Source organism: Campylobacter concisus (assembly GCF_003049735.1).
GTDB classification, from domain to species: domain Bacteria; phylum Campylobacterota; class Campylobacteria; order Campylobacterales; family Campylobacteraceae; genus Campylobacter_A; species Campylobacter_A concisus_AN.
In genome coordinates this window covers 286674-343760 of the sequence record NZ_PIRM01000002.1, presented here as the reverse complement: position 1 = coordinate 343760, position 57087 = coordinate 286674, and the positions used below count along the sequence as shown (strand labels likewise).

The window sequence follows — 57087 nt, the reverse complement described above, 5'->3', positions numbered from 1 at the left end:
TTTTTTCTATTATCACAGGAGTGCTTACTTTTTGGCTAGGCATATTTGCCATTGTGACCGAAACATCTAGCTTTTTTGCCACAACTGGTTCTGGATTTTTCACCTTATTTAAAGCAAATTCATCGCTGTAATCGATAGTTTTATTTATATCAGCTAGTCTTTTTTCCTTTATGGTGCCGTCATTTGCTCTATATTTTATGGTGACATCTAGTAAAAGTGCCGCATCGCTTGGAAATTTAAACGAAAGAGAATCAAAGCTATCAAATTTTTCTATGATATTTGTTGTCATAACGCTTGTATTTAGCTCGCTAATAGGCATAAATGGGTTCTCTCTAGCAAACACGCTTGCTGCAAATATAGATAAAACTAACCAAATTTTTTTCATCATTCCTACTTTTTATTAAAGTCTGGCTCAAGGCCTTGTAATTCAAAATAATCTTTTTGCAGGCGCGCGTTCATTTTTTTTAAAATTTCCACGTCCTCGCTAAGTCTATCTTTTTTACTCTGAAGACTTAGCATAACATCAAGTGAGCGTTTGCCAAACATCATATTGCCTACATAAAAGGCAAACATAGCCACACAAATGGTGGCTATGACGTAGCGTAATGTTGGTCTAATGTATTTTAAAATTTTATGAAATATGCCATCAGTGTTACCATATTCGTCTAAAATTTCGCTCAAATATTATCCCCCAAAAACTCTCCAGCCTCAAGTTCGATCTCAAGCAAGCGGTTGTATTTTGCATTACGCTCGCTTCTTGAAGTGGCACCTGTCTTTATCTCGCCAGTGTTTAGTGCGACTGCAAAGTCAGCGATGAACGCATCTTCGCTCTCGCCGCTTCTATGGCTCATTATGCAGCGATATCCGTTTCTTTGAGCAAGGCGGACAGTTTGCATAGTTTGTGTGACTGAGCCTATTTGATTTGGCTTGATTAAGATTGCATTTGCGATCTTTTTCTCGATGCCTTCGCGTAAAATTTTCTCATTTGTGACAAAAAGATCATCGCCAACTAGCTGCACTTTGCTGCCAAGCCTTTTTGTAAGCTCAGCCCAGCCGCTCCAGTCGTCCTCGCTAAGGCCATCTTCGATAGAAAATATCGGATATTTTTCACAAAGTTTTTCATAGTAGCTAATGAGCTCGTTACTGCTAAATTTCTTGCCCTCAAGCTCGTATTTGCCGTCTTTGTAAAGCTCGCTTGAAGCAACGTCAAGGGCTAGCTTTATTTGGCTGCCTAGCTCATATCCAGCCTCTTTTACAGCCTGTGAGATAAGCTTTAATGGCTCTTCGTTGTCTTTTAAATTTGGAGCAAAGCCGCCCTCGTCGCCGACAGCAGTGCTGTGACCAGTTGCGTTTAGGATAGATTTTAGCTTGTGATAAATTTCAGTTGCAGCTCTAAGCGCCTCGCTAAATGTGCTAAAGCCAAATGGCATGATCATAAATTCTTGAAAATCAACGCTGTTATTTGCGTGTGCGCCGCCATTTATGATGTTAAACATCGGCACCGGCAAGATGCTGGCGTTTGCACCGCCAAGATAGCGATAAAGCGGGATATTTAGGCTCTTTGCAGCTGCGCGAGCTACTGCCATAGATACGCCAAGGACTGCGTTTGCGCCTAAATTTGAGTAGTTGTGCGTGCCATCAAGCTCAAGCATCTCAGCATCGACTGCCTTTTGGTTGTAAGCATCAAGGCCTATAACTGCCTCTGCGATCTTTTCATTTACGTTTGAAACAGCTTTTAAAACGCCCTTGCCAGCGTATCTCTCGTCTTTGTCACGAAGCTCGAGCGCTTCACGCTTGCCTGTGCTCGCGCCACTTGGCACAATCGCGCTTGCCTCAGTTCCGTCGCTTAGTCTAACTGTCGCACGAACTGTTGGATTGCCTCTGCTGTCTAAAACCTCGTGAGCTTCTACATCTTCAATAAATACCATTATTCATCTCCTGCTTCGTTTGTGTCGTCGTCTTCGTCTTTTGCGCCGCTGCTTATTAGGTGATCTATACCCATTGAGCCTTTGATCGCCGCTACTATTTCATCAGAAATTTCTGGATGCTCTTTTAGATAGGCTTTGGCGTTTTCTCTGCCTTGGCCTAGTTTTTCGGCCTTGTAGCTAAACCACGCGCCTGATTTGTCGATGATGTCGAGCTTTACGCCATAGTCGATGATCTCGCCCTCTTTACTCACACCCTCGCCAAACATAATGTCAAATTCAGCCACTTTAAATGGAGGCGCGACCTTGTTTTTAACCACTTTTGCTTTTGTCCGGTTGCCGATAGGCTCGTCGTTTTGTTTAAGTGTGGCTATCTTTCTGACATCGATCCTTACAGATGAGTAAAATTTAAGTGCATTACCGCCAGTTGTAGTCTCTGGCGTGCCATATCCCATCATGCCGATCTTCATACGAATTTGATTGATGAAGATAACGGTTGTCTTCATCTTGCTTAAAATTCCAGTTAGCTTTCTAAGTGCCTGACTCATTAGTCTTGCTTGCAGGCCAACGTGCTGATCGCCCATATCGCCGTCTATTTCGCTCTTTGGAGTAAGAGCAGCGACGCTATCAACCACGATAAGATCGATCGCTCCACTTCTTGCAAGCGTCTCAACGATCTCAAGTGCCTGCTCGCCAAAGTCTGGCTGAGAGACGTAAAGGTTGTCAGTATTTACGCCTAAATTTGAAGCGTATTTTACGTCTAGTGCGTGCTCTGCATCGACAAATGCACAAATTCCGCCAGCTTTTTGAGCTTCAGCGATGATGTGAAGTGTGAGCGTGGTCTTGCCAGAGCTCTCTGGTCCGTAGATCTCGATGATCCTGCCTTTAGGGACGCCACCTATGCCAAGAGCCAGATCAAGCCCTAGCGAGCCAGTCGGTATCGACTCGATAGCCTCAACCTCTTTGTCGCCAAGTCTTAAAAGCGTGCCTTTGCCAAAAGCTTTATCGATCTGCTTTAGTGCAAGCTCGAGCGCCTTTTTCTTGTCCGCTTCGCTCTCTGGGATAGCTATCTTTTTGTCACTATCTTTTTCTTTTGCCATTTTTTACCTTATAGTTGAAATTTGGCTTGATTTTATCTAAAAAGAGATGAATTTTACTTGATTTACTCGCAAATTATAATATTTTCGCCAAGCAGTGCAGCGCTATCAATAAGAGCAAAAAGCTGCTCTTTTTCAAACAAAAATCCATAAATTTGATCTTCGTTTTTTAGTATTGCAAGCTTTAGCGGCTCTACAAGCGAGCTCGCGCAAAGGTTTAAAAAAGCTTCATTGATACTGTTTTGCGAAATTTGGGGTTTGTTTTTGAAATTCTCATCTTTTATAAAAGAGATAAATTTCTCTTGTGAGGTGGACTTATTAAATTTAAAAATTAGTTTTTCTTTTAAGGCCTGGGCTAAAATTTCATCAAATTTAACTAGATCGATGTGATTTTGAACGCCTAAAATTTTGGCAAAATTTAGCAGATTTTTATCGTAATCAGCCACATTTTTCTCATGCTCGCTTTGTGCCTTTTTAGCCCTATAAATGGCGTAAAATCCGATAATTATAAACAAAAATGAAAGGGTAAAAACTTCGCTCAAAAACTCACTCATCATCATCCTTATAAAATGCAAACTTCAGTCTTAAGCTCTACGCCAAATTTCTCTAAAACTCTAGCCTTTGCCAAATTTATAAGGCTAGTAGCGTCCTCAAAGCTTGCGTGGTTAAAATTTATCAAAAAATTTGCGTGCTCTTCGCTAAATTTCGCTCCGCCAATAGCGTATCCTTTTAGCCCGACCGCCTCAAGCAAAGCCCCTGCAAAGTGCCCCTCTGGATTTACAAAGCAGCTACCAAAGCTAGCTCCTTTTGGCTGATTTGCCCTTTTTGCGCTGATAGCTTCAGAAATGCTTACGTCAAAGCCACTTTGAAGCTCAAATTTAGCCCCCAAAATAGCCTCATCTATGCCGCTATGTCGGTAGCTAAAGTTTATCTCCTCTTTGCTCACCCAGCCACGAGCCAGACGCACATGCGTGAGGTTGTCACTTATACTAAATTTAAGCAGTCCAGCGTTCATTTTGATAAGTCCGCCAAGCGTGCCTGGGATATTTTTTAAAAACTCAAGGCGAGCTATGTTGTTTTGCTTGCAGAAGTTATAAATTTTAGCGGATTTTGTCGCAGCACCTATCTCAAGGTAAATTTTCTCGCTGATACGTTCTAAATTTATATAGTCAAAGTTCTTGCCAAGCATCGCCATTTTTGGGGGATTTGGCGAGATGAGTAGGTTGTTGCCTCCGCCTATCATCACAGCGCCTAAAAATTGAGGTGAGCTTAGATCTTCAAGGCTAGTTACCTCAAAAACTTCATGCACGCCGCCTATCCTAACCGAGGTAAATTTAGAAAAATCAACAAGCCTCGTCACTGGATAAATTCCGGTATAAACTCAAACATGCGAGTGGTAAATTCAACCATCATCGAGATCATCCAAGGCATCAAAAATATGATAACAACGACGACTAGCAAAATTTTTGGCACAAAGCTTAGCGTGGTTTCGTTTATCTGTGTGGTCGCTTGAAAAATGGAGATGATAAGACCTGCGATTAGGCCGCTTAGCAGCATCGGAAGGCTGATGTAAAGGGCGATCTTAAAGGTTTCAACTCCAAGCGAGACAAGCGTACTTTGCATCAACTAAACCTTGCTTCGTTGTATTCAGTTGGGATTAGGTAGTCGTTTACGTCGATTGGCTTTTCAAAAAAGCCTTTGTCATAGCCTATTTGATAGAGCTTATTTAGCGCTTTTAGCTGCGTTTCGTTCATGCTTATTGACTCGTCGTTTGCGTATAAATTTAGATACGTTTTAAGTTCCTCTTTGCCAACTCTAATAAGATTTCGCTCCATTAGCATGTGAGATAAAAATGGCTTGTGCGAAGTGGCGATCCTGACAGCTTCGCTGAGCACTCTCTCGCACTCGATAGCATCGGTTATGGGCAGGCTTCGTCTAAGAGCCATACCACCAAGTGGAAGTGGTAAATTTTCGCCGTTTAGCTCGCTCCAGATATCCCAAATTTCACGCTCTACGCAGAGCTGGTCTGAGAAATTTAAGATACTTTCATGTATTAGCACGCCAGCATCGACCTCGCCACTAAGCACAGCATTTTCGATCTCAAGAAAATTTTTATAAACGATCCTTGCCTCTGGGTAGGCTATGCGAAAGAGCAGGGCATTTGTCGTGTTTTTGCCAGAGAGTGCGACCTTAAAATTTCGCTTTAGCTGCTTACCTTTTAGCTTGATAAGCTTTGGGCCATATCCATTGCCAAAGCTCACCGCACAGCGTAAAAGCGCATACTCGTCGCAAATTTTTGGATAGAGTGCAAAGCTGATCGCTGTGGCTTCATAAGTGCCTTTTAGCGCCTCTTCGTTTAGCGTTTCTATATCAAGCGCCTTTGATGTAAAGGCTAAATTTTTACTGCTAACCCAGCCAAATTTGACCGCAGCATACATGAAAATATCGTCAGCATCCGGCGAGTGAGCGACATTTATATTCTTGAAATTTTGCAAAGACGATCCTTTTTTTGATTATGCCATTTTAATGAAATTTATTTAAAATAAAGTTTTAAGGGCGGTTTTTAAACGATTTTACCAGCTTTGCCTCTTTGAAATTTAGCACGTATTTCACGTCTATGGCGCCTTTAGCCTCTTTTCTTCGAGCGAAGATTGTCGAGTAAAACGGATGCTTAAGTTCAAGCATCTTAAGCAGTTTTTGATCGCTGTCTTCTTTTTTTATATTTTCAACGATTATTGTCGTTAAAAATTTGCCCTCAAACTCGTAAAATGGCCACACTATTGCGCCAGCATCGCTTGTTTTAAAGTCATTTATTTTAGATTTTTTAGGGATATTTAGCATCGAGATGATCTTTTTGTGAGGAATTTCTGCGTTTTGCACAGAGATCACCTTTACAAGCAGGTCTTTTTTGACGCCAAGTCCATTTTTGCTAAAACGATAAACTCCGTCTTCAAAGATGCCAACCTTTTCAAAGGCGTTAGCGTAGTTTGCGGCGGTGCAAACGGTTAGAAAAAGCGCTAGAAACGTTAAAATTTTTATAAATTTCATCTTTTCTCTTAAAATTTCACTCTCTTTAGCCTATCTGAGGCAAAATTTTTCCTACCAAATTTTGCCTCATCTTTGCCGTTTAGCTCGACTAGATCACCAGTAAAGCCACAAATGTCATTTTTAACAAGATAACTTCCCACGCCATAAGTATCAACTGGCGTGTTATAAGCTTCAAATTCTTTTATAACCTTAGGACTAAAGCCTGAGCTAACGACGATTTTAACGTATTTAAAGCCAGCTTTATCAAGCGTCTCTCTTAGAGCAAATATAAGCTCCTTGCAAACGCCATGTGGGTCAAACCCGCTAGTATCCTTATCATCAAAATATTTATCAATCAAATTTTTACTAGTATCGACTCTAACCGCACCAAGCCTCTCTTTTAATGCGTTTGCAGCCTTTAATGCATCTGTGATCACATCGTTGTTATAGTCCACTAAGGCCGTAATCTTCTCATTTTTAAAGGTTTTAGCATAAATTTCTGAGGCTTTTACTATATCCCCACCACACATTTGAATAAGCGCATGAGGCATGGTGCCACCACCTTTTAGCCCAGTAAGCTCGCCCTGAGCGTCAGTAGCGACCTTTTTGATACCGCCTACAAATGATGCATAGCCGTCGCCTGGTTGCGTGCAGATGTCATCTTGCCTATCCGCCATGCTAAAGACGTCCTTGCCATTTGCCGCTCTTATTACGTCTCTTGAATTTGTCGCCACGCAGCTTCTTCTAGTAAGGGTCGCGTCGATCACGTTTTCTAAAAAGCCAAAATTTTCATACTTGCCGCTTATCTTTAAAACTGGCTCGTTTGCATTTATTATATCGCCATCATTAAGTGCATAAATTTCAAGCTCGCTTGGGTCTTTGGCAAATTTATTGATGACGGCTAAAACTTCGTCAATGCCGCAAAGCACGATATCATCACGCCTTTGGAAAAACTGCATCGTCACATGCTGATCGGGTAAATTTTGCTTAATTATCTCATTTACTTTTAGAAAATATTTCGCAGTAAAGTAGCCCTCGCCGATCCTTGGATCTAGCCTAAAAGTCTTATCTGTTAGCCTTTTTATCTTGCCTTGCATCTTTAGCTCAAGTTCGTTCATGTCTGTCCTTTTTTTATCGTGATTATAGCATTTTGGTAGAAAAGTAAAAATTATAAAAATATATTTTAAGAATGTATAAGAGTATATTTTATAAAATCTTGAAATTTTACTTTTAAAGGAAAAATATGAAAAAGTTCTTACTTTTAATGGTTGCAATTTTTGCATTTGGCAATGAAAATTTGCTAGTAAGTGCTGGTGGCGGATATAAAAAGATAGTCGAAGCAGTCGCACAAAATCTCAAAAAAGATGGCGTAAATATCGACACTTCTTTTGCAAACATCACAGCGATCATGGCTCAGGCAAAAGAGGGCAAAACTGACGTGATCGTGGGCGATGAAGACTTTTTGAAAAAGTCTGATCTAAAGATCGCTGAATACGTAAATTTAGGCTCAGGTGCTTTGGCGCTGGCTACTAAAAAGGGTGTGAAAATAGAAAAAGTTGAAGAGCTAAAAGCGCTTTCTAAGATCGCTATGCCAGATGCTGTAAAGACAGTTTATGGTAAAAGAGCGAATGAATTTATGCAAAAAGCAAATTTAAGTGGCGAGCTAAAGGATAAAATTTTAGCAGTTGCTGGCGTACCACAAGTCGTTACTTATGTATTAAACGGTGAAGTTGATGCTGGGTTCATCAACCAGACTGAACTAAATGCACACAAAGATGAATTTGGTAGTTTTATCTTGATAGACAAATCGCTTTATGCTCCAGCAAACATCGTAGCTGCAAAGCTTGAAGGATGCGATAAAAAGGCTGATTGTGAGAAATTTTTAAATGAGCTAAAGAGCGAGAGATCAAAAGAAATTTACACTAAATTTGGCATAAGATAAGGCGAAATTTGCAAGAGCTCTCTTGGCTTTTTGATCCGCTATTTTTAAGCATAAAGGTCGTTTTGTGCCAAGGGGCTTTGCTTATCGTTTTTGGGCTGGCTTTGGCTTATTATTTAGCTTTTGGTAAGGCCAAATTTAAAGCTATTTTAGAGATGATCGTAACTTTTCCACTCATCTTTCCACCCATTGCTACTGGATTTTTACTGCTTTATCTGCTTGGTAAAAATGGCATCGTCGGCAAGGCTTTAAATTTAGAGATTATTTTTAGTTTTAAGGCCCTTGTGTTAGCTGCTTTTATAGCTTCGCTGCCACTATTTGTAAAGCCTGTCGCTTCTGCTCTTGGCTCACTTTCAAAGAGCCTAAGTGAAGCAGCATATAGCCTTGGAAAAGATAAATTTCAAACAGCTATTTTTGTGCTCTTCCCATGCGTTGCAAAAAGCGTAGCAGCGGCTTTTATCCTAGCTCTCTCGCGTGGGCTTGGCGAGGTTGGCATAACACTAATTTTGGGTGGCAATATCATAGGCAAAACAGACACTATTTCGCTTGCCATTTATAATGCTGTATACGATGGTAAAAGCGATGAAGCACTAGTTTTAAGCCTTGTTTTGGTTGTATTAAGCTTTATTTTGTTTGGGATTATAAATTTGCTTGATAAAAGTAAAATTTAAAGTGAGTGGCGAGAGGATGAGAGAATCGAACTCCCCACCAGACGGTCAACCGCCCAGTCATCGGGTTTGAAGCCCGTGAGCATCACCAGATTACTTTATCCTCCGTGCGCGTTATTTTAGCAGATTTAGATAAATTTTAGCCCATTTTCTATAAACTTTTTGAAATTACAAAAGGATTTCTGATTTTAAAATTTAGCGTTTTTGCATTTTTGGCTCTATTTTTTTGCTCTTGCTCTTCGGTTCTTTCTCCAGCAACTGCGCCGCTAAATGTATATGATGCGTACTCTATTTCACGTGATAAACGTGGTATTTACTCGATCACAAGAGATAAATTTATACAAAGCAAATTGCAAAGCAAAATTTTATTTTCAAAAGGGCTTAGTAATATTGATATCGAGATAGAGGTTTTTTACGGAGATGCTTATCTGATCGGACTTGTTGATAGCAAAGAGCTTGAAGATAAGTTAGTAGGACTAGCCAAAAATACAGATGGTGTACGAGAAATTTACACCTATCTTCGCATAAAAAAGCCAGAGTATCCATGCGATAGTCTAAAAATTCTTGCAAATTTAAAACAAAACCTTTTCAAAGATAGTATAGTCGAAGGAACAAATGTGCGTGTTAGTATCGTTGGCTGCGATGTTGTTTTTAGTGGCGTTGTCGATAGTATAGAGCAAGAAAAACATGCTATTTGGTACGCTAAGCACATTGACGGCGTGGCCGATGTCTACTCATTTATTAAAGTTATCAAATAAATTTAGCTTAAATATCGCTCTTTTTTACAAAGCTTGCAATGAGGCTTGGTAAGATGATTAGCGCGCCAAGAAGCATAAATACCATAACAAGATCGGTTAGTAAGCCAAAATATATAGTTGGGATAAAATTGCTAGTTATCATCACGCTAAAGCCAAGAAAAATAGTGAATGATGTGTAATACATCGCATATCCGATGCTTGCGTGCGCGACTTTAATGCTCTCAAAAACGCTTTTTGTAAGCATTTCTTCTTTAAATCGGTGGATGTAATGGATAATATCATCAACGCCGATACCTATACTAATGGCTGCGATCGTAATGCTCATCACATCAAGCGGAATGCCAAAAAATCCCATCACACCAAAGAGTGTGCAAAGTGGGATTAAATTTGAAACTATTGCAATGGTTGCTAGCTTTATGCTTCTAAAAATAAAGCAAAATATGACAAAAAGTATAGCGACAGTTAGTCCAAAAGTATCAACTTGTGAGCTAAGTAAATTTTGAAGCATATTGTTATAAAGCACCATCATTCCGGCAACTTCTATGCTTACATTGTCATTTTTAGTAAGCTGTGCTAGCCCTTCTCTAAGCTCCTTTAGAAATAAATTTCGTCTAAGATCAGAGTCGCTATCGACGATCCTTATACTAAATCTAAGTTCATCATTTTCAACGCTTACATAGGGACTTAATAAGATATTTTTATAACTTTGTGGTAATTTCTCATACATCGCAGCTAATAAAAAATCATCACTCGCACCGTTATTTAGCTCTTTTATGGCTTTTATGAGCGTTGCTAGCGAGCTTACATGTCCGACAAATTTTTGCTCTTTTAAATAGTCGTGAATCTTCTCAGCAACCCTTGTGTGATAGCTATTAAACCAGTACTTTGCATCCTTAGCGTTGCTTTCAAACTCATTTTCAAACTCATCTTGCTCGGCATTTTTTTCTTGTTTTTGCTCTTTAAATTTCACTATCACATCAACCGGTATCGTGCCACCAAGCTTAGTATCAATGACTTGCATTCCTTGGCGAATTTCTGTACTTTCTTTAAAGTAGCCAATGAAGCTATTTTCAACCTTTATCTTGCTGATACCATAAACGCCAAAACAAACGACTAGAACGCAAACTACGTAGATAATCTTTCTTGAGTTTAAGGCTAAATTTGCGCAGTATTTTGTAAATTTAAAGCTATTTTCAAAGGTTATAATAGGAGCTAATTTTTTTAAATTTACATTTATTGCACCAAATAATAAAAATGAAAGCACAAGCGAAACGCTAATGCCAGTACTCATCATAACGCCAAGCATGATAACTGGCTTTATGTCAGCGCTCATAAGTGAGCTAAAGCCAATAACCGTGGTAAATATCGCCCAAAAAGATGGAGAGAATTTATCGCGAAGCGTTAGATAAATTAGCTGATTTTGGCTATATTTTGGATGCTTTACGTAAAATTCTCGGTAGCTAACGACAAGGTGAATCACAGTTGAAATAGTAATGATAAGCTGAAGTGCGATGTAGTTTGAGCTAATGACCGTCACTTCCCAGTCAAATATACCAAAAATTCCGGTCGTAAAAATGGCACTTACGGCACATATAAACATCGGCAAAACTATCCATCTAACCTGCCTGAAAAATAGCCACAAACTAAAGCTAAGAAGAGCAAGTACGCTTAAGCCATAAACCAAAAGATCGTTCTTTATAAAGCCTATCATATCATCAGCGATCATATTTGCGCCGCCTAAGAATAGCTCGTCATTTGCGTTAAATTTAGCTATGGTTGCTTTTATGGCCTCAAGGTTTTCGTGATCGCTCTTTCTAAGCTCGTCTCGGTAGGCTTTAAACTCATAGGCAAGAGCCTCTAGCTTAAGTCGCTCAGCTTGTGTGATAGTGCCGTTTGACTCTTTTTGGCTAAGCAAATTTCTCTCATTTACAAGCTCATTAAATTTCTCATCTTGTTTTAAATTTAGAGCAATTGCTGTGGTTTTTAGATCTTTGCTTATCAAATTTCCGCTGTAAATCGGACTTTTGGCAAACTCGAGCTTCGCTTTTGAAATATTTATATCTTTATCTTGCAGCGTTGGAGTATGATCTAAGATGCCCGTGATCCCGCCTTTTACACTATTTAAAAGCGGAATATTTATTATAGAGATGACGCTATTTACCATATCGTTTTTAGCTAGTTCATCGCCTAAATTTTTGATAAGTTCTAAATTTTTAGGTGAAAAAAGGTCATCTTTTGGAGTAAAAGCGACCACTAAAAATCCGGGTGAGTCGTAGCGTTTGGCTATCTCTCTATAAGCTTTTAAGTCAGGATCATGCTCAAGCAGTAGCGTTTCAGCTGATGCATCAACGCTAAGCTTAGTGCTAAGATAGCCAAAAACTACGCTTAAAGCTAAAATTAGAGCAATAATAAGCTTGTTTTTAGCAATGATAAATTTAAAAATTTGTCGCATTAAGGGTTAGTTTTATTTTGATCAGGCAAAACAGCTTCGTTTAGCTTTTGTAAAAGAGTATTAAAATCAGCGTTATTTAGCACATCACCAAACTGACTTCTGTATGTTTGAATGATGCTTACACCAACGATATCAAGATCGTAAATGAGCCAACCACGCTCTTTAGCGTCATAAAATTTATAGACAAATTCGTAGCTCTTGCCATCATTTACAAGCTCGGATGTGAGCCAGTATCTATTTTTTTGAGGTTCGCTCTCACCAGTTATATGTATCTCTTGGTCTTTGTACCCTAAAAGTTTATCTATGTATGAGCTTTTTAGTTTTTGCTCAAATGCTGCGTCAAATTTAGCTTGCTCGTCGCTACTTAGGCTGTTGTAACGTTTGCCAAGGCTTATCTTTGCCATTTGCTTATAGTCAAAAAATGGATCAAGAAGAGCAAAAATTTCTTTTGTCTTTGCGTTATTGTCTAAATTTGTATCTTTTAAAATTTCAATAACCTTTGTTGTTTTCATCTCTACTTCAGGCTTGATCTGCTCTTTTGAAATAGCAAAAAGGCTAGTTGTAAAAAGTAAAATCATAGTTAGAATTTTTAAAATTTTCATATTTACTCCTTGATAAGCTTATCGCGTCTTTGCTCGTAAGCATCGCGTAAAAATGGATAAAGGTCAATAGCATCTTTTCTTAGTTTTTCATAAGCAGTTGGATCTTGTGAAAAGCTATTAAACGCTCTATATGACTTGATACCAGTTGATAAAAGTATAGGATCAACGTAGCTAATAGGATCAGCAAAATAATCTCCGACCATGCCACCAGTATCTCTTAAATTTGATGGTCCAATAAGTGGCCAAACTATATGAAAACCGCTGCCAAGCCCCCAATATCCAAGCGTTTGTCCAAAATCTTCATCGTGAGGTTTGAGGTTGTAGTATTTTGCTCCGTCTGTTAGTCCGCCAAAACCTATTATCGTATTTGCTAAAAATCTCAATGTCTCTTCGCCAGCGTTTTGAAATTTAAACTGAAGTAGATTATTTACAAAGCGAACCGGGAAAAGCAGATTGTCAAAGAAATTTGAAACCATTGTTCTAGCTGTTTTTGGCACAACGTAGGCATAGCCTTTTGCCACCGGAGTTAGCATATTTACATAGATAAAGTCATTTGCATGTGTCATCATTCTATTGTAGCCACTAAGCGGGTCAAAAACATCTTTTCTTGCTTCAAATTCAACATCAAATTCGTCGCTTTCACTATTCGTATTTATGCCCGTATTAGCACAGGCTAAAAGCAAACTAAAAAAGATAGAAAGCAAAAATTTCATACTAAGCCTTATTTTTATTTATAAAATGTAGCTCGATTTTATCTTTTAAAAACTTTACAAGAAATTAAGAGAAATTTATAAATTGGCTTAAATCTTTAAGCTTAAGGATTAATATAATTAGATATACTTCACAAATTATTCTCTAATATAGTAAAGGTAAAAATTTTGAAAGCAGATATAAATTTAGAACTATTTTTAGGCGAAGATACACAGGTTTTAGCTAAACATATTACATTATTAAAGGCCATAAAAGAGACAAAAAGTATCACAAAAGCAGCAGAATTGGTTGGTATATCATATAAAAATGCTTGGGACTGTCTTGATACGATAAATAACAAAAGTAGCAAGCCGCTTATTATTAGAGCTGATGGAAATAAAAAAAATAGTGGCTCTGAGCTAAGCGAGTATGCTAATAAACTGATAAAAATTTATGATGCCATTCTTGAGACTCAAAAGGATTTTTTACAAAAAATTTGTCAAAAAGTAGATTTTGAGGATGTAGATATTGTAAATCTTCAAAGAATGAATATGAACTTAAGTGCCAGAAATCAGCTCTCATGTGAGATTATTGGCATAAACCGCGGTGCGGTAAATTCTCAAATAATTGCAAAACTAAGTAATGGCTGCACGCTTGAGTCAAACATCACGGTTGAAAGTGAGAAAAATTTAGGTCTAAAAGTTGGACAAAAAGTTATTTATATTTTTAAAGCTCCAGCTGTCATTTTGGCTAAGGATCTAGATATAAAAATAAGCACAAAAAATCAATTAAAAGGCGAAGTGATCGAAGCAAAGATAGGTGCTGTAAATGCTGAAATCACTTTAAAGCTAAGCGATGAACAGACTTTAACTGCTATCATCACAAAAGATAGTGCTATCCAGATGAAAATAGGTGTTGGCGATACACTTTTAGCAATAGTAAAATCATCTCAAATCATTATAGGAGTTTAAATGAGAAAAGTTTTTAAATTTTTATGTGTGGCAGCTTTGCTTGCCATAAACGCATTTGGCGCTGAAGTAAATGTATATGCTGCAGCAAACACAACATACGCATTTCCAGAGCTTATAAAAGAGTTTAATAAGCTTCATCCAGATGCCAAAATCAACCTAACTCTTGGCGCAAGCGGTGGTCTTGTTACACAGATACAAAATTCAGCTCCAGCTGATATCTTTATGGCTGCTGATATGGGCTTTGCGCAAAAAGCCTATGATACAGGCTTTGCAGTAGCTGCTCCAAAAGTTTATGCACAAGGCGCTGTTGCTATCTTTTCTATTAGAAATGTTGATTTCAAAAAAGGTATCGAAGTTGTTCGTGGCTTAAAGGCGATTTCTATTGCAAATCCACAAACTGCACCATACGGCAAAGCTAGTATAGAGGCTCTTAAAAACGCAAAGCTTTATGACGAAGTAGAAAAAAATATCGTCTATGCTCAAAAAATTTCTGAAACTCTATCTCAGGCATTAAGTGCTTCTGATGTAGGCTTTATCGCTGCTAGCGCACTTTTTGATGAGAAAATGTCAAAATACAAAGAGGGCGTTAATTACATCTTTGTTCCACAAGAGCTATACACTCCGATCGATCAAGGCATCGTTCTTCTAAAACATGCTGAAAAAAATGATGATGCAAAAGCATTTTACGAGTTTATCTTAGGTGATAAATCAAGAGAAATTTTCAAGAAATTTGGTTACAACGTTCCAGCTAAATGATAAGAGCAAAGATCGTTGGAATTTTGACTAAAGATGACGTTAGCTTATTTGAGCTAAAGGGTCTAAATTTAGAGGCGAATTTATTTATGCTAGTCTTGAATGAGGCTAGCAAATTTACCTTAGATGATGAGATCGACTTAGGTTTTAAAAGCTCTGATGTTATCTTGTCAAAAGACAAACTAAGCAATAGCTCGCTTGAAAACGAGCTAAAGTGTGTGATTGAAGCTATAAATTTTGGTGAAATTTTAAGTGTTATTAGCTTGAAGTGTGGCGAAATTTACTTCGAAGCTATTATCTCAAATCACGCATTAAAAATCATGAACGTAGGTGAAAACGATGAAGTCTTTGCCTATATAAAATCTACAAGCATTCACATAAGTACACAAAAATGATAGAAATTTCTTGTAAAAAAGAGCTAAATGGCGGTGGCGGAAAATTTTTACTTGAGGCTGACCTTAGTTTTGAAAGTGGTGATTTTGTCGCACTTTATGGAGCAAGCGGTGGCGGAAAGACTACTATTTTACGCTTGATCGCTGGTTTTGAAGCACCACAAAGTGGCTTTATAAAGGTTGGAGATAAAATTTTCTTTGATGAAAAGACAAATTTGGCTCCACAAAAGCGAAATATCGGCTTTTTATTTCAAGACTATGCACTTTTTGAAAATATGAATGTCTTTAAAAATTTACTCTTTGCAAAAAATGATCTAGCTCTAGCGAATAAACTTCTTGATATCTGCGGTCTAACCAGCCTAAAAAATGCAAAAATTAGCACTCTTTCTGGCGGTCAAAAGCAACGTGTTGCTTTGGCTCGTGCGGTTATGAGAAAGCCTGAAATTTTACTACTTGATGAGCCGTTAAGTGCGCTTGATAATGCCATGCGTGAGAAACTTCAAGACTATTTACTCACACTTCATGATGAGTTTAAGATGAGCATTATTTTAGTAAGCCATGATATCGCTGAAATTTATAAGCTTTGCAATAAAGTCTTTGTCCTTGAGAATGGAAAAATTTCAAGATCAGGTAGTGCAAGTGAGATATTTTTAAAGAGTGCAGGATCGCAGAAATTTGCCTTTAACGCTAAAATTTTAGAGATAAAAAAACGTGATGCTATTTACGTGGCAAATGTATTAATAAACCGCCAAATTTGTGAAGTGGTGCTAAGTAGTAGCGAAGCAATGAATCTAAAAGCAGGCGATATGGTAGTAGTTAGCACAAAAGCATTTAGCGTAAATTTGGAAAAAGCATGATAGACGAGTTAAGAAGTATCGATTACGAGCCATTTTGGCTATCACTAAAATTATCTTTTATAACAACGTTTATTTTATTTTTTGTCTGCATCGCACTTGCCTATTTTATGTCTCAAAAGAAATTTTTTGGCAAGTCGTTTTTAGAGTCGGTAATCTCACTACCTTTGGTTTTGCCACCAAGTGTTCTTGGCTTTTATCTGCTCATTTTTCTTTCGCCTTATTCGGCCTTTGGTAAATTTATTGAAGAAATTTTTGGAGTTAGGCTTGTTTTTAACTTCACAGGTCTTGTTGTGGCAAGTTGTATCTATTCATTGCCATTTATGTTTGGGCCGATTTATGCTGGGCTAAATAGCCTAAAAAAGAGCCTTTTTGAAGCAAGTTATAGCCTTGGCAAAAATAAGCTCACGACTATTTTTAGGGTGATTTTGCCAAGTATTAGATCAAATTTATTAACAGCTACTGTCGTTAGTTTTGCTCACACTATGGGTGAATTTGGCGTTGTTTTAATGATAGGCGGTAGCGTAGCTGGAGAGAGCAAGGTTGCGAGCATTGCGATATTTGAAGCGGTTGAAATGCTTGATTACACCAAGGCTCATGTCTATGCACTTTTGATGTTAATAATTAGCTTTTTTGTTCTTTTCGTAGTTTATCTTTTAAATTCTAAAAAAGCTTAAGACAAAGCTTATAAAGATATAATAGTAAAAAATTTTAAAGGATGAAGTATGATAAAAGTGCCTACAAGTATATATTTAAATACCTTAGATGGTAAGGAATTTGATTTTTCCGCCTTTGCAAGGACGCATGACTGTGTCATTTTTATCTACCCAAAGATAGGCGAGGACTTTAGTCTTTTAAGTGAGCAATTGCAAAATACTGCGGGTATGAAGGGCTGTACCAAACAAGCGATAAACTACAAGAAATTTTTAAAAGATTTTAACGATCTTGGTTTCATGGTAGTGGCTATTAGCTCACAAGATATCGCAGCTCAAAAGAAATTTCAAGAAGAGACTTCAGCAGGTGTTATGTTTCTAAACGATAGTGAGTTTATGCTTGAGAGGGCGCTTGAACTTCCGGTTTTTTCTGCATCAAATGGACATAAATTTTATTTTAGACAAACACTTATCATAAAAGATGGCAAGATAAGGCGCGCATATATAGTGGATGATCCTGAGAATGATGCTAAAAATATGCTAGAAAAAATCAAAGAAAAAGACTATTAGGAGTTAAAATGAGCCAAAATAGCAAAATCGAGAAGTCTTATGATGAGCTAACTTATAAATCAATAGCTTTTGCCCAATCGTCGCCATATAGGCTTGAAGCTTGTGCGACACTTCTTGGCATAACCCCACCGCCATGCGAAAATGCAAGAGTTTTAGAGATAGGATGTAGCTTTGGCGGAAATTTGATCCCATTTGCAGTAAATAACAAAAATGCAAAAGTAGTTGGCATAGATCTTAGTGGCGAGCAGATAAGGCGTGGACAAGAGATCGTTAAAGAAATGGGGCTTACAAATTTAGAGCTTATACACGGCGATATTTGCGAATTTAAAAGCGATGAGAAATTTGACTATATCATCGCTCATGGCGTTTTTAGCTGGGTGCCTGACTTTGTAAAAGAAGCTATATTAAAAGTCGTAAGAGAGAATTTAAGTACAAATGGCGTGGCATTTATCTCTTATAATGTTTATCCTGGCTGGAAAGTAAAAGACATCGTAAGAGATATAATGCTACTTGCCGCAAAAGATAAAGAGAGCATGCAAGAGAGATTAAAAGCAGCCAAAGAAGCACTTTTAGTCTATAAAGAATATTTGTTAACAAGAGATGAAGAAATTTATGAAGGGAAGATGCCTCTTAAGATGCTTCTTTTTGTAACAGAACATGTGCTCTCAAAAGATGACTTTTACATAGCTCATGAGTTTTTAGAATACACAAATGATCCATTTTATTTTAAAGATTTTAATGCCATGCTTGCCAAAAATGATCTTACTTATCTTTGTGAGTATACGCTTGATGATATTTTTACCCCAGATGTTGGCACAGCCGTAGTAGATGAATACAAAAATAACAAGTTTAAGGACAGAATCGATCTAGAGCAATTCATGGATATGATTAGTAACAAAGTATTTAGACAAAGCCTAATAGTCCATAGCAAGACTTATGAGAGTATAGCCAATAAACAAATAGGCCCAAGCGATATCAATAAAATTCACGTTGTGGCAGATTTTATAAAGAAAGATAACCAGTGGCAAGATAGTTATGGTGCTATGCCACAAGATATATCATGGCTTTGCGAGGTCTTTTATAAGATGTATCCAGCTAGCATAAACCTTTCTCAGATTTTAGAAATTTTGCCAGAAGATAAGCTCATGGTTTATAGCGCTTTTGTAAGAATTTTAACAAACTCGTCTGATGCAATGATTTTAAAAGATGAGCAAAAAAATATCGAGTATAGGCCCGGCTACTCAAGGCTTAGTCAAAATTTAATAAATTATGTCAGATATTTTTTAAATCATAAAAATAATGCCGATGTTGTTTTTGCTAATAAATTTAGTATCTCAAGAAAGCTTAACAATATCGATTATTACATACTTTTATTGCTTGATGGTAAAAATAGCTTAGAAGATGTCGCAGCAAAAACCTTAAAATTTATCAAAGAGAACAACGAAGATATATTTGACATAAATGGCAAAGTGCTTAAAAAAGATAAAGTCGCAGCAAACATAATGAGCTACGTGCTAGGCACAGCAAAAATAGCTAGCATGCTTTATCTACTAGAAGAAATTTAAGGTTTAAATTTTACTTTGCTTATATAGTTGTGTGATTTTATCTTTTAGATTTAGTGTGTTTTTTGAGAGAGCTATGAAAAATGGACTTTTTAAATCAGCAAGCTCGTAGCTCATCTCTTTGCTGCTATTAGCGTCAAATACTTTTCCGCCACAAAAATTTACGAGCGCTTCTCCTGCTGCATTGTCCCAAAGGTAGCTTGGGGCAAATCTCAAATAAGCTCCACCAAATTCAACCAAACGGCAAAATTTTATGGCTGAGCCGATGCACCTTTGCTCAAAATTTAAGCTCTGTCCTATAAATTCTATCTCTTTGGTATCGCCTCTTCTACTTGAAAAGATTAGATTGTCTAAATTTTTATCTTTTTTATTTAAATCAACTCTATTTATGATTTCATCATTGTCATCTAAAATTTCTTTAAAAGCGCCATTTTCATCAGCATAAAAAAGCTCTTTGCTAACCGGGATAAATATCACGCCAAGCACTGGTCTAGCTTTTTTTATAAGCGCTATGCAAACGCAAAATTCGCCGTTTCTAGCTAGAAATTCTTTAGTGCCATCAAGAGGATCTACGAGCCAAAACTTGTCTTTATCGCTTTCTTGCAAGATACTCTCTTCAGAGCAAATTTTTATCCCACTTTCACTTAGAACTTTTAGTATTGTTTCATTTGCGGCTAGATCAGCGCTAGTTAGTGGTGAGCTGTCATCTTTTAGGCAGACTTTAAGAGCCGTATTATCTGCGGAGTAAAATTTCATTATTTGCGCTCCAGCATTAACGGCTGCTTTTTTAGCTAAATTTAGAAGCTCGCTCATTTTGGTGTTCTGTTTGTCTCTCCAACATAAAGCTGTCTTGGGCGGACGATCTTTATCGTATCTTGCTCTTTTAGCTCGATCCACTGGCTGATCCAGCCTGGAGTCCTGCCGATGACGAAGATTACGGCAAACATATTATTTGGTATGCCAAGCGCCTTTAGGATGAGCCCTGAGTGAAAATCAACGTTTGGATATAAATTTCTGCTTACAAAGTAGTCATCATTTAGCGCGATCTCCTCGATACGGTTTGCGATCTTGATAAGCTCTGAGTTGATGCCTATCTCGTCCATGAGCTGATCTCTCATTTTTTTGAGCACTTTTGCGCGAGGGTCAAAATTTTTATAGACCCTGTGACCAAAGCCCATTAGCCTAAATGGATCGTTTTTATCCTTTGCTCTAGCGATGTATCTATCGACATTTGCGACCGAGCCGATCTCTTCAAGCTGACGGATAACGCCCTCGTTTGCCCCACCATGAGCCCAGCCCCAAAGTGCGCCGATGCCGGCACTTATACATGCGTATGGGTGAGCGTGCGTTGAGCCAACGGTTCTAACAGTCGTAGTCGAAGCATTTTGCTCATGATCTGCGTGCAGCATAAAGACCGTGTCAAGTGCTTTTATCTCGATTGGTTTAAGATCGACGTGCTCGTATGGATAGCCCCTCATCATGTAGAGGAAATTTTCAGTAAAGCCACGATCTAAATTTGGATATATGATAGGAAGCCCGCGTGAGTAGCGGTAACTAAAGGCCGCGATCGTTGGAATTTTAGCGATTATACGCATAGCCATCTCGTGATACTCTTCAGGTTTATCCATATTTAGGTGATCTGAGTAAAACGCACTTAGGGCTGAGACCGCTGCTTGTAAGATCGCCATAGGGTGAGCTTTGTCTGGAAATGCGTCAAAGAGCTTCATCATGCCTTCATGTATAAAGCTTCTTTTTTTAAGTTCGGTTTTAAAATTTATATACTGATCATTTGTTGGAAGCTCTTTGTTTAAGAGTAAATATGCCACGTCTAAAAATGTCTTATTTTCGGCCAAATACGCGATATCATAACCTCTATACATTAGTTCGCCTTTTAAGCCGTCTATATAAGTTATCGCCGAGCGACACATCGCAGTTGAAGTATAACCTCTGTCAAAAGTAAACATTCCAGTATCACTAAAAAATGTCGAGATGTCTATCACATCAGGTCCCATAGTGCCTTTTAGTATAGGAAACTCGTAACTCTTGCCGGTTCTGTTATCAGTTAGCGTAGCTGTATTTGATGACATTTTTACTCCTTACTTCTTGATTGCATTAGAAATTTTATAATTATTGTCCCTATTATAGCTTGAGCTAGGCTTGCTAGGATAAAAGATGAGTAAGAATAATCACTTATCTCACCTGATCTGTGTGCGATAGTAGCAACTGCTACTAGAAGTGTGAGTGGCATGGATTGTGAGAGAGAAAACAAAAATATCCCCTTAAATCCTAATTTTCCTACAAATAACACACTTGAAAAAAGCCTTGTGGCAAGCATCGCACAAAATATAAAAATAGCATCTTTTATCACTTCATTTGAGCTTAGGCTTGAGAGCTTGAAGGTTGAGCCTATGTGTATAAAAAATATCGGTACCAAAAAACCAAATCCAAAACTTGAAAGCTTGTGCGGTAAGTCTTTTTTATGATCAAAAAATGTCGCTATAAACATACCCGCGATAAACGCGCCAAAGGCGACCTCTAAATTCAAATAAAGCATAAGTGCAATCATCGAAAAAAATACAGCAATGCTTAGTCTAATATCTTTTTCGTCCTTATCGTAGTGTGGCATAAGGATCACTTTAAGCCCAGGATACCACCAAAAAAGCACATCTAAAATTTTAAAGCTAAGTACGCTGATAGCTAAAAATAAGATCAAATAGCCAATCGTTAGCCATAAATTTATGCTAGCTCCAAACTGCAAATAGGCTGCTATAAATGTCAAAAGCGTAATGCTTATAAGCTCGCCAATAGTTGCAATAAGCATGCTTAAATTTAGCCATTTTACATCTCTGCCATACTCTTTAAATAGCGTAAATATCATGCCAACGGCCATTATCGGGATAATGATAATATAAAGCAAACTAAGATCAAAACTAAACGTAAGTGCAGTTGCTAGCGAGTAAATGAGCGCAAGATAGATAAGCCCCAGGCGTAAAATTTTGCGGTCAATATTTATAAGCATTCTAAGATCGATTTCCATACCAGCTAGAAACATCAAAAAGAAAAAGCCAACTTCGCTAATTAGCTTAAACATCTCATTTTCGCCGACAAGCCCGATGTAGCTAGCTAGTGCTCCAAGTATTATCTCAGCAGGAGCGACAGGAATGCGTAAAATTTTAGAAATATAAGGCGAAGCAAAGACGATAAATGCCAAAACGACAAGAATACTAAGCTCGCTAGCTTGATGTAACTGCAAAAAGATCCTTAAATTAAAAATGTTTGATTGTATAAAAAGCTTTGTTATTTTTTGATTAAGCTAAGCGATTTTTGGGCAAAATGGCGACAAATTTTTAAAAATTTGGAGTGCAAATTTATGCGTAAATTTCTATTTTTTGTCTTGATGTTTTTTGGAATTTTTGGCTTTGCAGACGAGCTAAGTTTGGTTCAAAGTTTTAAATTTGATGGAAGCGTTTTTTATAAGAAAAATACAGCCAAAGATGAGAGCTTTTACTTTTTAAAAAATGAAAATTTTGATGAGCATTTTGTAGGCTTTAGAGTAAAATTTGACAAAAATATAAAAAGTGAAAGTATGCTTGCTGAGCTAAAAAAGAAGATAAAAGAAGCTAAAGAAGTGCTTTATAGTGAAGAGAATGATCAAATTTTAGCTCTCATAAAAGATGAAACTAGCAGTAAAAATATAGAAATAATCCACTTTTTACTTAAAAAAGATGGAGTCTTAATACTTTCATATGAGAGAATTTATGATCCAAAAACTCTAGTAGATGGGCTTAAGCCTGTACTTTTAAGTGAAGCTAGAAATTTTATGCTTCAGATGCCAAAGGTAGAAGCTAGGTAGAAAGGTGGATGTGGCATGTTTTGTACCGCATGCGATTAAAAACTACGACAAATTTTTATTTATCAAGTCAGATAAGCGTCAAGTAAATTTTAAAATTTCATGAACGAGTAATTTCGGCTCTGATTTTAGTGGCAAGCTTTGCGAGACCTAAAATCAGTAGTCAATTCTTGCGAGTGAATAGAATTTTAAAATTTTCGCGATAGTAAAATTCTATTTTTAAAAATACAGACTTTTTTATTTTTAGGTTTTTTTATTCAAAAGGGAAACAAGGGGACTCGAGTTACGAAGCCGTCCCCTTATCCCCCTTTTTAAATCCCCCAATCCCCTCGCACGTTCAAAGTGCATGCAATGGCGCTAAAGCACTGCATGCGATTAAGAAAATTTAGCAAAATTTAAACTCTGTTAAATTTGCAAGCTCTCACAAATTCTTACCAAACAAAATACCAAGATAGCTTGCAAGCAGGCAGAGGATAAGGTTTAAAAAGATATTTAAAAAGCCTTTTACCAGCTCGCCTTCTAGTAAAAATTTCACACTATCAAGGCTAAAGCTTGAAAATGTCGTAAATCCGCCAAGTATGCCAACGACCAAGAACATCCTCGCGTTTTGGCTTAAATTTAGACAAAACAAAACGCCGATAATAAAGCTGCCAAGCACATTTACGCCAAGTGTGGCTAGCGGAAAGTGGCTAAATTTTAGTAGCTCGCCAGCTAAGAACCTGCATCCAGCTCCTATAAATCCTCCAAGCCCTACAAAAAGTAAATTTACAAGCATTAGTGGCAGATACTAGCGAAGCTAAAACCGAGCTTTGTAAGCTCCTCGATATCCTTACTAGCTTTCTCGCCTTTTGCTGTCAAATAGTCGCCAATGACGATCGCATCGGCGCCATTTTCAAAGACCTCGTATTGTCTATCGCCTAAAATTTTCTCTCTGCCACCAGCTATCATGACTCTAGTTTCTGGTAGATCTCTTTTGGTCTCACGCACTATTTTTAGGGCTTCATCCGTACTAAGAGGAGGCAGATCAAGACTCAGCGCTTCATTTTTAATGAAAAAATTTATCGGTGACGAAAATGGCTCAAGCTCTTTTAGACTAGCTCTAAAGCTCACCCTATCAGCCTCACTCTCGCCAACGCCGTAAATACCACCAGTACAAAGCATGAGTCCAGCCCTTTTTGCATCTAAATTTGTCTGATATCTCTCGTCCCAAGTGTGAGTTTTACAAATTTTTGGGAAAAATTCTCGGCTTGTTTCAAGGTTGTGGTTGTAGCTAAAAACGCCAGCTTTTTTAAGCTCACTAAGCTGCTCGTAGGTTGCCATGCCGTTACATGCGATGAGCATCAAATTTGGCACTTCTTTGCTCACGGCTCTTGCTAAAGATGCGATATAGTCGGTCTTTTTGTCATTTAGTCTAGCACCGCTTGTGACTAAACAAAAGCCAAGAGCGTGGTTTTTATAAGCCATTTTGGCCTCTTCCACCACCTGCTGCACGCTTTTTTCTTTAAATTTTGAGATATCGGCGCCAGCTTTGGCACTTTGTGTGCAGTAAGCGCAGTCCTCGGCGCAGTTTCCTTGAGTGACTGAGCATATCGCACAGAGCATAATTGTTTTCATTTTTGATCCTTTTTTTGGGGAGCATTATAGCTTTGGTAGGTTTAAAATTTAAGTAGGGTGATTTATGAATTTGCAAAAATAGTTTGATGAAATGTATAAATTTATTTTTATTCAAAAAAGGGGGGGGCAAAGGGGCTTGAATTGCGTAAGTCGCCCCCCTTATCCCCATTTAAATCTTCTAAGCCCTTCGCACGTTAGAAGTACATGCAATAGCGATTTTGCACTGCATGCGTTCGTATATCTGGTAAGTATCAGATAAATTTTAAAATTTCATGAACGAGTAATTTTGGCTTTAGAATTTGAGTTAAGCGGTAAGCGAAGCTAAATTTTAGCAGTCAATTCTTGCGAGTGAATGGAATTTTAAAATTTGCTCCAAGATATAAATTTATTAAAAGCTATGCGAAAAGCTTAAATTTTATGACATTACTTTCTCTTATAAATTTCCGCTCTCTCTTTTAAAAGATCTGTTTTTAAATTTGGTAAAGCGCTAAGCTCGCCAAAAAGTCCAAAAAATAGGTACTACGATGTGAAGCTACCATCTAACTGAGTGCAGTTTATGACGAGGCTCTTTTACCCTCTGTACTGGCTAAGCTTAGCGGTACTGTCAGGTATTTTAAATTCCAAATTTATAAAAGCCAAATTTAGGCTCAAGGGCTCAGATTTGGCTAGAAATTTTTAGTTTTCAGAGATAAGGGTCTTTTTCTTACATTTTGTACACTCTATAAATGTGCCTTTTTTAAGCTCTTTTTTGATCATATCGCTGCCACATTCGTCGCATTTTTGCTCAACCGGCTCGTAGTTTGAGACGAAGTCGCATTTTGGATAGTTGGCACACCCGTAAAATTTACCGCGTCTGCTAAATCTCTCGACGATCTCACCGCCACATTTTGGACACGGCACATCAAGCTTTTTAAGCTCACGTTTTGGCTTTACCACCCCAGTAGTGCCTGCTTCTGCACTCTTTTCATTATCTTTTGCGACGTTTCTTGAGTATTTGCATTTTGGGAAATTTGAGCAAGCGATAAACTCGCCGTATCTGCCCTTTCTAAGCACTAGCTCGCTTCCACACTCTGGGCACTTCTCGCCGATTGGAGTAGCTGTTTTTAGGCTTTTTATTCCAGTTTTGCCAGCGCTAATTTTTTCCATAAATGGATAGTAAAAGTCGCTTAGCACCTTTTGCCAATCAGCCTTGTCAAGTGCGATCTCATCGAGCTTTTCTTCAAGATGTGAAGTAAATTCACTATCGACAATGTTGCTAAAGTGCTCCTCCAAAACGCCTATCATGCTAAATGCGATCTCGTTTGGTATGAGCTGCTTTTTCTCGACCCTCACGTAGTCTCTTGAAGTTAGCAGTGTGATAGTCGGTGCGTAGGTACTTGGGCGGCCGATGCCTAGACTCTCTAACTTCTTAACAAGTCCAGCTTCAGAGTATCTAGCTGGTGGCTCGGTGAAATTTTGCGTGCTTTTTATGCTCTGCAAACTCATCTCGTCGCCTTTTTTTAAATTTGGCAAAATTTTATCTTTATCAAGCTCGCCATAAACCTTGTAAAAGCCGTCAAATAGCACTTTTCTGCCACTTATCTTAAACTCGCCTTTCTCACTTGTGACAAAGACATTTTGCGTTTGGCTCACACATGCGCTCATTTGGCAGGCTAAAAATCTATTGTATATGAGCGTGTAGAGTTTTAGCGCATCCTTTTCTAGAAATTTAGCAGCAATTTGTGGTGTGAAGCTTAAATTTGTTGGGCGGATCGCTTCGTGGGCTTCTTGCGCGCCTTTTGAGCTTGTCATGTAGCTTATCGCTTTGGCTGGCAGATACTCTTTGCCGTAGTTTTGCAATATATGCTCTCTAGCGGCCGCGACAGCCTCTTTGGCTAAATTTAAGCTATCCGTTCTCATATAAGTGATCGCACCCATGAAGCCTTCGTTTGTTTGTACACCCTCATAGAGGCTTTGTGCGATCATCATGGTCTTTTTAGGGCTAAAGCCAAGGCGGTTGCTCGCACTTTGCTGAAGTGTTGATGTCATAAATGGCGGACTTGGCTGGATCTTTCTATCCTTGCTCTCGATCTCACGGACGCTAAATTTCTCATTTTGTAAATTTTCAATGATGTATTTTGCGCGGTCTGGATTTTGGATAGTGAGCTTTTCGATCTTTTGGTTTTCAAATTTAACTAGCTCAGCGTCTAGGTCTTTTTTAAAGACGGTGTCGATAGTGTAGTACTCAACCGGCTTAAATGCTTGAATTTCACGCTCACGGTCAACTATTATCTTTAGTGCCGCACTTTGCACACGGCCAGCGCTTAAGCCTTTTTGTATCTTTAAATTTAAAAGTGGGCTTAGCTTGTAGCCAACGATGCGGTCGAGCAAACGCCTTGTTTGCTGGGCATTGACGCTATTCATATCGACGTGTCTTGGGCTTTTTAGAGCGTTTTGTATGGCGCTTTTAGTGATCTCGTGAAATACGATGCGAGGCAGGCTTGTTGGCTCTTTGCCGATGGCGTTTGCGATATGAAACGCGATCGCCTCACCCTCTCTATCCTCATCGGTCGCGAGGTAAATTTCATCTGCACCCTTAGCAAGCTCTTTTATCTCTTTTACGATGGCGGAGTGATCGCTGCTGACGCGGTATTCTGGGGTAAATTTATCATCTTCTATCTTGATGCCAAAGCTCGTTTTTGGCAGGTCTCTGATGTGACCTTTTGAGGCGATGACGTTGTAGCTTTTATCTAGAAAATTTTTGATAGTCTTTGCTTTTGCAGGAGATTCCACGATGATTAAGCTTTTCATTTATATATAGCCTTTAATTTTTTTGGCGTAATTGTAGCAAAAATAATTTTTAAAGTATCAAGGTGTAAAAATCAAATCCGTCTTTATTATTTTAAAAATTTTTTCATTCATGCCTATAAAGTTTTTAGAAAATTTCACGATATAGTTTTTGTGCGACAAGAAGTCGTAACTAAAAAATTAAAAGGATTTACAATGAGTTTTCGTATTAACACAAACGTAAACGCACTTAACACACACGCTAACGCAGTTAGCAACAACACTGACCTATCTAAGTCACTTAACAAACTTAGCTCAGGTCTTAGGATTCAAACAGCTGCAGACGATGCTTCAGGTCTATCTATTGCAGATAGCTTAAGAAGTCAAGCTTCAGCTTTAGGTCAAGCTATTGCAAACGGTAATGATGCTATTGGTATCATTCAAGTTGCCGATAAAGCTATGGACGAGCAGCTAAAAATTCTTGATACTATCAAGACAAAAGCTACTCAATCAGCTCAAGACGGCCAAACAACTCAATCACGCCAAGCATTGCAAGCTGATATCGTTCGTCTAATGGAAGAGCTTGACAATATCGGTAACACTACTTCATTTAACGGTCAGCAACTACTAAACGGAACATTCTCTAATAAAGAATTCCAAATAGGTGCTTACTCAAACCAAACTGTTAAAGCAAGTATTGGTGCGACTACGTCTGATAAGATCGGTCTTACACGTTTCGAGAGTTCAAAATTACTTACCAAGATGGATGTAGTAAATCTTAAATTCTTAAACGTTGATGGTGTAAACGATGTAGGCGTTACATCTGCTACTATATCAACAGGTATCGGTAAAGGTCTTGGTGCTCTAGCTGAGAATATCAACAAAGTTGCTGATAAAACTGGTGTTAGAGCTACAGCTGATGTTACTTGGAAAGCAAGTGCTGCTATTGCCGGTGGCGAAATCAAATCTTTAACAATCAACGGCGTTAAAATAGGTGACCTAGAAGTTAAAGCAAATGATGCAAACGGTGCACTTGTAAATGCTATCAACTCTGTAAAAGATCAAACTGGTGTTGAAGCTTCTGTTGATGCTGAAACAGGCAAAATGGTACTAACAAGCCGTGATGGTCGTGCTATAGTTGCAACTGGTAAAGATATCTCAAAAGGTCTTGGCGGTAAAGGTGCACCTGCTAAAGGTACATCTTTAACTGGATTCGTAGGTAGACTAAATCTAGTTCGTCTTGATGGTAGAGATATTAAACTAAATGGTGGTGGTGGCACTAAACTATCAGTAGCATTCTCTGCTAATGGTGGTGCTCAACAATCAGTATCATTAAGAGATATAAGAGGCCAAATAGATAAAACCCTAGCAACTGCTATGGGCTTCCAAAGAATGAGTGGAGCTTTATCAGTAGCTCAATCTGCTGGTGTTATGACACTTCGCGGTGCAATGGCTGTTATGAGTATCGCTGAGTCTGCTCAAAAAACACTTGATCAAGTTCGTTCAGACCTTGGTTCAGTTCAAAACCAACTTCAAGCTACAGTTAATAACATCACTGTAACTCAAGTTAACGTAAAATCAGCAGAATCTCAAATCAGAGACGTTGATTTTGCTAGTGAGTCTGCTAACTTCTCAAAACATAACATCCTAGCTCAATCAGGTGCTTATGCTATGAGTCAAGCAAACAGCGTACAACAAAACGTAATGAAGCTTCTACAATAGTAGGAGCTGAGTGAAGTTTCCTCGAAAACGTAATGAAGCTACTACAATAGTTTCATCAAGGTTTTAGATAGAGGCTTTGTAGTAGTAACAAAGCCTTAAGAGTGTTAATGCTTTTACAATACGCAAACCCACGCCCCAGAGTTTAACTTTGGGGCTTTATCTACTAAAATAAATAGTAATGTATCTATTTTATCTTTGCTCTAGTGGTTTATAATGGGTTGTGTTATAAATTTATAATTGTGACAGAGGCTTACTAAAACTAGTAAGCCAAATAAAAAGACTGTAAGTAAAATAATTCTACTTACAAATTAGCTTATATACTCAGTATAAAATTTTCTTTCGCTTTTCCTATCTCGTTTTTAGTTATTAGTTTTCTCTTTTTTAGCTCAGCAACAAGTGCTTTTGAAGCTTTTTTAGTAACTTCGATGTCGGCATTTAGTCCGCCAGCTGCGGAGAACATCCAGTACTTGTGCATATTTACCCACATAAGAAGCTTGTTGGTTTTTTGGATGGTTGTGTCACTTGGTGCTACAGAAATTTTTGCAAGCTCAAGTTCTTGATAATAGACTGAAATTTGCAATATATTATCTACATATTTTTGATAATTACGTTTTGCGATTACATCTTTTAGTTTATCTATCTTTTTTGTTATTTTAAGAAGCTCATCAAAGTGCTTTTTTTCTATTTTATTTTCTTTATTGAGCTCAAGCAATTTATCTATACTAGGCACTACTTCTAAAAAGACTTTTTCTATTTGTTGTTTGACTTCACTTTGAGCCTTTATTTTTGCCAGTATTACTTTATAAGCTTTTAAAAGATTTTTATTTACCGTTGTTTCGCTATCTTTTTTGATATTAGGCAGTTTTTTAATCTCTTTGCCTTTGCAAAGCTCATGCATTACTTCTAAAAATGGCTTTTCTATAGTGCCTTCTATTCTAGCACCACCTTCGGTACAGTTATATGATTTTATATTCTCTAGGCTTGATTGGGCGATGTCATTTTCAAACTGGTTTTTAAATAGAGTCCAAACATATGTTGTTTTAACCTCCCCCTCTCCGCCATAAGCTTTAACATATAAATTTTCATCCGCTTGCGCAAAAGCATGACCTTTCGCATGGCTCGCCCCATCTTTACCAAACGCTAGATCCTGTCCTATAAAAACGATATTTTTATGTCCTAAGACATAGGCTAGTTGGTAGGCCATGTTTGCACAACTATGTCCCACGCCCAAGTATCCATATCTTTTTAGGCCAAACATATACTCCTCTTGTTGAGGCCTCATAGTTAGTACTAGTTTTCTTGGCAAGATATTTTTAATAGTTTGCTTGTGTGTAACTGAGGCAACAATAAAGTGTATATTGTCATCAATATTTGGATATTTTTTTTCAAAAAAACTAGAAGTTGGTTCTATTCTTTCAATCGACATCACATAATCAGGCTTGATATCATGCCTTGCAAGGATTGGATAAGAGGCATCAACGCTTATAATGCTAACATATGGAGCAAATTTTTTAAGTGTATTAAGCTGTTTATCTAGGCTTGGACCGGTAGATACAATTATAGCTGTATCCATAAGACCATATCTTTTTTTAACAAGACTTGTGTAGCAATAATTGCTAATCATGGGCACTAAATTTTCACAATTTTGTCTTGTGCCTAATAAAAGATCGTCTATGCTATTGCCGTGAGCAACTACTATTTGAGAAAATGCTCTTGTAATCTCTTTGTTTATTCTTATGTAGTCCTCTTCAAACTGATCATAAAAAGGCATATGAATCATAAGATTATCATAGGTTTTTGCATATGAGTTTAGTTTCGCTTCTGTAACCAGATAATAAAAATGTGTATAGGTGGCAAATTTTGAATAAAAAAGTATTATCTGTCCACTTTCTAGTTCGTTTGATAGATCAATAACATTTAAAACAAGATATATGATCTCGATCTCTGGCTCTATGACTACGATTTTTTGGTGTGTTTCATTTTTTGCTAGTGCTTTATAGAGCACGCCATTGCCTAGTCCATAAAAAAATAGTATCGGATAACGTTTATAGTTACTTTCTATATCTTCAAGCAGCTTTAAAATGTCTACTCCAGGATTTTCATAGATATATTTAAAAGTATGCTTGTTTATTAAATTTATATCAATTGGATCTTTTCCTATAAAAATTTCATAGTCTTCATTTCCAGCAATAGACCAAAGCCTTGCTGCTAGAATTTCATCTTGCTGAAATAGTGCTTGAAGATTTTTTTGAAAGATAGGATTTTGGATATTTGATACATTATCTTTAGATGGTTTCGCTTTTTTATTAGATGCCTTATCGTTTTTGTTATTCATATCAAATCCTCCTTTGTTAATCTCTCGCTAAATTTTATATCTCTTTTTGCTTTTTTACCGATTAGCTCTTTTAGAAATTTAGGGTGCAGGCCATACCCTGGGCGCACGCTCCTTACATTTTTCTCACTAAAAATTTCACCCTTTTTTATATCTGCGCTTGCATAAAGTGAGCGTGAAAATCTCCTGTTTAAAACCACTTTTTCATCTAGCTCGTAGCTTACTTTGCCCAAAAGCTCCTCAGCCTCCCTAACACATTTTGTCATAAGGGTAAATTCGCTCTCATCAAGACTAAATGCGCTATCAACGCTTTTTACGCTTTTATCAAGTATAAAATGCTTTTCAATTATCCTAGCACCCAGGCTAACCGCAACAACTGGGGCTGTCACACCTAAAGTATGATCTGAAAAGCCGACCTCTACGCCAAATTTCTCTTTCATATCAGCTATAGTTTGCAAATTCATGCTATTTAGCGGCGCTGGGTAACTTGAAGTGCATTTTAAAAGAGCGATGTCACTATTGCCTGCATTTTTACAAATTTGCACCACATCTCTTATCTCTTCTTCATAGGCTATGCCAGTTGAGATGATGATGGGCCTACCCTTTTTGGCTATAAACTCTACAAAATCATAGTCCGTTACCTCAAAACTTGCGATCTTGTAAGCTGGCGGGTTAAACTGCTCTAAGAAGTTGGCGTCGTCCTTGCAAAATGGGCTTGAAAAGCAGATAAGCCCTTCTTCTTCTGCTACTTTAAAAAGCTCAACGTGCCACTCTTTTGGCGTTAGCGCCTCTTGATAAAGCTCGTATAAATTTCTCCCATCCCAAAGTCCGCCCTTAATGACAAAGTCGTCCAGGTGTGAATTTAGAGTCAAACTATCAGGTGTATATGTCTGAAGCTTTATCGCGTCAGCTCCAGCGCGCTTGGCTGCCTTTATCGTATCTACTGCCGTTTTTAGGCTGCCGCTGTGATTAGCGGAGAGCTCTGCTATTATAAAGACCTTTTTGTCTGTATCAAAATTTCCTATTTTCATCCGTTAGTCCGTTTTATTTTTAAGCTCAAGATAGCTAAACTCACCATCTTTTGCATAGATCTTAAAGCCAAAATTTTTATAAAGCGCGAGCGCTTTTTTTGTTGTTATTATAAGCTTTTGCCTTTAGCGAGCCAACCTTTAATGTAAAAAATGCATACTCTTTTATGAGATCAAGCAGTTTTTTGCCCACTCCTTTTAGCTCCGGGTTTTTATAAACGCCAAATTCGCAACTTTCTTTTGTGATATTAACAAAGCTTATCACTCCGATAAATTCACTCTCGTCTTTTACTAAAAAATAAATCTTATCTTGAATGCTCTTTAATCTCTCTAAAAAAGCAAAATGCTCCTCTTTGCCAACGCTTTTATTTTTCATAAATTTAGCTATACATTCGTCATTTCGCCACTTTAAGACCATCAGCTTTTGCTCGTCATTAAGCGAGATAAAATTTATAAGCTTAAGCAAATTTCATCTCCCCAGTAAGCTTCATATCCGTTTTCTTTTAGCCAGGCAAAGATCTCTTTTTGATTATCCGCTACGCAAATGGCTTTAAATTTGGCTCCCAAAACATAAGCTTCATTTACAAGCGAGCTTGCTGTTATGATGAGCATTTTGGCTTCATTCATCAGCCTTGCTACGTTTTTACTATCTACAAAAAGGCTGAAATTTTCACTCTTACTTGATAGCTCTTTTAAGGCGCTTAAGTTTTTATTTCCACTTGTTGTTATGACGGCTGTTTTTTGGTTTTTAAGAAGCAATTTTTCTGAAATTTTAGCACTTAGCCCTGAGATATCAGTGCCTCCAAGAATGATAGCATAGTCGTAAATTTTCTCCCTTTTTACCTGAGCTTCTTCATAAAACTCATCTCTAACTAGCAAAAACTCGCTTCCGCAAAATACCTCACAGCTTTTTTCTACCAGCCCCTCATATCTTGCCTTTTGCGCATACAAATTTACATTTAATATGTAGTCTGCAAAATGTTTTTCGTAAGTGTCGTCAAATGATAAAATTTTAATGCCAGTTTTTTCTTTTATAGCTCTTTCGTCTTCAAAGCTAAAGCCGTAGTGATCGATGATGAGAAGTTCAAATTTATTATCTTTTATAAGCTCGCAAAGCTCATCTATCTCGCCACTTGTTAAGCTAAATTTAGAGTAGTTTATCTCATCAAAAATGTCACCATCTAGCCTCAAAGATGCAAATGAGATGTCGTTAAATTTTTTAGCAAGCAAAATGTCTCGCCTAATGTGCCCATGCCCTATCTTGCTGCTACTATCAGCACGCACGAGCGTTTTTAGCAGGGGGAGTCCTTTAAATTCTTTCAATCAAATCTTTCCATTATTTATCAAATAAAGCTTCTTAGCAAACTCAAAATCCTCTAGTGTATCAATATCGCAGACTAAATTTCTTGGCAATAAATATGCCTTTGAGTGTGATGTAAACAAAGCACTGCACTCCAGCCAAGCCTCTTTTTTGCCAAAATAAAATGCCCCAGCGTCATGAAATGCAGGCTCAAGATCTTGTGAGCGTGTCTTTTCAAACTGAGGATAAAACATACTAACTCTAGCGTTTTCGTCAAGCTTTATCGCCCTTTGTATAGGAAAATCAAACGCAGTCGCTGAAAATAAAAATTTACATTCCTGCCTTTTAAACTCTCCTGCGGCCTCTTTTAAAATTTCAGCCGTTATAAGCGGTGCTGTGGCATAAAGGCAGCAGACGTCACTAAAGCTAGATTTTACGCGTCTTATCGCGTCTTTTATCACGTCAGTGCTTGTCGCGTAGTCATCGCTTAGGCTCGCATCTCTAAAAAATGGCACGCTAGCTCCAAATTCTCTAGCCACATTTGCGATCATTTCATCATCAGTACTTACTATCACTTCGCTAAAAACTTTAGAATTTAGCGCAGCCTTGATGCTATATGCGATTAAGGGCTTGCCTAAAAAGTCTTTGATATTTTTACCAGGTATTCTCTTACTGCCGCCTCTTGCTGGGATAATGCAGATCATTTTTACTCACTAAAACTTTTTAGCACATCAAATAGCGTGCTTGCAACAAATTTAGCATCATCCACGCTCATGCCATGGTGGCATGGTATGCTAAGCTCAGCGCTATAAAATTTCTCCGCATTTGGTAGTGAAATTTCGCCAAGTAGCTCTTTGTAAAAGCTAAATTTATATGTTGGCTTATAATGCACCTGCACGCCAACGCCTTTTTGCAAGAGCGCTTCAAAAATTTGCTCTTTTTTATCCCAAAATTTCTCATCCAAAAGCACTGGATATAGGTGCCTTGAGCTAGTTGTATTTGCTGGGATCTTTATAGTTTTAAAATACTCGCACCCACTAAATTTCTCATCATAAAATTTAGCTATCTCATTTCTTTTAGCGATAAAGCTGTCCAGCCTTTTTAGCTGACTAAGTCCCAAAGCGCAGGCCACGTCTGTGATCCTGTAGTTGTATCCAAGCAGGCTCATGTCGCTATCCCAAAGCTTTGTTTTGGTGATGCCGTGGCTTCTATAAAGCCTTGCAAGCCTTGCAAGCTCATCGTCGTTTGTAGCAAGCGCACCGCCCTCAAGCGTGGTGATAGGCTTTACAGGGTGAAAGCTAAATATGCTAATATCAGCCTTAATGCCCACTTTTACGCCGTTTTGCACACTACCAAGGGCGTGAGAGGCGTCGTCTATCACTTTTATGCCGTGTTTTTTGGCTAAATTTATGATCTTATCTAGCTCCACGGGGTTACCGCCGTAATCAACCGCAGTTATAACCTTTGTCTTTGGTGTGATTAGAGCTGGAATTTTCTCTTCATCGATGTTGCCATTTGCTTTTACGTCGCAAAATTTGACCTGCGCTCCTGCCATCAAAGCCGCATTTGCAGTGGCTGCAAAGGTGATGGGCGTCGTGATCACTTCATCGCCGTCTTTTACGCCTAGGCTTAGATAGGCTACATGAAGGGCCGAAGTGGCTGAGTTCATAGCGATCACATGCTTTACGCCAACATACTTTGCCAGCTCCTCTTCAAATTGACTAACCTTTTGGCCACCTGTTAAGATGTCATCTCTTAGTGCATCTACTACTACCTTGATATCCTCTTCTGTGATCTGCTGACGGCTGTAAGGGATCATTTAGCATCTCCTATCATCTCAAGAAGGCCTGCTCTATCGAGCCAAATTTTATTTGTATTTGAGCTATATTCAAAGTCCTCGCTCACTGGTTTGCCCTTTTGATGAAGAGCATTTGTTGAGAAGTCTTGCGCTGTTAAAAACTGGATAGACGGACTAATAACGTAGTAATCATCAAATTCGTATGTAAGATGCGCGTCGTCTCTTGAGATCATCATCTCATGCATCTTTTCGCCTGGGCGGATGCCTATGATCTTGACGCCAAGGTCTGGTGCAAGGGCTTTTGCGAGATCGACCATCGTCATCGACGGGATCTTTGGTATGAAAATTTCGCCGCCTTTCATCCTCTCAAAGTTTTTAAGGACGAAATTTACGCCTTGTTCAAGCGTGATCCAAAACCTAGTCATCTTCTCATGCGTGATAGGAAGCTCCTTTTCTCCTTGTGCGATCAGCTTTTTAAAAAGTGGCACGACTGAGCCACGAGAGCCAACGACGTTTCCATATCTTACGACGCTAAATCTTGTTTTTTTGTCTCCAACAATGTTATTTGCAGCAACAAAGAGCTTGTCGCTTGCCAGTTTTGTGGCTCCGTATAAATTTACAGGGTTGCAAGCTTTGTCGGTTGAGAGAGCGATTACCTTGCTGACGCCACATTCCAAAGAGGCGTCGATAACGTTTTGAGCGCCGTCAATGTTTGTTTTGATGCACTCCATTGGGTTGTATTCTGCGATTGGTACGTGTTTCATTGCAGCTGCGTGGATGACGTAGTCTATGCCGTTCATCGCGGTTCTTAAGCGCTTATAGTCCCTCACGTCGCCGATGAAAAAACGCATTGCTTTGTCTTTAAAGACTTGAGCCATTTCGTATTGCTTTAGCTCGTCGCGTGAGTAGATAACTAGCCTTTTTGGGTTATATTTTTTTAACAAAATTTCGGTGTATTTTTTACCAAAACTTCCTGTTCCGCCGGTGATCAATATCGATTTGTTGTTAAACATTTTATGCCTTTTTGCTAGTCATTTTTTGATTTATAAATGGCTAATTTGAATTATTTTTTATAAATTTTTAAGCAAAAGCTGTACCAAATTTAAAATTTGTTTATCAAAGCTTTGCTCTTTCTAGCTTCTATTTCGTCAAAATTTCGTTATTGTTTAGGGTTTATAAAAATTATTTTAAATTTAAATATTTTTTATTCTATTTAGAAAATATGCGATATTAGTATCCCAGCCATCTTTCAAAAGATACATATACTTCTCCTTGTCTGCCACCCTATGATAGGTGCCCTTGTTAACAATGGCTTGACAGCTAGAGTTGTCAGCTGGCTTTAATGCTTTAATCTCCTGCCAACACGACTTAAATAATTTCCGAATCTCTACTTGTAAAGTATTGTAACTGGTAGCAAAACTCTCCTTCGATGCATCAAAATTTATCTTTTTTTGAGCTATGACTTTTCCAGTATCTAGCCCTGTATCCATATAATGGATGCTAACACCTTTTGGTGTGTTATCTACAAAAGACCAGAAATTAGGGTCTGCTCCTCTATTGTATGGCAACAGTGAAATATGTAAATTAATTGCTCTTCCAGAAAAATGTCTTAATACCTCATAAGGTAAAATATATCTATAGCCATAACTCAGAATAAAATCTATCTTATTTTTTAGCACAAATTCTTCATCTATTTTTTCTATTGTTTTTACTAGCGTATTTGAATCTTCTTCTAAAAATTTAGCTAGTTCTTTATCCTCGCTAAGAAACAAAATTTTCATTGTCTTTACTTCAAAATTCTTGGCAGTGTGATGCCTTCTTGAGCTTGGTATTTGCCGTTTTTGTCAGCATACGTCACTTCGCAAGGCTCATCACCCTCGATAAATAGCACCTGCGCGATGCCTTCGTTCGCATAAATTTTTGCAGGAAGTGGCGTCGTGTTTGAAATTTCTATCGTGATGTGCCCCTTAAATCCAGGCTCAAAAGGTGTGACGTTTACGATGATGCCGCACCTTGCGTAGGTGCTTTTGCCAAGGCAGATCGCTAGCACGTTATCAGGCATGTTAAAGTACTCGATAGTGCGCGCTAGAGCAAAAGAATTTGGCGGTACGATGCAGACGTCGCCCTTAAAATCGACCACGTTTTTTTCGTCGAAATTTTTCGGATCGACTACGGTTCCACCGATGTTTGTAAAAATTTTAAACTCGTCTCCCACGCGGATATCGTAGCCGTAGCTAGAAACGCCGTAACTAACGACGCCACGACCCACTTGCTCCTCGGCAAATGGCACGATCATATTTTTCTCAACCGACATTTTTCTTATCCAAGAGTCTGACTTTAAACCCATTTTTGCTCCTTTTTTGGGCGATTATAACGCTTTGCGTCTTTAAAGTAAATTTAGTAAAGCGAATAAATTAGATGAAAATTAGTATAATTTTAACAGCAAAAATTAATAAAGGACAAAAATGCAAGAGAAAAATGCAGAAATTTTTACTGGCGAGCGTGCGATGTTTGGGACAAAAAGCGTAAATTTTACAAACTGCATCTTTGAAGATGGCGAGTCGCCGCTAAAACACAGCTCAAATTTAAAGCTAAATGAGTGCGTTTTTGCCTACAAATACCCACTTTGGTACGCAAGCGATATCACGCTAAATGGTGGATACTTGGAGACTCTAGCAAGAGCTGGCATGTGGTACAGTGCAAATTTAAGCTTCAAAGACGCGCTCATCAACGCTCCAAAAAGCTTTAGAAAAAGCTCACAAATTTCATTAGAAAATATAAATTTTTCAGATGCTAGTGAAACACTTTGGGGATGCGCGGATGTGAAGATAAAAAATGTTTTTGCAAAAGGCGATTACTTTGGAGCAAATAGCGAAAATTTAGAGATTGATGGGCTAAATTTAGACGGAAACTACTGCTTTGATGGTTGTAAAAATGTCCATATCACAAACTCAAAACTTATCTCAAAAGATGCTTTTTGGAACTGCGAAAACGTGATCGCACAAAATTGCCTAATCTCAGGCGAATATCTGGCTTGGAACTCAAAAAATGTAACGCTCATAAACTGCACGATAAAGAGCTTGCAAGCCCTTTGCTACGTGGAAAATTTGGTCGTAAAAGATTGCATTTTTATGGATACAAGTCTTGCGTTTGAGTATTCAAGTGTCGATGTGAGCACAAGCGGAGCGATAAAAAGTATAAAAAATCCAAAAAGTGGCGTGATAAGGGCAGCAAAGATAGATGAAATCATCATCAATGAAAATTTAGTGGATACTAAAGGCATTAAGATAATTATTACTGAAAAATAACTTAGCAAAAAAGAGTAACTTTGAGTTCTCGTTTTTGCTTCATAAAAAAATTTTTTATCTAATTTTCGCTACAATTAGACGCTTATATAAAAATTTAGGAGAAATTTCTATGAAAAAAGAAGATATAAAAGAGCTTATCGAATTTTTTAATGATATGGAGATGAATCATATCAAAATAAAAAGTGGCGATTTTGAGGTAGAGCTTGAAAAATTTTCAGATTATTGCGCGCCTGCTAAACCAGCAGCACAAGCACCAGCTCCAGCACCTGTAAATGTAGTCGTTAATTCAGAGGTAAAACCAGCTGCAAACTCGCCAAAAGATAGCATAAAATCTCCTATGGTAGGTACTTTCTACGCTGCTCCAAGTCCAGGCGCTGCTCCATTTGTAAAAGTAGGTCAAAGAGTAAGAAAAGGCGATGTAGTAGGTATCATCGAGGCTATGAAGATCATGAACGAGATCGAGGCTGAGTTTGACTGCCAGATCACTGAGATGCTAGTCTCTGACGGACAGCCAGTTGAGTTTGGATTGCCGTTATTTGGCGTGGAGAAAAATTAATGGAATTAAAAAGAATTTTAATCGCAAACCGAGGCGAAATCGCTCTTCGTGCTTTGCGAACGATAAAGGAGATGGGTAAAGAAGCCGTTGTAGTTTATTCAACCGCTGATAAAGACGCACTTTACGTAAAATATGCCGACGTAGCTATTTGCATCGGTAAAGAGCGCTCAAGTGACAGCTATCTAAACATCCCAGCTATCATAAGCGCAGCTGAGATCAGCGAAGCAGACGCTATCTTCCCAGGTTATGGCTTTTTAAGTGAAAATCAAAATTTTGTTGAAATTTGCTCACACCACAAGATCAAATTCATTGGACCAAGCGTTGCTGCGATGGCTTTGATGAGCGACAAGAGCAAGGCAAAACAGGTCATGCAAAGAGCTGGCGTGCCAGTCATCCCTGGCTCAGACGGCGCTGTGGCTGACACAAAAGCTGCAAAAGAGCTAGCTAAAAAGATCGGCTATCCTGTCATCTTAAAGGCTGCTGCAGGTGGTGGCGGACGTGGTATGCGCGTGGTTGAAAAAGAGGCTGATTTAGAAAAAGCATTTTGGTCTGCTGAGAGCGAGGCGATGAGTGCATTTGGCGATGGCACGATGTATATGGAAAAATATATCCTAAACCCACGCCACATCGAAGTTCAAGTAATTGGCGATAGCCATGGCAATGTACTTCACATCGGCGAGCGTGACTGCTCTATGCAGCGTCGCCACCAAAAGCTGATCGAAGAAAGCCCAGCTATTTTACTTGATGAAAAAACAAGAGAGAGGCTTCACGAAACAGCCATAAAAGCGGCAAAAGCGATCGGCTACGAGGGAGCTGGTACGTTTGAGTTTTTGGTTGATAAAAATTTGGACTTTTACTTCATCGAGATGAATACAAGACTTCAAGTTGAGCACACAGTGAGCGAAATGGTAAGCGGACTTGATATCATCGAGCTTATGATAAAAGTGGCTGAAGGCGAGGCGCTACCATCACAAGAGAGCATTGAGCTAAAAGGTCATGCGATCGAGTGCAGGATAACAGCTGAAGATCCAAATACATTTACACCGTGTCCTGGCAAGATCACAAAATATGTCTGCCCAGGTGGCCGCAATGTAAGAATGGATAGTCATATCTATCAAGATTATTCGATACCGCCATATTACGATAGCATGATCGGTAAACTCGTGGTTTGGGATACTGATAGAAATAGGGCGATCCATAAGATGAAAGTAGCTCTTGATCAGCTCATAATAAATGGCATAAAAACAACAAAAGATTTTCACATCGCCATGATGGAAAATAAAGACTTTTTAAGCAATAACTACGATACAAATTATCTTTCAAGACACTAAAATTTTTAAGTCAGGATTTGCAAAAAGCAGATCTTGGCTTAAATATATTAAAATTTTTAAGTTTATCTTAGGGGAAGCATGGTAAACAAAATCAAAGATCAAAATACAAAATTTTTCTCAAATGCCGACCTTGCAAAGCTATTTTTCCCTATTGCGGTTGAGCAGTTTTTAGAGTATAGCTTAGGGCTTGCAAACTCGCTAATGGCGGCAAGTGTTAGTGAAAGCGCTGTAAGTGCGATTAGTCTTGTGGAATTTGTCATGGCGCTATTTATTAGCATATTTACAGCTATCGCTACTGGCGGCTCAGTGGTTGCTAGCCAGTATCTTGGTAATAAACAAAGTGGCAATGCCAAAATCACAGCAAATCAGCTCGTTTGGTTTAGTTTTATCTTTGCCCTTTTTATCGCAGCGGTCATCATAGTTTTAAAAGATATTATCCTAGATTATGTCTTTGGCGATATTGGAGAGCAAGTAAGGCATGATGCTAGCCACTATCTTGTTTTCTCGGCCATTTCCGCGCCATTTTTGGCTGTCTATGCAGCAGCTGCAGCGATCTTTCGCACAATGTCAAACGCAAAGCTTCCTATGTATATTATGGCGGCTGCAAATTTATTAAATGTACTTCTAACTGCCATTAGTATTTATACATTTCATATAGGCATTTTAGGCATCGCCATCAGTACGCTTATAGCCAAGATGCTCGCTTGCTTTGTTATAGTCTATTTGCTTCTTGATGTAAGGCTAAAACTTCACATAAGAAAGAGCTTTATCTATAAATTTGACTACGAGATCATCAAGAAAATTTTAAATATCGGCGTACCTTATGGCTTTGAAAATTCGATGTTTTATGTGGGTCGCATCATCGTTTTGAGCCTTGTTTCGCTATTTGGCACAGCAAGTATCGCTGCAAATGCCGTGGGTGGGACGATCGTGATGTTTCAAGTACTCCCTGGCATGGCGATAGGCACAGGACTTAGTGTAGTTATCTCAAGGTGCGTTGGCGCAAACGACTTTGCTCAGGCTAAATTTTACGTAAGAAAGTCGATGATAAGTATCTATATTGTCCAGCTTTTTAGCACAGCAGTAATTTTGCTTTTACTTGAGCCATTGCTTCTTATTTATAATCTCTCGGAAGAGGCCATAAATTTAACAAGGCAGATCGTCTGGTATCACGGTATCGCTATGTGTCTTATTTGGCCACTTGCCTACACATATCCGACCGTTTTTCGTGCTGCAGGGGATGCTAAATATCCGATGATTGTAAATTTAATTTGTATGTTTGCTTGTAGAGTCATATTGGCCTATATTTTTGCGCTCACATTTGATCTTGGTATGATAGGTACTTGGTTTGCAATGTTTGCTGACTGGGCTGTAAAGGCGGTGCTTTTTACGATTAGATACCTAAAAGGCACATGGATGAAATTTAAAGCTATTTAAAAAGAAATTTAGTAATATACAAGCGATTTTGTCGCAAAGGATAAAAAATGAAAAATATATTTAAATTTGGTGCAGTTTTGCTTACAGCAGCTCTTTTTGCTGGATGTGCAAGTGAGAGCTCAAGGGTTGTTGAAACTCCAAAAGTAGCAAGCTACGGCACAGTTTACAATGGCCAAAAAATTTCAGTTTCGATAGGTCGATTTAATAATCAATCAGCTTACCAAAATGGCGTATTTGCTGATGGTGAAGATAGGCTTGGTAACCAAGCTCAAAGCATTTTGATCACAAATTTACAGCAAAGTGGTAGATTTTTGGTGCTTGATAGATCAAATATGAAAGTAATCAAACAAGAGAGTGAGCTAAGTAAAACTGCTCAAAATCTAAAAGGCGCAAGATACGTGATAACTGGTGATGTGACCGAGTTTGGACGAAAAACTACGGGTGATCATCAGCTATTTGGCATACTTGGCAAAGGCAAGCAACAAACTGCCTATTCAAAGGTAAATTTAAATATCGTTGATACCAAAACGGCTGAGGTTGTCTATTCGGTTAGCGGCGCTGGCGAATACACCCTTTCAAACAGAGAGATCATCGGCTTTGGTGGCACAGCAGGATACGACTCTACGCTAAATGGCAAGGTTTTAAGTCTAGCTATTATTGAAGCGGTAAATAATCTAGTAAATGGCATAGAAAGTGGAGCATGGCAAGTAAAATAAGGCTTGCCAGCCTTGCGCTTTTTGCGCTATTTTTAGCAGGTTGCGGCCATTCAAACGGCCCAAGATCACTTTATTATTGGGACGGATCATATAGTAGCTCGCTATATGGTTATCTAAATGAAGAGGGCGATACAAACGAGCAAATTTCACGCTTAGAAAATCTGGTGCAGATATCAACACAAAAGGGCTATAAGATCGCTCCTGGCGTATACGCACACCTTGGACTTTTGTATTTAAATAATGGAAATTTAGGTGCTGCAAATGCAAATTTTGACAAAGAAGTGCAAAATTTCCCAGAGTCAAGGGAGTATATAAATTTCATCAAAGGCTCTAAAAATTTAACTCCAAAAAAAGTAGAGCAAAAAGAGGGGACAAATAATGAAAAATAGCCTGAAATTTATAGCCTTTGCATTTTTAGCAGTATTTTTTACGGGCTGCTCTATAAAAGAGCCTGAGCCATACGACTACTCAGAATTTTTACAAAAAAGACCTCACTCTATCTTAGTGCTTATGCCAACAAACGATAGCACAGAAATTTCAGGTCCAGCTGCTGTTTTGGCAAATGCAGTCGCGCCACTAAGTGAAGCAGGATACTATGTATTTCCAGTGGCTCTTGTAAATGATACCTTTAAACTAAATGGCATAACCGAGCCAAGCGAGATCGCAGCCGTGCCACTAAATAAGCTTGATAAAATTTTCCATGCCGATAGTGTACTTTACATAAACATAAAAGATTATGGTACGAGCTATGCGGTCATCTCAAGCTCAACAAAGGTTGTCCTTGAAGCAAAGCTTATCGATATAAAAAGCGGCGCTACTCTTTGGCAAGGCAGTGCTATGGCAGCAGAAGATAGCAGCAGCGGTCAAAGTAGCCTACTTGGCATGTTAGTCTCAGCTGTCATCTCACAGGTGGCAAATACCATCTCAGATAGATCGTATGATCTAGCAGTAATGGCAGATGCTTATTTATTTTCAAGAGATTGCCATAACTGCATACTTTATGGACCATATTCGCCGTATTACGGCAAAGATGCACAGCTTCATAAAGATAGATAAATTTAATGAATACTCATCATCTTGGGATACTCCTTACTTTAGTTGGCGGTATCCTTTGGGGATTTAGTGGGGTTTGTGGGCAGTATCTATTTTCACTTGGTATAAATTCTGATTTTTTGGTGCCATATAGACTGATGCTAGCTGGCATTGTTATTGTAATTTTTTATGCTTTTAAAGAACCAAGTGTCGTTTTTGCTCCGATTAAAGATATAAAACTCCTTGGTGAGTTTTTAGTCTATGCCCTGCTTGGGCTTATGATGACGCAGTACGCCTACTTTTACTCCATTGAGCTTTCAAATGCCGCAGTTGCAACTGTTATTCAATACACCGCGCCAGTTCTCATCCTAGCCGTCATTTGCCTAAAAGAGAAGCGAGCACCAAGACCACTTGAAATTTTAGCTCTGCTTTGCGCGATGCTTGGCGTATTTTTCCTGAGTACACATGCTCAAATTTCATCTCTTGTCATCTCGCCAAAAGCCTTGTTTTGGTGCTTGGTGAGTGCCATTTGTGTTTGTGTTTATAATCTTGCTCCAGCAAGGTTAAATGCGAAATATTCAGTCACTCTCACACTTGGCTGGGGCATGGTTATGGGCGGAGTAGTGCTTGCTTGTTATATGAGAGTTTGGGAATTTGCTGGGCTTAATTGGATAAATCAATGGCTGGCATTTATTGCTGTTATTACGCTTGGCACCATTTTTGCATTTAGCTTTTATATGATAGGTGTTAAGCTAATAGGCGCAGCAAAAGCTAGTTTATTAGCCTGCATAGAACCACTAAGTGCAGCATTTTTTGGCTACTTTTGGCTTGGGACAAAATTTGTATTTTGGGACTTTTTAGGATTTGCTCTAATAATCTCTTGTATATTTTTACTATCAAAAAGAGAAAAATTATGATATTTCTAGCACAAACTGATACGACAGCTGGCTTTTTGAGTAAAGATTATAAAGAGATAAATAAGGCCAAAATGCGTGATGAGAATAAACCTTGCCTTATCACGACAGCGAAATTTAGCGTTTTAAATGAGCTTGTTAGAGTGCCAAAAAAGTATAAAAATTTTATACGCCGTTCAAGAAAAGCCACATTTTTGTATCCAAATTTAAAGGCTATTAGAGTCGTAAAAGAGTGCGAGCACGAAAAATTTTTAGCTAAATTTGACTGGCTTTATTCAAGTAGTGCGAACAAAAATGGGCAAAATTTTAATGAAGCTTGGGCTATGAGCGTGGCTGATAAAATAGTAGATGATCATTTTTTCGAAGATGCTCCATCAAAAATTTATAAAATTTCTCGAAAAAAAATAAAACGCTTAAGATAACTAGTAAATTTATACAGTCACTACCTTTTTAAACTCATCTAAATTTTTTAGCGCTTCATCTATGCCAATCAGCCAAAATTCGCACTTTGTCGTATCTTTTTTAAAGTGTTTTTTTACTAGTTCTTCCACGCTTTTTGTGCCACACTCTATTAAAAATTGTTTATAAATTTTGCAAAAATTTGCTTCATCTTTTTTAAACTCACTTAGAAAAAATTGTGATAGTAGATAACCGACACTATAAGGATAGTTGTAGATGTAGTTATCTGTTTTATAAAAATGTGGCTTAAAATATGGCAAAAATTCTTCAACATCGCTCGTGCTGTCTTTATAAAATTTATCCCAAGCTTGTTTTAAAAGATCATTTGCATCTTTTTTGCTGACTTGACCTTTTTGTCGCAGCTTTAAAAAGCTAGTTTCAAACTCGTATCTAACGCTTATGTGTAGTAAAAAATTTGCAGCGCTTTTTAGCTCCTGCCATAAAATTTCTACCCTAAGTGAGTCGTCTTTTTTTAGCTCATTTCGTAAAAGAGTTTCATTAAATGTGCTTGCACTCTCAGCTAAGCTCATTGGAAAATTTGCGCTTAAAACCGGAAGATCACGCATCAAGTAGTAGTGCCAAGCATGCCCCAGCTCATGAGCTTGCTGGATTAAGTGCGAAAGAGTATCCATATATGTGGTAAAAATTCTTGGTTGTTTAAATTTTGGCAAACTTACAAAAAATGCTCCGCCAGCTTTATTTTCTCGCACATCACTTTCTATCCAGTGTTTGTCTATCATAAGCTTTATAAAACTATCTTCGCCCAGTGGTTTTAATGCTTTTTTGATGATTTTATAAATGAGATTGTTGCTTTTATGACTAAGATGCAAAAGATAAATATAAAATTTTAATATTAAGTGCGACTATTGTAGTGTGATTTAAAGCTAATTAAAATATTCAAAATACAAAAGGACGTAAATATTTGGTTTGGTAAAAATTCAAATGATGCCAGTAGCAACTTATTTTAGTATTTACTCCCTCGGAAGTCCGTTTTTATCAGACTTGTCGCTGATTAGCTTACCCGATTCGTCGTATTTTTTGGCACGGATGAGCCTGCCGCGCTCAAACTCCCCCTCGGCTTCGAGTTTGCCGTTTGCGTAGTAGTGGCGCGCCTCGCCGGTTTCCAGCCCGTCCTCAAACATCACTCTGGCTTTTAGCTTGCCGTTTTCGTGATACTCCTCGTACAGCCCGTGATAGCGCCCGTTTTTAAACATCACTTTCGCCGCCAGTGCCCCGCTCTCGTAGTAGTCCAGCCCCGCGCCCGTTTGGCGACCGTCTTTGTACTCGTATTCGCCTCGTAGCTTGCCGCTTGGGTAGTATTCGCGCGCGACGCCGTCCTTTTCGCCGTCTTTGTAATTTTCTACCACGCGCGTTTTGCCGTTTTCGTAAAATCGCTTCCAAACGCCGTTTTTGCGGTCGTTTTTATACTCGCCCGTCTCCTCCACGGCGCCGCTTTCGTAGTACCACGTCTCCGCGCCCTCTCGCTTGCCCTCTTTATACGTTCGCTTGCCGCGGATTTTGCCGCTTTTGTAGTAGTCAAAGTCCTCGCCGTTTCGCATCCCGCCGACGTATGGGCTGCGTGCGCTAACCTCGCCGCTAACGTAATAGTCGGTAAATACGCCCTCTCGCCTGTCCGCCTTGTAGGTGCCCTCCTGCTTTAATGCGCCGCCCTCGTCAAAGTAGTAGCGGCGGTAGCGCCCGTCGCGGACGCCCGCTTTGTATTCGCTCTCGTCCATCAGAGCGCCGCTATCTGCGTGGTAGTGCTTCGCCGTGCCCTCGCGGACGCCATTTTTTAGGGGGTATTCGTTTGAGGGCTTGTCTCTGCCGTCAAAATAATCCCTGTATCGCACCGCCGTGCCGCCCTGCACGTCTATCTCGCGTATAAGAGTAGGCGGCAGAGGTTTTAGCCTCGGATAGACCATGCCCATCGCATTTACGTCATATAGGTCCTCGACGCTGTATCGAAGCATCTTTAGCGTGCCGTCGTAGAGCTTGCCTTTTACGTAGTAAAGCCCATTTTTGAGGCTCGCTTCGGGCTTCATTACGATTTTTGGCTCCAGCGCCTGTGCTCCGATCGCTAGAAGCGGAAGTAAAAATAGAAATTTTAGGATTTTCACGGTTTTTTCCTGCTTTGTTTGATTTGGGTAATTTTAAAATTTGAAACTAAATTTAAGATGAAGGCGGGTTATTTTGGATGAGTTAAATTTTAGAATTCGCGTCAAATTTATCCGTCTTTTAGAGCCTCCGAGATAACCGTCCACTCTTGCGCGAGCCTTTCAAAGCTAAAATTTGCGTTTGCCGGGCTAGTCGAGGGTAGTTTGACGGGCGATTTACCCGTTGCGTTTAAAATTTGAGTTTTTAGATATTTTTCGCAGATTTCGTGCGCTTTGCCGCCGTTTGCGAATACCTGCGCTATGCGCGCTCCGCCAAAGATCGGCTCTAAATTTGCAGGCACGACGGCGGTCATTTTGGCGTCGCTCGAGCCCTTTATCTTGCACGAGATCGCGGCGTCGTAGATGGCGATGCGATGAGCAAGCAGGAAATTTATCTTTTCATCCGTGCTCGCAGGCGTCGAAGCGTTTAAAATCCCGGCCAGCACACGCCAAAAGCGATTTTGCGGATTTGCGTAGTAAAAGCCAAATTTGCGAGAAACGACGGAAGGGAAGGAGCCGAGGATTAAAATTTTAGAGTTTTTATCAAAAATCGGTTTAAAAGGATGTGTTTGAGTTTTATTCATCTTGCAAACCTTAGTTATTTGTAAAATTTACTATCATTTTTACACCTTGTTAGTTTTCTTATGTCTACCATAAAATTTTGCTAAATTTAAATATAACGAAAAATGTAAAGTTTGTTAAAATAGAATTTATTATAATAAATCAATCAATAGTTTTTCCTAATTGTGTAAAATAAGGAGTCAGTTCATCCATTGTGTAAGGCCATTTTGTTTTTGCTATATTTTTATTATGCTCACATAAATAATATACGAAATAAATAATAGGTTGATCATTTAGGTATGTTTTATTAAGATTTAATTTTACTATTTTATCAAATTCATCAAAATCTGTCTTTGTAAAATTTTTTTTATTAATAAAGTCATAATAGGCATAGAGAATATGTGTATTTGCCTTAGAAATATTTCTAATAACTCCATGTATAGCCGTAAATTTATTCTTTAATACTTCATATAATTTAAAAATAGGTAATTGATTAATAATATTGTTAGCTTTTTGGAAAAACTCGTCAGTAGTTTCTAATAGAGCCATACTTTTTGCGATAACGCGTTTTGTCTCGCTTGTTGGGTCAATGTTTGATTTATAGATTTTATCGTGGGTTAATTCACTATAAGCGTGTTGCAGAAGTGTTCTAATTTGAATTTCACATGGAGTATTTTTTGGTATATCAATACCTTTAAAATTTAAAATACTTTCTGATCTAACTACGTAGTGCATCGACTGATAATTAAATAGAAATGGCTCATCTGATCTTTCTATTTCGTAGTCTCTATCTTTGGAGTAAGTCCATTTATTTATGCTTTCTATTGCATTGCATATTTTTTTTACATCATCCTCAAGCAAAACAACAAATCTTATACCGACCTTATCTGTTATATCTTCATATGGATTCGTATATCCTTTGCTTCTATAAAAAGCTTTTGCTATTAAAGAATCTACATCCTTTATTCTAACGGGTGTACTTATTTTTAAAAAATCCGCACTATCAATCCTAAGTTCTTTTAAGTAATTTATAATTTGTTCATATACAAACTCTCCCCATGCTTTAAATATATGTGTTTCGCCGGTAAATTTTTGGCATAGTTCTTCTTCTTTGGTCATTGACTAGCTTCCTTTGATTTCGCCTTTAACCTTTAATATTGTTTGAACTTCATTATTTTCGTTAGATTCTTGATTTATAATCTGAACATTTTGCTCAAAATCATCGGATGCTCCTAAAATTTTAACTCCCGTAGAAAAAACGATTCTTCTAACTCTTAATTTTGACTTTATCTCTGATATATCTTTTGTAATACTTCTATCGAAATCCATGTCATTAAAAATTTCTGCCCTCATATATGTGATATATTGATCTCTAATGTCCGCATCTATAATATATGTATCAGAAAAATCTACTAAACTAATGGTAATTATTGCTTCATTTTTCATATATGAATACAAGTGAGTATTTAAATCATATTTGTCTTCATCTGTAATGTTGGCTAATGAACTAATAAATTGTTTAGTTCCATTGTAGAATTTAGAAGTCAAAAATTTATTTGTATGCAACATTTCAAGCCCTAAAAAAGAATCATAAAAATACTGCGACAAACCTTGCTCTTCTGACTTTGAAAGATTGTGATCATAAACAAATACTCTGTATTGGCTATCTTTTTTTAAAAATACACCCAACTTATACATTTTCTGGTATGGTGTTAATAATAGATTATTAACAAATTCTATATCGCTATTGTTTGATTTCTTGAAGCCACTTTGCAATTCTGCTTTTATTACCAATACCAAATCATATTCTCCGTATCTACTAGTGCCTTTTATTAAAATAACAATACCACCAGGTAAATTTCTAGATGTTTGGGCGCTGACTAATTTGTTTGCAATATCTTTTGATTTTTCAATAAAATTATCATCCCTATCATCTTCAAAGATACTTGCTGCATAGGCAAAAACAGAAGTTTGTGAATTATCCCTGATACTCATTTCAATAGATTTTGAATCTTTGCCTATAGCTGCAACGATTCTGTCAGCCAAAGTAGATAAGCCATCTTGATTTAATACAGTAAGTTCATCATTTAATACTGGTGAAATAATTTCTCTATTATTACCTCGCTTAAAAATTTCATGCGTAATAATTTTTGAAATACTTAAATTCGCAAATTCAGATAATGGCACCTTAATAATCCTTTTTTACAGATTCTTTTATTGCTGGCAATTATAGCATCTGCTTTTCAAGCTTAATCTTAAAAGTACAGTTATATATAAGGAAATTTACATCTAATACCAAAATAGGAATGGAACATTATATTAAGAAAATAATAATATTTTAGTTTTTAACTAAAAGTACACTTTGATACTTTTACAAAAAATTAATTTCCCTCGCCCGTCAAATTTGAGCGAGAGAAATTTGCGCCTTATTCGGCTGCGGTATCGGCAGAGACATCCTCGGCGCTTTTAGGCGCGCCAGACTCGATCTCGTCGCTAAAATCAGCCAAACTTAGGCGTTTTAGCTGGCGGTAGCGTCTTTGCGCATCGGCCTTGTTTTTAGCCAGCAGCTCGTCTGCGTGCTGCGGGTTGGTTTTTTTAAGCGAGTTGTAGCGAACCTCGTTTAGCAAAAACTCCTCGTAAAGCGACCAATCAGGCTCTTTTGAGGTCATTTTGAGCGGATTTTTGCCCTCTTTGATTAGGCGCGGATCGTAGACGTAGGTCGGCCAGTAGCCGCACTTGGTCGCTAGCTCGCCTTGACCGCCGGAGTAGGCCATGCCGCCTTTTATACCGTGCGCGATACACGGCGAATACGCTATCACGAGGCTAGGTCCGTCGTAGGCCTCGGCTGCGGCGATGGCTTTTATCGTGTTTGCTTGGCTCGCGTTTGAGTTGATTTGAGCGACGAAGATATTTCCGTAGGTCATCGCGATGTAGCCTAGATCTTTTTTCTGCATCGGCTTGCCGCTAGCGGTAAACTGCGCTATCGAGCCCGCGCGGCTTGATTTTGAGCTTTGGCCGCCGGTATTTGAGTAGACTTCGGTGTCAAGTACGAGCACGTTTACGTTCTCGCCGCTGGCTAGTACGTGGTCAAGCCCGCCAAAGCCGATATCGTATGCCCAGCCGTCGCCGCCGATGATCCACTGGGATTTTTTGACGAGATATCTTTTTAGCTCTAAAATTTCTTTTACGCCCGGGATGCTTAAATTTTGCTCCAAAAGAGGGGTCAAAATTTTAGTGATTTGCGTCGTTTTCTCGCCGTCGTTTTTATGCGCGATCCAGTCTGAGTATAGCGCAGCTAGAGCGTTTGGCGCGGCGTCTTTAGTGCGTAGCATCACATCTTCGATGCGGTGGCGCAGCGTCTCGACCGCGACATTCATACCCATGCCAAACTCCGCATTATCCTCAAAGAGCGAATTCGCCCACGCTACGCCTTTGCCATCTTTGTTCGTCGTATAAGGCGTCGAAGGCGCGCTACCGCCGTAGATCGAGCTGCAACCGGTCGCGTTTGCTACTATCATACGGTCGCCAAATAGTCTCGTAACAAGCCCGATATAAGGCGTTTCGCCGCAACCAGGGCACGCGCCGTGAAACTCGAATAACGGCTGCGCAAAGCCCACGCCCTTGACGCTTTCTTTACTCATCAGGTCGTCTTTGTAGGTTACCTTTTTAAACAAATAATCGGCGTTTTCCTGCTCGTTTTTCTCCATCTCCTCTGATAGAGGCACCATGACGAGCGATTTTTCCTTACTTGGGCAGTTTTGAGCGCACAGCTCGCAGCCCGTGCAGTCTAGAGGGCTCACTTGGATCTTGTATTTTAGCCCTTTTACCTCCTTGCCTTTGGCGTCTAGGACGTGATCTTGCACGGTTTGTGGCGCGGCGGCGAGCTCGTTTTCATCGATGAGAAACGGGCGGATCACCGCGTGCGGGCAGACGAAGGCGCACTGGTTACATTGGATACAGTTTTCCTCGATCCACTTAGGCACCATCACGCCGATACCGCGTTTTTCGTAGGCCGTAGTGCCTGATTTAAAGTGTCCGTCTTCAAAGCCAACAAACGCCGAAACAGGCAGGCTATCGCCTCTGGCGGCGTTGATAGGCTTGACGATTTTTTCTATAAATTCGTCGCCGACGTATTTTTCCTCGTTAGCGGCGTCATCCGTCAAATTTGCCCAGCTAGGGTCGACCGCGACCTTAACCAGTCCGTCAGCGCCCATGTCGATGGCCTTGTAGTTCATCTCTACGATCGCTTCGCCCTTTTTGGCGTAGGCTTTGTGTGCGTACTCTTTCATGTATTTTTGAGCGTCGGCAAACGGGATGATGTCGGCTAGCTTGAAAAACGCCGACTGCATGATGGTGTTCGTACGGTTTTTTAGCCCGATCTCGCGAGCTAGCTTAGTGGCGTTGATGATGTAGAAATTTACCTTTTTGGCGGCTAAAATTTTCTTTACTTTATTCGGCAGTTTAGCGACCGTCTGCTCGGCGTCCCAGATCGAATTTAGCAGGAACGTCCCACCCTCGCGGATACCGTCTATGACGTCGTAAATTTCAAGATACGCCGCAACTGAGCAGGCTACGAAGTGAGGATTTGAGACGAGGTAGGTCGATCGGATCGGGTTTTTACCGAAACGCAGGTGCGAGCGCGTGTAGCCGCCCGATTTTTTGCTGTCGTAGGCAAAATACGCTTGCGCGTAAAGATCGGTTTTATCGCCGATGATTTTGATGGAGTTTTTGTTCGCCCCAACGGTACCGTCCGCGCCAAGGCCGTAAAATAGGCATTCTTTCACGCTTGCATCGCTTAGCGAAATTTTCTCGCCGACTTTTAGCGAGGTGAAGGTCACGTCGTCCTCGATACCGACGGTAAAGCCGTTTTTTGGCTCGCTTAAATTTAGGTTTTCAAATACGGCTAGCATTTGCGCAGGATCGACGTCTTTTGAGCTTAGGCCGTAGCGGCCGCCCACGATCACGGGCTGATTTTTGCGTCCGTAAAACGCTGCCTTGACGTCCAGATATAGCGGCTCGCCGAGGCTTCCCGGCTCTTTGGTGCGGTCTAGCACGGCGATCTTTTTTACCGTTTCAGGCATCACGTCAAAGAGGTATTTTAGGCTAAACGGACGGTATAGATGCACCTTTAGCACGCCCACCTTTTCGCCCTTTGCGCGCAGGTGATCGACGACCTCTTCGAGAGTTTGCGTAACCGAACCCATCGCGACTACGACGCGAGTAGCGTGCGGATCGCCGTAATAATTAAACGGACGATAGTCGCGTCCCGTGATTTTTGAAATTTCTTTTAGATACTCGGCCACGATATCAGGCACCGCGTCGTAGTAGCGGTTGGCTAGCTCGCGCGTCTGAAAATAAATGTCGTCGTTTTGCGCCGTACCGCGAGTTTTCGGGCTTTCGGGGCTTAACGCCTCGTCTCTAAATTTTTGTAGCGCCTCGCGGTCAAGAAGCCTATCAAAGTGCGCATAGTCAAGCACCTCGACCTTTTGTATCTCGTGGCTCGTACGAAATCCGTCGAAAAAGTGCAAAAACGGCACGCGACCCTTGATCGCCGCTAGATGCGCGACGCCCGCGATATCCATGACCTCTTGCACGGAGCCGCTTGCCAGCATGGCAAATCCCGTCTGGCGACAGGCATAAATGTCCTGATGATCGCCAAAGATAGAAAGCGCCTGAGCCGCGATAGAGCGCGCGCTCACATGGATGACGCCGGGTAGTAGCTGGCCTGCGATTTTGTACATGTTCGGGATTTTTAGCAAAAGTCCTTGCGAAGCCGTGTACGTCGTAGTTAGCGCGCCTACTTGCAGCGAGCCGTGCACGGTGCCCGCAGCCCCGCCCTCGCTTTGCATTTCAACTACTTTAACGGGCATGCCGAATAAATTTTTCTTGCCCTGAGCCGCCCACATATCGGTGTAATCAGCCATCGGCGAGCTAGGGGTGATCGGGTAGATGCCCGCAACCTCCGTAAATGCGTAAGCCGCGTGCGCCGCAGCCTCATTTCCGTCCATAGTTTTCATTATTTTAGCCATTTTTCCGCCTTAAATTTTCTTACGATTTTTAAAAATCTTTTATTATAGAGCTAGTTTCCAAAATCTACTATTAATCTATGTCATTAATAAATTCTGAGGATTTTGCCTTTTGAATTACTAACTTTAAGCAAAATTCCATTACCGTAATGAAAAAAATTAAGGATAAAATTTGATAAGTGTTCATAGGGTAGCCTATTTAAGGGTTATAGCTCTTGCTTTTTGTGCTTTTATATTTAACACTACTGAGTTTGTCCCAGTGCCACTTTTAAGTGATATTGCGAAAGATTTTGACATGAGCACGGCCGATACCGGCCTTATCATCACGATTTATGCGTGGAGCGTCACGATACTCTCTTTACCGCTTATGCTTTTAACTGCAAATTTAGAACGAAGATCTCTTCTTTTAAAAGTTTTTATCGTATTTGTTGTAGCTCATACGCTTTGCGCCTTTGCTTGGAATTTTAAAATTTTAATTATTGCTCGGTTGATGATAGCTATTGCCCATGCCATTTTTTGGGCTATCACTGCTTCACTTGCTGTTAGGTTAGCACCGATAAATAAAAGCTCGCAAGCTCTTGGATTGCTAGCTCTTGGTACATCGCTAGCGATGATACTTGGTCTGCCACTTGGAAGAATTTTAGGTGACGCACTTGGTTGGCGTGTAACCTTTGGACTGATCGGAATTTTTGCTGTTGGTGTTGGAGTTTGGCTATATAAAATTTTGCCACTTCTGCCAAGTAAAAACTCAGGCTCGCTTAAAAGCTTGCCAGAGCTTGCAAGAAATGGCCTTTTAATGGTCGTATTTTTACTAACTGCAATTATCATAAGCGCGCATTTTAGCACCTATAGCTACATTGAGCCATTTGCAAAAAATATCAGTGGCTTTGATGGAAAATTTATCACAATATTCTTGCTTATATTTGGTGTTGCTGGCGTAGTTGCAAGCCTGCTTTTCTCTAAATTTTATAAGCTTATTCCAAATGCATTTTCTGCAATTTCTATCATGCTTATTTTATGTTGCTTGCTTTTGTTAAATTTTATTGCTAAAAATGAAGTTTTAATGCTAGTCTTGGCCTTTATTTGGGGGCTTGGCATAGCTGGTGTAAATATGAGCTTTCAAATAAAAGTGCTAAATCTTGCCTCAAATGCAACTGATACCGCAATGGCGATATTTTCGGCTATTTATAACATAGGCATCGGAGCAGGGGCACTAATAGGGCATCAAACGATAGTTCATCTTGGCGAGCAAAATATCGGTAATGTTGGTAGTTTTTTTGCCGCAAGCGGACTTATCATATTTTTGTTTACGGTATCTAAGGTTAAGAGAATTTAGATGTTTAAATATCTAAGTAAAACGTTACAAATTTCTACATATAAGTGATAATAAATATCATAACTAAGAAAAATTTTAGTTAAGCTTCCTTATAATCATTATCAGAAAATGAATAAATTTTAGGAGCTTATTATGTCAGTTTTAGTTATCGGTGCAGATGAGATAACGCCTATCAAGGCAGTTTTACATGATTTGGGAGCTGAGAAGATAGAACACTGGGATGCTAGAAATGAAAACCGCGTAAATCGCAAGCCAATCCCTCAAGATACCGAGTGCGTGGTGATGCTAACTAGTTTTTTAAACCACAACACGATGAAGACTATTAAAACTCAAGCAAAAAAGAGAAATATTCCAATTGTTTGTGCAAAAAGAAGCGTTAGTTGCGTATTTTGCGAGTACTGCAAGGTCTTTGGGCTAGATAAGGAATTTGGATGCAAAGAATAATCAATGAAATTCGGGCTTTTATCAGATATTGGCGAAATAACTCCAAATATTTTTGCAAAGCTTGATAGGCTTTCACGTGCAAAAATTTTTATTGCACTTTATAATTCTGGTGTAGAAAGTGAGCTAAAAATACCACTTTCTTACGCTAAATTTCTAAATTTCAAAGAAATTTTTGAAGCTAGGATAAATTTCCTACTTCGCGAAAAATGTCTAAATTTTAAGCCAGCAGATCGCTTTTGTATTTCATCAAATATCATCATAAATGCTTATTTAAAAGGCGACTTTTCAAAGATCAAATTTATAGCAAAAGAGCCAAAAATGGCGGCTGCAAAGATGATAAAAATGCTTTATGTAAGTGGGAAATTTGAGTTTTGCATGGATGCGGCACAGATGTTTTGTCAATTTGTTTATGATAAAATACGCCTCCGCCATCAAGACAAAGAGGTCGTGCTAAATGGTGGTGTCATTTCGGTCAAAAAAGATGGTAAAAATTTGCTCAGCGTCATGCCAAGCTTTAAAAAAGTAAGCTTTGATGATATGAGAAATTTAAACGACGATATAGATAGAGCCGTCAGTGTGCTTGGTCACGAGTGTGAGATGGTTTATATCGTTTTTCCTAGAAATGAGGAATTTAGGCGACACGTTGAGGTTAGGCACTGTTATGCGAGAGGTTTGATCAAGCTTGTGCCTTATACGATTATTAGTAAAATTTTTTAAAAAGGATAAAAATGATAGGTATAGTTTATGGAAGCAGCATGGGAAATACCGAAGATGCAGCAAAACTTATAAGTGAGGGTCTAGGCCTTGAAAATGAGCTTTTAAACGTTGCCGATGTAGACGCAGCAAAACTAAATAGCTTTGATAAGCTCATCCTTGGTACATCAACCTGGGGTAGTGGCGATCTTCAAGATGACTGGGATGCGTTTGACTTTAAAGCGCTAAATCTAAGCGGAAAAACAGTCGCTGTTTTTGGCATGGGTGATAGCGAGAGCTACTCTGATGAGTACTGTAACGGCATGGCAAAGCTTTATGATGAGGTCGTAAAAGCTGGCGCAAAGGTAGTTGGTGAGGTTAGCACTGACGGATATACATTTGATGGCTCTGATGCTGTTAGAAATGGAAAATTTGTGGGCTTAGCACTTGATGCTGACAACCAAAGTGATAAAACTGAGGGTAGAATTTCAGCTTGGATAGAGCAGATAAAGCCTCACTTTGCTTAATGTAATTTTAGCTAGATTTTCTAGCTAAAATTTTCATATATCCATAGCCGAGATAAAGCTTTTTATTCTTTCGTTTTGGCTATTGAAAAACTCATCTACCAAGCCATCAAATGCGATCACGCCTTTATCTAAAAATAAAATTCTATCAGCTATCTTTCTAGCAAAATTCATATTATGAGTGACAATGATCATAGACTTTTTCTCTTTTGCAAGAGATAAGATGACCTTTAAAACTTCAGCCTCAAGCTCTGGATCAAGCGCACTTGTAGGC

60 protein-coding genes and 1 tRNA gene (2 of these 61 running past the window's edge) are annotated in these 57087 nt (G+C 38.9%); 25 read left to right on the top strand and 36 right to left on the bottom strand.

Going from position 1 to position 57087, the window contains the following annotated elements; translation table 11 throughout:
• From CVS97_RS06000 to CVS97_RS05955, 10 genes are all read right to left on the bottom strand, one after another.
• A protein-coding gene (locus CVS97_RS06000) for an AMIN domain-containing protein (RefSeq protein WP_107785429.1) crosses the window boundary here: on the bottom strand, window positions 1–385 show its beginning. The gene continues 476 nt to the left of window position 1, outside the view; 385 of the gene's 861 nt are visible here — the first part of the coding sequence; its start codon is at window positions 383–385; its stop codon lies beyond the left edge, outside the window.
• Between the two features lie 5 nt (window positions 386–390).
• Window positions 391–681 (bottom strand): hypothetical protein, encoded by a 291-nt coding sequence (locus CVS97_RS05995; RefSeq protein WP_054197225.1) that lies wholly within the window; start codon window positions 679–681, stop codon window positions 391–393.
• A complete protein-coding gene (eno, locus tag CVS97_RS05990; RefSeq protein ID WP_107785428.1) occupies window positions 678–1928 on the bottom strand; it encodes a phosphopyruvate hydratase in 1251 nt (416 codons plus the stop codon). Before eno ends, CVS97_RS05995 begins: the two co-directional genes overlap by 4 nt.
• Window positions 1928–3025: a recombinase RecA gene (gene recA / locus CVS97_RS05985; protein WP_002940852.1), complete on the bottom strand. Its 1098-nt coding sequence runs from the start codon at window positions 3023–3025 to the stop codon at window positions 1928–1930. Before recA ends, eno begins: the two co-directional genes overlap by 1 nt.
• Window positions 3026–3087: 62 nt before the next feature.
• A complete protein-coding gene (locus tag CVS97_RS05980) occupies window positions 3088–3576 on the bottom strand; it encodes an addiction module antitoxin (protein ID WP_107785427.1) in 489 nt (162 codons plus the stop codon).
• An 8-nt stretch (window positions 3577–3584) separates the two neighbouring features.
• Window positions 3585–4382: a UDP-N-acetylmuramate dehydrogenase gene (locus CVS97_RS05975; RefSeq protein WP_107785426.1), complete on the bottom strand. Its 798-nt coding sequence runs from the start codon at window positions 4380–4382 to the stop codon at window positions 3585–3587.
• Window positions 4379–4648 (bottom strand): flagellar biosynthesis protein FliQ, encoded by a 270-nt coding sequence (gene fliQ, locus CVS97_RS05970; RefSeq protein WP_223154533.1) that lies wholly within the window; start codon window positions 4646–4648, stop codon window positions 4379–4381. Before fliQ ends, CVS97_RS05975 begins: the two co-directional genes overlap by 4 nt.
• On the bottom strand, window positions 4645–5460 hold the full coding sequence (locus CVS97_RS05965; protein WP_230853333.1) for an MqnA/MqnD/SBP family protein: 816 nt from the start codon (window positions 5458–5460) through the stop codon (window positions 4645–4647). Before CVS97_RS05965 ends, fliQ begins: the two co-directional genes overlap by 4 nt.
• Window positions 5461–5572: 112 nt before the next feature.
• Window positions 5573–6070, bottom strand: coding sequence for a chemotaxis protein (locus tag CVS97_RS05960; protein WP_107770568.1), 498 nt, complete (start codon window positions 6068–6070; stop codon window positions 5573–5575).
• An 8-nt stretch (window positions 6071–6078) separates the two neighbouring features.
• Complete coding sequence (locus CVS97_RS05955) at window positions 6079–7167, bottom strand: nicotinate phosphoribosyltransferase (protein ID WP_107785425.1); 1089 nt, start codon at window positions 7165–7167, stop codon at window positions 6079–6081.
• Between the two features lie 125 nt (window positions 7168–7292).
• Here CVS97_RS05955 and modA (CVS97_RS05950) point away from each other — a divergent pair, with 125 nt between their 5' ends.
• Together modA (CVS97_RS05950) and CVS97_RS05945 are read left to right on the top strand one after the other, a co-directional pair.
• Entirely contained in the window at window positions 7293–7991 is a 699-nt protein-coding gene (gene modA, locus CVS97_RS05950; protein ID WP_107785424.1) for a molybdate ABC transporter substrate-binding protein, read from the top strand.
• An 8-nt stretch (window positions 7992–7999) separates the two neighbouring features.
• A complete protein-coding gene (locus tag CVS97_RS05945) occupies window positions 8000–8659 on the top strand; it encodes a molybdate ABC transporter permease subunit (RefSeq protein WP_107785423.1) in 660 nt (219 codons plus the stop codon).
• A 6-nt stretch (window positions 8660–8665) separates the two neighbouring features.
• Here the strand turns inward: CVS97_RS05945 and CVS97_RS09235 are convergent.
• Window positions 8666–8763, bottom strand: a tRNA-Sec gene (locus tag CVS97_RS09235).
• Window positions 8764–8838: 75 nt separating this feature from the next.
• On the opposite strand from CVS97_RS09235, the gene CVS97_RS05940 reads away from it, so the two are divergent.
• Window positions 8839–9414, top strand: coding sequence for a BON domain-containing protein (locus CVS97_RS05940; protein WP_107785422.1), 576 nt, complete (start codon window positions 8839–8841; stop codon window positions 9412–9414).
• A gap of 7 nt (window positions 9415–9421) precedes the next feature.
• On the opposite strand, the gene CVS97_RS05935 is transcribed toward CVS97_RS05940, so the two are convergent.
• The 3 genes from CVS97_RS05935 to CVS97_RS05925 are packed head-to-tail and all read right to left on the bottom strand — an operon-like array spanning window position 9422 to window position 13181.
• The gene (locus CVS97_RS05935) at window positions 9422–11866 is read right to left on the bottom strand and encodes an efflux RND transporter permease subunit (protein ID WP_107785421.1); all 2445 of its coding nucleotides are present in this window, start codon (window positions 11864–11866) and stop codon (window positions 9422–9424) included.
• Window positions 11866–12468, bottom strand: a complete 603-nt coding sequence (locus CVS97_RS05930; protein ID WP_103651245.1) for an ABC transporter substrate-binding protein — start codon at window positions 12466–12468, stop codon at window positions 11866–11868. The genes CVS97_RS05935 and CVS97_RS05930 overlap by 1 nt, the downstream gene beginning before the upstream one ends.
• Before the next feature lie 2 nt (window positions 12469–12470).
• A complete protein-coding gene (locus tag CVS97_RS05925; protein ID WP_107785420.1) occupies window positions 12471–13181 on the bottom strand; it encodes a VacJ family lipoprotein in 711 nt (236 codons plus the stop codon).
• Between the two features lie 165 nt (window positions 13182–13346).
• Between CVS97_RS05925 and CVS97_RS05920 the strand changes: the two genes are divergently transcribed.
• Genes CVS97_RS05920 through CVS97_RS05890 form a run of 7 tightly spaced genes read left to right on the top strand, consistent with a single transcriptional unit; the run spans window position 13347 to window position 18916 of the window.
• The gene (locus CVS97_RS05920) at window positions 13347–14129 is read left to right on the top strand and encodes a TOBE domain-containing protein (RefSeq protein ID WP_054197213.1); all 783 of its coding nucleotides are present in this window, start codon (window positions 13347–13349) and stop codon (window positions 14127–14129) included.
• The gene (gene modA, locus CVS97_RS05915) at window positions 14130–14885 is read left to right on the top strand and encodes a molybdate ABC transporter substrate-binding protein (RefSeq protein WP_085658670.1); all 756 of its coding nucleotides are present in this window, start codon (window positions 14130–14132) and stop codon (window positions 14883–14885) included.
• Complete coding sequence (locus CVS97_RS05910; RefSeq protein ID WP_107785419.1) at window positions 14882–15277, top strand: TOBE domain-containing protein; 396 nt, start codon at window positions 14882–14884, stop codon at window positions 15275–15277. Before modA (CVS97_RS05915) ends, CVS97_RS05910 begins: the two co-directional genes overlap by 4 nt.
• Window positions 15274–16131, top strand: coding sequence for a sulfate/molybdate ABC transporter ATP-binding protein (locus tag CVS97_RS05905; RefSeq protein ID WP_107785418.1), 858 nt, complete (start codon window positions 15274–15276; stop codon window positions 16129–16131). The genes CVS97_RS05910 and CVS97_RS05905 overlap by 4 nt, the downstream gene beginning before the upstream one ends.
• Complete coding sequence (modB, locus tag CVS97_RS05900; protein WP_107785417.1) at window positions 16128–16805, top strand: molybdate ABC transporter permease subunit; 678 nt, start codon at window positions 16128–16130, stop codon at window positions 16803–16805. The genes CVS97_RS05905 and modB overlap by 4 nt, the downstream gene beginning before the upstream one ends.
• A gap of 48 nt (window positions 16806–16853) precedes the next feature.
• Window positions 16854–17351 carry a redoxin family protein gene (locus CVS97_RS05895; protein ID WP_107785416.1) on the top strand — a complete coding sequence of 166 codons (498 nt, stop codon included), beginning with the start codon at window positions 16854–16856 and terminating at the stop codon, window positions 17349–17351.
• Window positions 17352–17359: 8 nt separating this feature from the next.
• Window positions 17360–18916 carry a class I SAM-dependent methyltransferase gene (locus CVS97_RS05890; protein ID WP_107785415.1) on the top strand — a complete coding sequence of 519 codons (1557 nt, stop codon included), beginning with the start codon at window positions 17360–17362 and terminating at the stop codon, window positions 18914–18916.
• Window positions 18917–18919: 3 nt separating this feature from the next.
• Here the strand turns inward: CVS97_RS05890 and CVS97_RS05885 are convergent, their stop codons facing one another.
• The 3 genes from CVS97_RS05885 to CVS97_RS05875 are packed head-to-tail and all read right to left on the bottom strand — an operon-like array spanning window position 18920 to window position 22166.
• Window positions 18920–19726, bottom strand: coding sequence for a 3'(2'),5'-bisphosphate nucleotidase CysQ (locus CVS97_RS05885; RefSeq protein WP_107785414.1), 807 nt, complete (start codon window positions 19724–19726; stop codon window positions 18920–18922).
• Window positions 19723–21000, bottom strand: a complete 1278-nt coding sequence (locus CVS97_RS05880) for a citrate synthase (RefSeq protein WP_084109619.1) — start codon at window positions 20998–21000, stop codon at window positions 19723–19725. Before CVS97_RS05880 ends, CVS97_RS05885 begins: the two co-directional genes overlap by 4 nt.
• A gap of 2 nt (window positions 21001–21002) precedes the next feature.
• On the bottom strand, window positions 21003–22166 hold the full coding sequence (locus CVS97_RS05875; RefSeq protein ID WP_072595383.1) for a cation:proton antiporter: 1164 nt from the start codon (window positions 22164–22166) through the stop codon (window positions 21003–21005).
• Window positions 22167–22283: 117 nt separating this feature from the next.
• Between CVS97_RS05875 and CVS97_RS05870 the strand changes: the two genes are divergently transcribed.
• Complete coding sequence (locus CVS97_RS05870) at window positions 22284–22766, top strand: hypothetical protein (RefSeq protein WP_107785451.1); 483 nt, start codon at window positions 22284–22286, stop codon at window positions 22764–22766.
• A 418-nt stretch (window positions 22767–23184) separates the two neighbouring features.
• On the opposite strand, the gene crcB is transcribed toward CVS97_RS05870, so the two are convergent.
• The 3 genes from crcB to topA all read right to left on the bottom strand — a co-directional run bounded on the left by crcB (window position 23185) and on the right by topA (window position 27167).
• Window positions 23185–23538, bottom strand: a complete 354-nt coding sequence (gene crcB / locus CVS97_RS05865; RefSeq protein WP_107785413.1) for a fluoride efflux transporter CrcB — start codon at window positions 23536–23538, stop codon at window positions 23185–23187.
• A complete protein-coding gene (locus CVS97_RS05860) occupies window positions 23538–24377 on the bottom strand; it encodes a biotin synthase (RefSeq protein ID WP_107785412.1) in 840 nt (279 codons plus the stop codon). The genes crcB and CVS97_RS05860 overlap by 1 nt, the downstream gene beginning before the upstream one ends.
• 675 nt (window positions 24378–25052) lie before the next feature.
• Window positions 25053–27167 (bottom strand): type I DNA topoisomerase, encoded by a 2115-nt coding sequence (gene topA / locus CVS97_RS05855; protein WP_107785411.1) that lies wholly within the window; start codon window positions 27165–27167, stop codon window positions 25053–25055.
• A 192-nt stretch (window positions 27168–27359) separates the two neighbouring features.
• Here topA and CVS97_RS05850 point away from each other — a divergent pair, with 192 nt between their 5' ends.
• Window positions 27360–28865: a flagellin B gene (locus tag CVS97_RS05850; RefSeq protein WP_107785410.1), complete on the top strand. Its 1506-nt coding sequence runs from the start codon at window positions 27360–27362 to the stop codon at window positions 28863–28865.
• A gap of 313 nt (window positions 28866–29178) precedes the next feature.
• Here CVS97_RS05850 and CVS97_RS05845 read toward each other — a convergent pair whose 3' ends face one another.
• The 9 genes from CVS97_RS05845 to dcd form a co-directional block, all read right to left on the bottom strand.
• Window positions 29179–31200: a motility associated factor glycosyltransferase family protein gene (locus tag CVS97_RS05845; protein WP_107785409.1), complete on the bottom strand. Its 2022-nt coding sequence runs from the start codon at window positions 31198–31200 to the stop codon at window positions 29179–29181.
• Complete coding sequence (gene pseI, locus CVS97_RS05840; RefSeq protein ID WP_107785408.1) at window positions 31197–32228, bottom strand: pseudaminic acid synthase; 1032 nt, start codon at window positions 32226–32228, stop codon at window positions 31197–31199. The genes CVS97_RS05845 and pseI overlap by 4 nt, the downstream gene beginning before the upstream one ends.
• A gap of 76 nt (window positions 32229–32304) precedes the next feature.
• Window positions 32305–32691, bottom strand: coding sequence for a UDP-4-amino-4,6-dideoxy-N-acetyl-beta-L-altrosamine N-acetyltransferase (gene pseH, locus CVS97_RS05835; RefSeq protein ID WP_234401423.1), 387 nt, complete (start codon window positions 32689–32691; stop codon window positions 32305–32307).
• Window positions 32676–33548: a UDP-2,4-diacetamido-2,4,6-trideoxy-beta-L-altropyranose hydrolase gene (pseG, locus tag CVS97_RS05830; protein WP_107785407.1), complete on the bottom strand. Its 873-nt coding sequence runs from the start codon at window positions 33546–33548 to the stop codon at window positions 32676–32678. Before pseG ends, pseH begins: the two co-directional genes overlap by 16 nt.
• Entirely contained in the window at window positions 33549–34229 is a 681-nt protein-coding gene (gene pseF, locus CVS97_RS05825; RefSeq protein WP_107785406.1) for a pseudaminic acid cytidylyltransferase, read from the bottom strand.
• A 2-nt stretch (window positions 34230–34231) separates the two neighbouring features.
• Window positions 34232–35344, bottom strand: a complete 1113-nt coding sequence (pseC, locus tag CVS97_RS05820) for a UDP-4-amino-4,6-dideoxy-N-acetyl-beta-L-altrosamine transaminase (protein ID WP_107785405.1) — start codon at window positions 35342–35344, stop codon at window positions 34232–34234.
• Window positions 35341–36336 (bottom strand): UDP-N-acetylglucosamine 4,6-dehydratase (inverting), encoded by a 996-nt coding sequence (gene pseB, locus CVS97_RS05815; protein ID WP_107785404.1) that lies wholly within the window; start codon window positions 36334–36336, stop codon window positions 35341–35343. The genes pseC and pseB overlap by 4 nt, the downstream gene beginning before the upstream one ends.
• A gap of 180 nt (window positions 36337–36516) precedes the next feature.
• Window positions 36517–37104 (bottom strand): formyltransferase family protein, encoded by a 588-nt coding sequence (locus CVS97_RS05810; RefSeq protein WP_107785403.1) that lies wholly within the window; start codon window positions 37102–37104, stop codon window positions 36517–36519.
• 5 nt (window positions 37105–37109) lie between these two features.
• Window positions 37110–37670, bottom strand: coding sequence for a dCTP deaminase (dcd, locus tag CVS97_RS05805; protein WP_021091674.1), 561 nt, complete (start codon window positions 37668–37670; stop codon window positions 37110–37112).
• A gap of 118 nt (window positions 37671–37788) precedes the next feature.
• On the opposite strand from dcd, the gene CVS97_RS05800 reads away from it, so the two are divergent.
• The 9 genes from CVS97_RS05800 to CVS97_RS05760 all read left to right on the top strand — a co-directional run bounded on the left by CVS97_RS05800 (window position 37789) and on the right by CVS97_RS05760 (window position 45039).
• Window positions 37789–38631 (top strand): DUF3737 family protein, encoded by an 843-nt coding sequence (locus CVS97_RS05800; RefSeq protein WP_107785402.1) that lies wholly within the window; start codon window positions 37789–37791, stop codon window positions 38629–38631.
• 109 nt (window positions 38632–38740) lie between these two features.
• Window positions 38741–39187, top strand: a complete 447-nt coding sequence (accB, locus tag CVS97_RS05795) for an acetyl-CoA carboxylase biotin carboxyl carrier protein (RefSeq protein ID WP_084041901.1) — start codon at window positions 38741–38743, stop codon at window positions 39185–39187.
• Entirely contained in the window at window positions 39187–40518 is a 1332-nt protein-coding gene (locus CVS97_RS05790) for an acetyl-CoA carboxylase biotin carboxylase subunit (RefSeq protein WP_072595397.1), read from the top strand. Before accB ends, CVS97_RS05790 begins: the two co-directional genes overlap by 1 nt.
• Before the next feature lie 78 nt (window positions 40519–40596).
• Complete coding sequence (locus tag CVS97_RS05785; protein ID WP_107785401.1) at window positions 40597–41955, top strand: MATE family efflux transporter; 1359 nt, start codon at window positions 40597–40599, stop codon at window positions 41953–41955.
• Between the two features lie 47 nt (window positions 41956–42002).
• Window positions 42003–42671: a CsgG/HfaB family protein gene (locus tag CVS97_RS05780; RefSeq protein WP_103629290.1), complete on the top strand. Its 669-nt coding sequence runs from the start codon at window positions 42003–42005 to the stop codon at window positions 42669–42671.
• Window positions 42656–43060, top strand: a complete 405-nt coding sequence (locus CVS97_RS05775; RefSeq protein ID WP_107785400.1) for a DUF4810 domain-containing protein — start codon at window positions 42656–42658, stop codon at window positions 43058–43060. The genes CVS97_RS05780 and CVS97_RS05775 overlap by 16 nt, the downstream gene beginning before the upstream one ends.
• Window positions 43050–43727, top strand: coding sequence for a DUF799 domain-containing protein (locus CVS97_RS05770; protein WP_107785399.1), 678 nt, complete (start codon window positions 43050–43052; stop codon window positions 43725–43727). Before CVS97_RS05775 ends, CVS97_RS05770 begins: the two co-directional genes overlap by 11 nt.
• Window positions 43728–43732: 5 nt before the next feature.
• Window positions 43733–44620, top strand: coding sequence for a DMT family transporter (locus CVS97_RS05765; protein WP_107785398.1), 888 nt, complete (start codon window positions 43733–43735; stop codon window positions 44618–44620).
• Entirely contained in the window at window positions 44617–45039 is a 423-nt protein-coding gene (locus CVS97_RS05760) for a Sua5 YciO YrdC YwlC family protein (protein WP_107785397.1), read from the top strand. The genes CVS97_RS05765 and CVS97_RS05760 overlap by 4 nt, the downstream gene beginning before the upstream one ends.
• A gap of 9 nt (window positions 45040–45048) precedes the next feature.
• Here the strand turns inward: CVS97_RS05760 and CVS97_RS05755 are convergent, their stop codons facing one another.
• The 6 genes from CVS97_RS05755 to nifJ all read right to left on the bottom strand — a co-directional run bounded on the left by CVS97_RS05755 (window position 45049) and on the right by nifJ (window position 53819).
• The gene (locus CVS97_RS05755; protein ID WP_107785450.1) at window positions 45049–45816 is read right to left on the bottom strand and encodes a M3 family metallopeptidase; all 768 of its coding nucleotides are present in this window, start codon (window positions 45814–45816) and stop codon (window positions 45049–45051) included.
• A gap of 231 nt (window positions 45817–46047) precedes the next feature.
• Window positions 46048–47193 carry a toxin-antitoxin system YwqK family antitoxin gene (locus tag CVS97_RS05750; protein WP_107785396.1) on the bottom strand — a complete coding sequence of 382 codons (1146 nt, stop codon included), beginning with the start codon at window positions 47191–47193 and terminating at the stop codon, window positions 46048–46050.
• Window positions 47194–47300: 107 nt separating this feature from the next.
• Entirely contained in the window at window positions 47301–47813 is a 513-nt protein-coding gene (locus tag CVS97_RS05745; RefSeq protein ID WP_107785395.1) for a DNA-deoxyinosine glycosylase, read from the bottom strand.
• Between the two features lie 139 nt (window positions 47814–47952).
• On the bottom strand, window positions 47953–48909 hold the full coding sequence (locus CVS97_RS05740; protein WP_107785394.1) for a GTP pyrophosphokinase family protein: 957 nt from the start codon (window positions 48907–48909) through the stop codon (window positions 47953–47955).
• Window positions 48910–48912: 3 nt separating this feature from the next.
• Window positions 48913–49977, bottom strand: a complete 1065-nt coding sequence (locus CVS97_RS05735) for a hypothetical protein (RefSeq protein WP_159070901.1) — start codon at window positions 49975–49977, stop codon at window positions 48913–48915.
• Window positions 49978–50216: 239 nt separating this feature from the next.
• Complete coding sequence (gene nifJ, locus CVS97_RS05730) at window positions 50217–53819, bottom strand: pyruvate:ferredoxin (flavodoxin) oxidoreductase (RefSeq protein ID WP_107785392.1); 3603 nt, start codon at window positions 53817–53819, stop codon at window positions 50217–50219.
• Window positions 53820–53988: 169 nt separating this feature from the next.
• Here nifJ and CVS97_RS05725 point away from each other — a divergent pair, with 169 nt between their 5' ends.
• The 4 genes from CVS97_RS05725 to fldA all read left to right on the top strand — a co-directional run bounded on the left by CVS97_RS05725 (window position 53989) and on the right by fldA (window position 56816).
• Window positions 53989–55152: a sugar transporter gene (locus CVS97_RS05725; RefSeq protein ID WP_107785391.1), complete on the top strand. Its 1164-nt coding sequence runs from the start codon at window positions 53989–53991 to the stop codon at window positions 55150–55152.
• 132 nt (window positions 55153–55284) lie between these two features.
• On the top strand, window positions 55285–55596 hold the full coding sequence (locus CVS97_RS05720; protein WP_002939277.1) for a DUF2325 domain-containing protein: 312 nt from the start codon (window positions 55285–55287) through the stop codon (window positions 55594–55596).
• Window positions 55597–55599: 3 nt separating this feature from the next.
• On the top strand, window positions 55600–56313 hold the full coding sequence (locus CVS97_RS05715; RefSeq protein WP_107785390.1) for a UDP-N-acetylmuramate--alanine ligase: 714 nt from the start codon (window positions 55600–55602) through the stop codon (window positions 56311–56313).
• An 11-nt stretch (window positions 56314–56324) separates the two neighbouring features.
• On the top strand, window positions 56325–56816 hold the full coding sequence (gene fldA / locus CVS97_RS05710) for a flavodoxin FldA (protein WP_072595412.1): 492 nt from the start codon (window positions 56325–56327) through the stop codon (window positions 56814–56816).
• Between the two features lie 33 nt (window positions 56817–56849).
• Here the strand turns inward: fldA and CVS97_RS05705 are convergent, their stop codons facing one another.
• Window positions 56850–57087, bottom strand: partial view of an amino acid ABC transporter ATP-binding protein gene (locus CVS97_RS05705; RefSeq protein ID WP_103576604.1) — the 3' portion only. It continues 500 nt past the right edge of the window; 238 of the gene's 738 nt are visible here — the last part of the coding sequence; its start codon lies beyond the right edge, outside the window; its stop codon occupies window positions 56850–56852.

Coding starts and splice junctions, on each gene's coding strand:
- eno (WP_107785428.1), bottom strand. CDS start 1,928: ATGGTATTTATTGAAGATGTAGAAGCTCACGAGGTTTTAGACAGCAGA.
- recA (WP_002940852.1), bottom strand. CDS start 3,025: ATGGCAAAAGAAAAAGATAGTGACAAAAAGATAGCTATCCCAGAGAGC.
- CVS97_RS05980 (WP_107785427.1), bottom strand. CDS start 3,576: ATGAGTGAGTTTTTGAGCGAAGTTTTTACCCTTTCATTTTTGTTTATA.
- CVS97_RS05965 (WP_230853333.1), bottom strand. CDS start 5,460: ATGTATGCTGCGGTCAAATTTGGCTGGGTTAGCAGTAAAAATTTAGCC.
- CVS97_RS05960 (WP_107770568.1), bottom strand. CDS start 6,070: ATGAAATTTATAAAAATTTTAACGTTTCTAGCGCTTTTTCTAACCGTT.
- CVS97_RS05955 (WP_107785425.1), bottom strand. CDS start 7,167: ATGAACGAACTTGAGCTAAAGATGCAAGGCAAGATAAAAAGGCTAACA.
- modA (WP_107785424.1), top strand. CDS start 7,293: ATGAAAAAGTTCTTACTTTTAATGGTTGCAATTTTTGCATTTGGCAAT.
- CVS97_RS05935 (WP_107785421.1), bottom strand. CDS start 11,866: ATGCGACAAATTTTTAAATTTATCATTGCTAAAAACAAGCTTATTATT.
- CVS97_RS05930 (WP_103651245.1), bottom strand. CDS start 12,468: ATGAAAATTTTAAAAATTCTAACTATGATTTTACTTTTTACAACTAGC.
- CVS97_RS05925 (WP_107785420.1), bottom strand. CDS start 13,181: ATGAAATTTTTGCTTTCTATCTTTTTTAGTTTGCTTTTAGCCTGTGCT.
- modA (WP_085658670.1), top strand. CDS start 14,130: ATGAGAAAAGTTTTTAAATTTTTATGTGTGGCAGCTTTGCTTGCCATA.
- CVS97_RS05910 (WP_107785419.1), top strand. CDS start 14,882: ATGATAAGAGCAAAGATCGTTGGAATTTTGACTAAAGATGACGTTAGC.
- CVS97_RS05905 (WP_107785418.1), top strand. CDS start 15,274: ATGATAGAAATTTCTTGTAAAAAAGAGCTAAATGGCGGTGGCGGAAAA.
- modB (WP_107785417.1), top strand. CDS start 16,128: ATGATAGACGAGTTAAGAAGTATCGATTACGAGCCATTTTGGCTATCA.
- CVS97_RS05895 (WP_107785416.1), top strand. CDS start 16,854: ATGATAAAAGTGCCTACAAGTATATATTTAAATACCTTAGATGGTAAG.
- CVS97_RS05890 (WP_107785415.1), top strand. CDS start 17,360: ATGAGCCAAAATAGCAAAATCGAGAAGTCTTATGATGAGCTAACTTAT.
- CVS97_RS05885 (WP_107785414.1), bottom strand. CDS start 19,726: ATGAGCGAGCTTCTAAATTTAGCTAAAAAAGCAGCCGTTAATGCTGGA.
- CVS97_RS05880 (WP_084109619.1), bottom strand. CDS start 21,000: ATGTCATCAAATACAGCTACGCTAACTGATAACAGAACCGGCAAGAGT.
- CVS97_RS05870 (WP_107785451.1), top strand. CDS start 22,284: ATGCGTAAATTTCTATTTTTTGTCTTGATGTTTTTTGGAATTTTTGGC.
- crcB (WP_107785413.1), bottom strand. CDS start 23,538: ATGCTTGTAAATTTACTTTTTGTAGGGCTTGGAGGATTTATAGGAGCT.
- CVS97_RS05860 (WP_107785412.1), bottom strand. CDS start 24,377: ATGAAAACAATTATGCTCTGTGCGATATGCTCAGTCACTCAAGGAAAC.
- topA (WP_107785411.1), bottom strand. CDS start 27,167: ATGAAAAGCTTAATCATCGTGGAATCTCCTGCAAAAGCAAAGACTATC.
- CVS97_RS05850 (WP_107785410.1), top strand. CDS start 27,360: ATGAGTTTTCGTATTAACACAAACGTAAACGCACTTAACACACACGCT.
- CVS97_RS05845 (WP_107785409.1), bottom strand. CDS start 31,200: ATGAATAACAAAAACGATAAGGCATCTAATAAAAAAGCGAAACCATCT.
- pseI (WP_107785408.1), bottom strand. CDS start 32,228: ATGAAAATAGGAAATTTTGATACAGACAAAAAGGTCTTTATAATAGCA.
- pseF (WP_107785406.1), bottom strand. CDS start 34,229: ATGATCTGCATTATCCCAGCAAGAGGCGGCAGTAAGAGAATACCTGGT.
- pseC (WP_107785405.1), bottom strand. CDS start 35,344: ATGATCCCTTACAGCCGTCAGCAGATCACAGAAGAGGATATCAAGGTA.
- pseB (WP_107785404.1), bottom strand. CDS start 36,336: ATGTTTAACAACAAATCGATATTGATCACCGGCGGAACAGGAAGTTTT.
- CVS97_RS05810 (WP_107785403.1), bottom strand. CDS start 37,104: ATGAAAATTTTGTTTCTTAGCGAGGATAAAGAACTAGCTAAATTTTTA.
- dcd (WP_021091674.1), bottom strand. CDS start 37,670: ATGGGTTTAAAGTCAGACTCTTGGATAAGAAAAATGTCGGTTGAGAAA.
- CVS97_RS05800 (WP_107785402.1), top strand. CDS start 37,789: ATGCAAGAGAAAAATGCAGAAATTTTTACTGGCGAGCGTGCGATGTTT.
- accB (WP_084041901.1), top strand. CDS start 38,741: ATGAAAAAAGAAGATATAAAAGAGCTTATCGAATTTTTTAATGATATG.
- CVS97_RS05790 (WP_072595397.1), top strand. CDS start 39,187: ATGGAATTAAAAAGAATTTTAATCGCAAACCGAGGCGAAATCGCTCTT.
- CVS97_RS05785 (WP_107785401.1), top strand. CDS start 40,597: ATGGTAAACAAAATCAAAGATCAAAATACAAAATTTTTCTCAAATGCC.
- CVS97_RS05780 (WP_103629290.1), top strand. CDS start 42,003: ATGAAAAATATATTTAAATTTGGTGCAGTTTTGCTTACAGCAGCTCTT.
- CVS97_RS05775 (WP_107785400.1), top strand. CDS start 42,656: ATGGCAAGTAAAATAAGGCTTGCCAGCCTTGCGCTTTTTGCGCTATTT.
- CVS97_RS05770 (WP_107785399.1), top strand. CDS start 43,050: ATGAAAAATAGCCTGAAATTTATAGCCTTTGCATTTTTAGCAGTATTT.
- CVS97_RS05765 (WP_107785398.1), top strand. CDS start 43,733: ATGAATACTCATCATCTTGGGATACTCCTTACTTTAGTTGGCGGTATC.
- CVS97_RS05760 (WP_107785397.1), top strand. CDS start 44,617: ATGATATTTCTAGCACAAACTGATACGACAGCTGGCTTTTTGAGTAAA.
- CVS97_RS05755 (WP_107785450.1), bottom strand. CDS start 45,816: ATGATAGACAAACACTGGATAGAAAGTGATGTGCGAGAAAATAAAGCT.
- CVS97_RS05745 (WP_107785395.1), bottom strand. CDS start 47,813: ATGAATAAAACTCAAACACATCCTTTTAAACCGATTTTTGATAAAAAC.
- CVS97_RS05740 (WP_107785394.1), bottom strand. CDS start 48,909: ATGACCAAAGAAGAAGAACTATGCCAAAAATTTACCGGCGAAACACAT.
- nifJ (WP_107785392.1), bottom strand. CDS start 53,819: ATGGCTAAAATAATGAAAACTATGGACGGAAATGAGGCTGCGGCGCAC.
- CVS97_RS05720 (WP_002939277.1), top strand. CDS start 55,285: ATGTCAGTTTTAGTTATCGGTGCAGATGAGATAACGCCTATCAAGGCA.
- CVS97_RS05715 (WP_107785390.1), top strand. CDS start 55,600: ATGAAATTCGGGCTTTTATCAGATATTGGCGAAATAACTCCAAATATT.
- fldA (WP_072595412.1), top strand. CDS start 56,325: ATGATAGGTATAGTTTATGGAAGCAGCATGGGAAATACCGAAGATGCA.